General features: G+C 50.3%; 53 protein-coding genes and 1 pseudogene (2 of these 54 only partly in view). 16 read left to right on the forward strand and 38 right to left on the reverse strand.

Features of this window, described 5'->3' with window-relative positions; genetic code table 11:
- Positions 1 to 92, forward strand: the 3' portion of a protein-coding gene (locus VPR01S_RS01300) for an oligosaccharide flippase family protein (RefSeq protein WP_021703479.1). Its footprint begins 1,219 nt before the window's first position; only the last 92 of its 1,311 coding nucleotides appear in the window; the start codon falls outside the window, past its left edge; it ends in the stop codon at positions 90 to 92.
- A gap of 28 nt (positions 93 to 120) precedes the next feature.
- Here VPR01S_RS01300 and VPR01S_RS01305 read toward each other — a convergent pair whose 3' ends face one another.
- The 5 genes from VPR01S_RS01305 to VPR01S_RS01325 all read right to left on the reverse strand — a co-directional run bounded on the left by VPR01S_RS01305 (position 121) and on the right by VPR01S_RS01325 (position 7,370).
- Complete coding sequence (locus tag VPR01S_RS01305; protein WP_021703480.1) at positions 121 to 1,401, reverse strand: mechanosensitive ion channel family protein; 1,281 nt, start codon at positions 1,399 to 1,401, stop codon at positions 121 to 123.
- A gap of 385 nt (positions 1,402 to 1,786) precedes the next feature.
- Positions 1,787 to 2,935 (reverse strand): MFS transporter, encoded by a 1,149-nt coding sequence (locus tag VPR01S_RS01310; protein WP_021703481.1) that lies wholly within the window; start codon positions 2,933 to 2,935, stop codon positions 1,787 to 1,789.
- Complete coding sequence (locus tag VPR01S_RS01315) at positions 2,925 to 4,475, reverse strand: ABC-F family ATP-binding cassette domain-containing protein (protein ID WP_021703482.1); 1,551 nt, start codon at positions 4,473 to 4,475, stop codon at positions 2,925 to 2,927. Before VPR01S_RS01315 ends, VPR01S_RS01310 begins: the two co-directional genes overlap by 11 nt.
- A gap of 389 nt (positions 4,476 to 4,864) precedes the next feature.
- Positions 4,865 to 6,265, reverse strand: coding sequence for a sensor domain-containing diguanylate cyclase (locus VPR01S_RS01320; RefSeq protein ID WP_021703483.1), 1,401 nt, complete (start codon positions 6,263 to 6,265; stop codon positions 4,865 to 4,867).
- Between the two features lie 217 nt (positions 6,266 to 6,482).
- Positions 6,483 to 7,370, reverse strand: a complete 888-nt coding sequence (locus VPR01S_RS01325) for a LysR family transcriptional regulator (protein WP_021703484.1) — start codon at positions 7,368 to 7,370, stop codon at positions 6,483 to 6,485.
- Positions 7,371 to 7,467: 97 nt separating this feature from the next.
- Here VPR01S_RS01325 and budA point away from each other — a divergent pair, with 97 nt between their 5' ends.
- From budA to budC, 3 genes are read left to right on the forward strand one after another with little or no spacing between them, the layout of a single operon-like run.
- Positions 7,468 to 8,253: an acetolactate decarboxylase gene (budA, locus tag VPR01S_RS01330; protein ID WP_021703485.1), complete on the forward strand. Its 786-nt coding sequence runs from the start codon at positions 7,468 to 7,470 to the stop codon at positions 8,251 to 8,253.
- 30 nt (positions 8,254 to 8,283) lie between these two features.
- Positions 8,284 to 9,987, forward strand: a complete 1,704-nt coding sequence (alsS, locus tag VPR01S_RS01335; protein WP_021703486.1) for an acetolactate synthase AlsS — start codon at positions 8,284 to 8,286, stop codon at positions 9,985 to 9,987.
- A complete protein-coding gene (budC, locus tag VPR01S_RS01340) occupies positions 9,984 to 10,742 on the forward strand; it encodes a meso-2,3-butanediol dehydrogenase (RefSeq protein ID WP_021703487.1) in 759 nt (252 codons plus the stop codon). The genes alsS and budC overlap by 4 nt, the downstream gene beginning before the upstream one ends.
- A 75-nt stretch (positions 10,743 to 10,817) precedes the next feature.
- On the opposite strand, the gene VPR01S_RS01345 is transcribed toward budC, so the two are convergent.
- The 5 genes from VPR01S_RS01345 to VPR01S_RS01365 form a co-directional block, all read right to left on the reverse strand.
- Positions 10,818 to 11,807, reverse strand: coding sequence for an ABC transporter ATP-binding protein (locus VPR01S_RS01345; protein ID WP_021703488.1), 990 nt, complete (start codon positions 11,805 to 11,807; stop codon positions 10,818 to 10,820).
- Positions 11,804 to 13,483 (reverse strand): ABC transporter permease, encoded by a 1,680-nt coding sequence (locus VPR01S_RS01350; RefSeq protein WP_021703489.1) that lies wholly within the window; start codon positions 13,481 to 13,483, stop codon positions 11,804 to 11,806. The genes VPR01S_RS01345 and VPR01S_RS01350 overlap by 4 nt, the downstream gene beginning before the upstream one ends.
- Positions 13,484 to 13,487: 4 nt before the next feature.
- Entirely contained in the window at positions 13,488 to 14,441 is a 954-nt protein-coding gene (locus tag VPR01S_RS01355) for an ABC transporter substrate-binding protein (RefSeq protein WP_021703490.1), read from the reverse strand.
- 220 nt (positions 14,442 to 14,661) lie between these two features.
- The gene (locus tag VPR01S_RS01360) at positions 14,662 to 15,555 is read right to left on the reverse strand and encodes a hypothetical protein (protein WP_021703491.1); all 894 of its coding nucleotides are present in this window, start codon (positions 15,553 to 15,555) and stop codon (positions 14,662 to 14,664) included.
- A 172-nt stretch (positions 15,556 to 15,727) separates the two neighbouring features.
- On the reverse strand, positions 15,728 to 16,372 hold the full coding sequence (locus VPR01S_RS01365) for a DsbA family oxidoreductase (RefSeq protein ID WP_021703492.1): 645 nt from the start codon (positions 16,370 to 16,372) through the stop codon (positions 15,728 to 15,730).
- A gap of 100 nt (positions 16,373 to 16,472) precedes the next feature.
- Here VPR01S_RS01365 and VPR01S_RS01370 point away from each other — a divergent pair, with 100 nt between their 5' ends.
- The gene (locus VPR01S_RS01370; protein ID WP_021703493.1) at positions 16,473 to 16,862 is read left to right on the forward strand and encodes a winged helix-turn-helix transcriptional regulator; all 390 of its coding nucleotides are present in this window, start codon (positions 16,473 to 16,475) and stop codon (positions 16,860 to 16,862) included.
- A gap of 6 nt (positions 16,863 to 16,868) precedes the next feature.
- Here the strand turns inward: VPR01S_RS01370 and VPR01S_RS01375 are convergent, their stop codons facing one another.
- From VPR01S_RS01375 to VPR01S_RS01405, 7 genes and pseudogenes are all read right to left on the reverse strand, one after another.
- The gene (locus VPR01S_RS01375; protein WP_021703494.1) at positions 16,869 to 18,188 is read right to left on the reverse strand and encodes a ferredoxin reductase family protein; all 1,320 of its coding nucleotides are present in this window, start codon (positions 18,186 to 18,188) and stop codon (positions 16,869 to 16,871) included.
- Between the two features lie 145 nt (positions 18,189 to 18,333).
- Positions 18,334 to 19,188, reverse strand: coding sequence for a pyridoxal kinase PdxY (gene pdxY, locus VPR01S_RS01380; protein WP_021703495.1), 855 nt, complete (start codon positions 19,186 to 19,188; stop codon positions 18,334 to 18,336).
- 151 nt (positions 19,189 to 19,339) lie between these two features.
- Positions 19,340 to 20,812, reverse strand: coding sequence for a C69 family dipeptidase (locus tag VPR01S_RS01385; protein WP_021703496.1), 1,473 nt, complete (start codon positions 20,810 to 20,812; stop codon positions 19,340 to 19,342).
- Between the two features lie 176 nt (positions 20,813 to 20,988).
- The gene (locus VPR01S_RS01390; RefSeq protein ID WP_021703497.1) at positions 20,989 to 21,849 is read right to left on the reverse strand and encodes a patatin-like phospholipase family protein; all 861 of its coding nucleotides are present in this window, start codon (positions 21,847 to 21,849) and stop codon (positions 20,989 to 20,991) included.
- A gap of 67 nt (positions 21,850 to 21,916) precedes the next feature.
- Positions 21,917 to 23,596 (reverse strand): ShlB/FhaC/HecB family hemolysin secretion/activation protein, encoded by a 1,680-nt coding sequence (locus VPR01S_RS01395; protein ID WP_021703498.1) that lies wholly within the window; start codon positions 23,594 to 23,596, stop codon positions 21,917 to 21,919.
- A 117-nt stretch (positions 23,597 to 23,713) separates the two neighbouring features.
- Positions 23,714 to 25,084 carry a collagen-like triple helix repeat-containing protein gene (locus tag VPR01S_RS01400; RefSeq protein WP_021703499.1) on the reverse strand — a complete coding sequence of 457 codons (1,371 nt, stop codon included), beginning with the start codon at positions 25,082 to 25,084 and terminating at the stop codon, positions 23,714 to 23,716.
- Positions 25,085 to 25,270: 186 nt separating this feature from the next.
- Positions 25,271 to 26,221, reverse strand: a pseudogene (locus VPR01S_RS01405) (LysR family transcriptional regulator).
- Between the two features lie 103 nt (positions 26,222 to 26,324).
- Between VPR01S_RS01405 and VPR01S_RS01410 the strand changes: the two are divergent.
- The 3 genes from VPR01S_RS01410 to VPR01S_RS01420 all read left to right on the forward strand — a co-directional run bounded on the left by VPR01S_RS01410 (position 26,325) and on the right by VPR01S_RS01420 (position 30,117).
- Entirely contained in the window at positions 26,325 to 27,668 is a 1,344-nt protein-coding gene (locus VPR01S_RS01410) for an MATE family efflux transporter (protein ID WP_021703501.1), read from the forward strand.
- Positions 27,669 to 27,678: 10 nt separating this feature from the next.
- Complete coding sequence (locus VPR01S_RS01415; RefSeq protein WP_021703502.1) at positions 27,679 to 28,176, forward strand: hypothetical protein; 498 nt, start codon at positions 27,679 to 27,681, stop codon at positions 28,174 to 28,176.
- 123 nt (positions 28,177 to 28,299) lie between these two features.
- Positions 28,300 to 30,117 carry an ATP-binding protein gene (locus tag VPR01S_RS01420; protein WP_156008613.1) on the forward strand — a complete coding sequence of 606 codons (1,818 nt, stop codon included), beginning with the start codon at positions 28,300 to 28,302 and terminating at the stop codon, positions 30,115 to 30,117.
- Positions 30,118 to 30,185: 68 nt separating this feature from the next.
- On the opposite strand, the gene VPR01S_RS01425 is transcribed toward VPR01S_RS01420, so the two are convergent.
- From VPR01S_RS01425 to hrpA, 3 genes are all read right to left on the reverse strand, one after another.
- Positions 30,186 to 30,875, reverse strand: coding sequence for a toxin-antitoxin system YwqK family antitoxin (locus VPR01S_RS01425; protein ID WP_021703504.1), 690 nt, complete (start codon positions 30,873 to 30,875; stop codon positions 30,186 to 30,188).
- 266 nt (positions 30,876 to 31,141) lie between these two features.
- Positions 31,142 to 31,612: an outer membrane beta-barrel protein gene (locus tag VPR01S_RS01430; protein WP_021703505.1), complete on the reverse strand. Its 471-nt coding sequence runs from the start codon at positions 31,610 to 31,612 to the stop codon at positions 31,142 to 31,144.
- A gap of 116 nt (positions 31,613 to 31,728) precedes the next feature.
- Complete coding sequence (gene hrpA / locus VPR01S_RS01435; protein WP_081693109.1) at positions 31,729 to 35,673, reverse strand: ATP-dependent RNA helicase HrpA; 3,945 nt, start codon at positions 35,671 to 35,673, stop codon at positions 31,729 to 31,731.
- A gap of 200 nt (positions 35,674 to 35,873) precedes the next feature.
- Here hrpA and VPR01S_RS01440 point away from each other — a divergent pair, with 200 nt between their 5' ends.
- Positions 35,874 to 36,461 carry an FMN-dependent NADH-azoreductase gene (locus VPR01S_RS01440; protein WP_021703507.1) on the forward strand — a complete coding sequence of 196 codons (588 nt, stop codon included), beginning with the start codon at positions 35,874 to 35,876 and terminating at the stop codon, positions 36,459 to 36,461.
- 147 nt (positions 36,462 to 36,608) lie between these two features.
- Here VPR01S_RS01440 and VPR01S_RS01445 read toward each other — a convergent pair whose 3' ends face one another.
- Together VPR01S_RS01445 and VPR01S_RS01450 are read right to left on the reverse strand one after the other, a co-directional pair.
- Complete coding sequence (locus tag VPR01S_RS01445) at positions 36,609 to 36,857, reverse strand: hypothetical protein (protein WP_021703508.1); 249 nt, start codon at positions 36,855 to 36,857, stop codon at positions 36,609 to 36,611.
- 147 nt (positions 36,858 to 37,004) lie between these two features.
- Positions 37,005 to 38,327, reverse strand: a complete 1,323-nt coding sequence (locus VPR01S_RS01450; RefSeq protein ID WP_021703509.1) for a MipA/OmpV family protein — start codon at positions 38,325 to 38,327, stop codon at positions 37,005 to 37,007.
- Between the two features lie 261 nt (positions 38,328 to 38,588).
- Here VPR01S_RS01450 and VPR01S_RS01455 point away from each other — a divergent pair, with 261 nt between their 5' ends.
- Together VPR01S_RS01455 and VPR01S_RS01460 are read left to right on the forward strand one after the other, a co-directional pair.
- Positions 38,589 to 38,930, forward strand: a complete 342-nt coding sequence (locus VPR01S_RS01455) for a VC1380 family protein (RefSeq protein ID WP_040902118.1) — start codon at positions 38,589 to 38,591, stop codon at positions 38,928 to 38,930.
- A gap of 109 nt (positions 38,931 to 39,039) precedes the next feature.
- Entirely contained in the window at positions 39,040 to 39,498 is a 459-nt protein-coding gene (locus tag VPR01S_RS01460; protein WP_021703511.1) for a tellurite resistance TerB family protein, read from the forward strand.
- Between the two features lie 236 nt (positions 39,499 to 39,734).
- On the opposite strand, the gene VPR01S_RS01465 is transcribed toward VPR01S_RS01460, so the two are convergent.
- Positions 39,735 to 40,265 carry a 3'-5' exonuclease gene (locus VPR01S_RS01465; RefSeq protein ID WP_021703512.1) on the reverse strand — a complete coding sequence of 177 codons (531 nt, stop codon included), beginning with the start codon at positions 40,263 to 40,265 and terminating at the stop codon, positions 39,735 to 39,737.
- 81 nt (positions 40,266 to 40,346) lie between these two features.
- On the reverse strand, positions 40,347 to 41,888 hold the full coding sequence (locus VPR01S_RS01470) for a sensor domain-containing diguanylate cyclase (protein WP_021703513.1): 1,542 nt from the start codon (positions 41,886 to 41,888) through the stop codon (positions 40,347 to 40,349).
- A gap of 448 nt (positions 41,889 to 42,336) precedes the next feature.
- Between VPR01S_RS01470 and VPR01S_RS01475 the strand changes: the two genes are divergently transcribed.
- From VPR01S_RS01475 to VPR01S_RS01485, 3 genes are read left to right on the forward strand one after another with little or no spacing between them, the layout of a single operon-like run.
- Entirely contained in the window at positions 42,337 to 42,969 is a 633-nt protein-coding gene (locus tag VPR01S_RS01475) for a DUF2760 domain-containing protein (RefSeq protein ID WP_021703514.1), read from the forward strand.
- Entirely contained in the window at positions 42,969 to 44,882 is a 1,914-nt protein-coding gene (locus tag VPR01S_RS01480; protein WP_021703515.1) for an Hsp70 family protein, read from the forward strand. Before VPR01S_RS01475 ends, VPR01S_RS01480 begins: the two co-directional genes overlap by 1 nt.
- 59 nt (positions 44,883 to 44,941) lie before the next feature.
- Positions 44,942 to 47,758: an Hsp70 family protein gene (locus VPR01S_RS01485; protein WP_021703516.1), complete on the forward strand. Its 2,817-nt coding sequence runs from the start codon at positions 44,942 to 44,944 to the stop codon at positions 47,756 to 47,758.
- Between the two features lie 62 nt (positions 47,759 to 47,820).
- On the opposite strand, the gene VPR01S_RS01490 is transcribed toward VPR01S_RS01485, so the two are convergent.
- The 4 genes from VPR01S_RS01490 to VPR01S_RS22835 all read right to left on the reverse strand — a co-directional run bounded on the left by VPR01S_RS01490 (position 47,821) and on the right by VPR01S_RS22835 (position 50,167).
- Positions 47,821 to 48,249: a VOC family protein gene (locus VPR01S_RS01490; RefSeq protein WP_021703517.1), complete on the reverse strand. Its 429-nt coding sequence runs from the start codon at positions 48,247 to 48,249 to the stop codon at positions 47,821 to 47,823.
- 81 nt (positions 48,250 to 48,330) lie between these two features.
- Complete coding sequence (locus tag VPR01S_RS01495; RefSeq protein WP_021703518.1) at positions 48,331 to 49,644, reverse strand: mechanosensitive ion channel family protein; 1,314 nt, start codon at positions 49,642 to 49,644, stop codon at positions 48,331 to 48,333.
- Between the two features lie 44 nt (positions 49,645 to 49,688).
- Positions 49,689 to 49,859 (reverse strand): hypothetical protein, encoded by a 171-nt coding sequence (locus tag VPR01S_RS22830; RefSeq protein WP_021703519.1) that lies wholly within the window; start codon positions 49,857 to 49,859, stop codon positions 49,689 to 49,691.
- A gap of 137 nt (positions 49,860 to 49,996) precedes the next feature.
- Entirely contained in the window at positions 49,997 to 50,167 is a 171-nt protein-coding gene (locus VPR01S_RS22835; RefSeq protein ID WP_021703520.1) for a hypothetical protein, read from the reverse strand.
- 198 nt (positions 50,168 to 50,365) lie between these two features.
- On the opposite strand from VPR01S_RS22835, the gene VPR01S_RS01500 reads away from it, so the two are divergent.
- Both VPR01S_RS01500 and VPR01S_RS01505 read left to right on the forward strand, forming a co-directional pair.
- Positions 50,366 to 50,740: a hypothetical protein gene (locus VPR01S_RS01500; protein ID WP_021703521.1), complete on the forward strand. Its 375-nt coding sequence runs from the start codon at positions 50,366 to 50,368 to the stop codon at positions 50,738 to 50,740.
- 72 nt (positions 50,741 to 50,812) lie between these two features.
- On the forward strand, positions 50,813 to 51,412 hold the full coding sequence (locus VPR01S_RS01505; protein WP_021703522.1) for a thiol:disulfide interchange protein DsbA/DsbL: 600 nt from the start codon (positions 50,813 to 50,815) through the stop codon (positions 51,410 to 51,412).
- A 43-nt stretch (positions 51,413 to 51,455) separates the two neighbouring features.
- On the opposite strand, the gene VPR01S_RS01510 is transcribed toward VPR01S_RS01505, so the two are convergent.
- The 10 genes from VPR01S_RS01510 to urtE form a co-directional block, all read right to left on the reverse strand.
- Positions 51,456 to 51,722: a glutaredoxin family protein gene (locus VPR01S_RS01510; RefSeq protein WP_021703523.1), complete on the reverse strand. Its 267-nt coding sequence runs from the start codon at positions 51,720 to 51,722 to the stop codon at positions 51,456 to 51,458.
- 146 nt (positions 51,723 to 51,868) lie between these two features.
- Positions 51,869 to 52,492, reverse strand: coding sequence for an urease accessory protein UreG (gene ureG / locus VPR01S_RS01515; RefSeq protein WP_021703524.1), 624 nt, complete (start codon positions 52,490 to 52,492; stop codon positions 51,869 to 51,871).
- A gap of 26 nt (positions 52,493 to 52,518) precedes the next feature.
- Entirely contained in the window at positions 52,519 to 53,208 is a 690-nt protein-coding gene (locus tag VPR01S_RS01520; protein WP_021703525.1) for an urease accessory protein UreF, read from the reverse strand.
- A 6-nt stretch (positions 53,209 to 53,214) separates the two neighbouring features.
- Positions 53,215 to 53,772 (reverse strand): HupE/UreJ family protein, encoded by a 558-nt coding sequence (locus VPR01S_RS01525; RefSeq protein WP_021703526.1) that lies wholly within the window; start codon positions 53,770 to 53,772, stop codon positions 53,215 to 53,217.
- Between the two features lie 45 nt (positions 53,773 to 53,817).
- Entirely contained in the window at positions 53,818 to 54,267 is a 450-nt protein-coding gene (gene ureE, locus VPR01S_RS01530; RefSeq protein WP_021703527.1) for an urease accessory protein UreE, read from the reverse strand.
- 79 nt (positions 54,268 to 54,346) lie between these two features.
- Positions 54,347 to 56,050 (reverse strand): urease subunit alpha, encoded by a 1,704-nt coding sequence (gene ureC / locus VPR01S_RS01535; protein WP_021703528.1) that lies wholly within the window; start codon positions 56,048 to 56,050, stop codon positions 54,347 to 54,349.
- Between the two features lie 28 nt (positions 56,051 to 56,078).
- Positions 56,079 to 56,417, reverse strand: coding sequence for an urease subunit beta (locus tag VPR01S_RS01540; RefSeq protein ID WP_021703529.1), 339 nt, complete (start codon positions 56,415 to 56,417; stop codon positions 56,079 to 56,081).
- Positions 56,418 to 56,425: 8 nt separating this feature from the next.
- Complete coding sequence (gene ureA / locus VPR01S_RS01545) at positions 56,426 to 56,728, reverse strand: urease subunit gamma (protein WP_021703530.1); 303 nt, start codon at positions 56,726 to 56,728, stop codon at positions 56,426 to 56,428.
- 20 nt (positions 56,729 to 56,748) lie between these two features.
- Entirely contained in the window at positions 56,749 to 57,657 is a 909-nt protein-coding gene (locus tag VPR01S_RS01550) for an urease accessory protein UreD (RefSeq protein WP_021703531.1), read from the reverse strand.
- On the reverse strand, positions 57,654 to 57,671 hold the final stretch of the coding sequence (gene urtE, locus VPR01S_RS01555; RefSeq protein ID WP_021703532.1) for an urea ABC transporter ATP-binding subunit UrtE. It continues 678 nt past the right edge of the window; the window shows 18 of its 696 coding nt (coding positions 679-696); its start codon lies off the right edge, out of view — the gene reads right to left on this strand; its stop codon occupies positions 57,654 to 57,656. Before urtE ends, VPR01S_RS01550 begins: the two co-directional genes overlap by 4 nt.

Here is a 57,671-nt window from a genome sequence, read left to right on the forward strand (position 1 = left end):
TGACTCTTTTCAGTTGCAGTATTGCGATCTGGCTCTATCAACATCATACCTTCAAAGTAATGACTCACGATCAGGATTATCAACAAGCGTAAAAAAGCTCCCTTGCGGGAGCTTCTTACTTTATCCGTTACTCACTTGTGCCAGTGGGTTTGGCTTTGGCCGTTCCTGATGCCATTGGCGGAAGTCACTGCCCGTCGGCGCCTGCGCAACACGCAAGTTAAACTCTGGCATCACCGCGTACAGGTGGTCAAAAATGTCCGACTGAATACGCTCGTATTCAACCCACGCCGTTGTGGTGGTAAAGCAGTAGATCTCCATTGAGATACCGTCATGCGATGGCGCAAGCTGGCGAACCATCAGCGTCATATTCTTATGAATTTCCGGATGCGCACGCAGGTAGCGCTCAAGATACGCGCGGAAACTGCCCAGGTTTGTCAGACGACGACCATTGATGGTGCTGGTGTCATCGACGTTGTGCTGTTCATTATAGAGCGTGATCTCTTCAACTTTGTTTTTGATATACGGTTCCAGAAGTTGCGCTTTCGTCAGATCGGCAACTTCCTCATCACTGAGAAAATGCACGCTGGTCGTATCAATCATCACGCTACGCTTGATGCGTCGGCCGCCGGAGTCAGTCATCCCTTTCCAGTTTTTGAACGAGTCAGAGATCAGTGCGTAAGTCGGAATCGTTGTGATGGTCTTATCCCAGTTCTGCACTTTCACTGTGGTCAGGCTGATGTCGATCACATCACCATCCGCGCCGTATTTCGGCATCTCCAACCAATCGCCTACACTCAACATTTTGTTGGCGGACAGCTGCACACCCGCAACCAAACCAAGAATGGGATCTTTAAACACCAACATCACGACCGCTGTCATGGCACCCAGGCCACTCAACAGAATCACCGGGGATTTGCCTATCAGGATGGAGGTAAACAGCAATGCCGCAATCACAAAAACGATGATTTTGACGCTCTGAATGATGCCTCGGGTCGGCATATTGCGCCCAACCTGGGTGCGGTTTACCAGCACATCGACCACATTGAGTAGCGAGAACAGCGACAACATCGCGTACAACACCACCCACAGCGCGACAATCGTCAGCAACATCTCGCGGATTGCACTCTCGTCGGATAGCCACAGATTGGCCTGAATGCCGATCACAATCCCTTGTATCAGCAGCGCTACCCGACTGAATAAGTTGCCGCTGAACAGTTCATGTCGCCACACGGCCTGAGACTTGTCTGCACTGCGTTTCAGCCAGGCCACCACACCACGGTGCAACACCAGGTGGATGATGATAGCGATGAGCAGAATGAGTCCAAGCGCTTCACCGACTTGAATCAACTGCGACAGTTGAATGTTGTATTGACTGAGCCAATTTTCAAAGGACTGCAACATAAAAAACTCCGCTCCGAACTGGAGACTCTTCAAAAACCGTACATATGATTTTCATAACATACACATGCGGAAACAAAAGCCACACTATCTTTGACTGTATCTGACTCGTTAAGAAAGCGTGATTGAAACCCATCTGTTGCGCAGTGTCACTCACTTATCCGCGAAACTCGTACTTCGCTTCAACAGTAAGCAACCCATTGTATGTGATACCGGGGCTACGACCAATGTTTTCGTGAGCGATAACCACAACGAATATACCTGACACCCTAGATGCGACTCAGGCAGTAATCAAGTCAGAAAAATCCTAAATGCTGTAACAGATTGCAACTGAGCAACGACCAAAACCGCCCAAACGACGGCTTTGGTTTAGAGCAATCAATCAGCCTCACTGACGGGGGATTGGTTTTAGGGCAGCAATCGCAGCGGCAAACAAACCCACCGCCAACACGGCAAGCCAGACGGCTCCCAGTGAGTAAGCAAAACCCGCCAGACCGGACCAGATCGCAACGCCCAAATGCATCATACTCATGCCCAGCGCCATCAAAGTGCCGCGATGCGAATCTGACAACTGCGCAATGTGGCTTTGCAGCGCCGGCGAGCCGATTCCCCCGGCCAGAGACCAGAAAAATAGCACCGGCAAAAACATCAGCACATCCGTTGCGGATGCACCGAACACCCAGGCGCTGCACAGCAGGCAGACCACCAGTGCAGCTCGCATCACAGCACGGCCGCTACCCAAGCGTCGAATGGCTCGCGACATCACCATATTGCCCATCACACTGACGCCACCAAGTACCGCGTACGTTAAGCCAACCAGTGCAATGTCCAGTTCAGTGGCATCACGTAAGCGCTGTCCCACCAGATTGAAGACGCCGATCCCCCCACCAAGGCCAAGCCCCATTGCCAGAAGCGCTCCGCGGGCGCCCGGAATCCGTAGCAGTTGCGCCATGGCAGGTTGCTCCGGTTTAGCTGTCTTGTTTTTGGCGTAATGCGCACCGCCCTGGGCAGCGAGCAATGCCGACACCATCAGTGCCGCTGCACCTAACACGATAAACGCTGCGCGCCAGGACAGCCACTCTGTCAAAAAAGCTCCGATAGCCGGGCTGGTAATCATTCCCAAAGTCAGACCTGCCTGAACCAGAGTAATGTGCTTCATCGCTTTATCACCCGGTTGATCACCGGCCAATGCAAACGCGATCGGCAACATGCCGGCACTGGCTAAGCCAGTCATCACCCGCGTCAGTAAACCCACATCGAATTGGCCAACCAGACCAGTAGCGATCGAAGAAAGACCGAACAACACACAAGCTGGCAACATGATGCGCAGCCTTCCCCATTGGTCTGATAAGCGACCAAAGTACGGGGCGATAAACGCAATCGCCAAGCTGTAGGCAGTGATAAACAACGTGATCCGTTCTGCTGGCACGCCCAAATCCTGTCCGATGGGTTGCAAAATCGGGCCAAGCAGCAGCTCATCCGCCCCCACCAAGAACGCAATCAGGAACAACAGCGCGGGTAACATTTTATTTGGCATCACACATCTCCATCTTTGCCATATCAATCACTTTATCCGGCCAGTCGGCCAGAAAGTCCGGCTCGTGCGATACCACGATCACCGTGCCAGCGTAGGTACACAACGCCTGTTTTAACGCCGCTTTTACGTCGACATCCAAATGGGTGGTCGGTTCGTCAAGCACCAACACGTTTGATTTACTGACCGCCAGACACGACAACTTTACCTTGGTCTGCTCACCGCCACTCAAACTGCGCAGCGGCTGCAAGGATTTATTGCCGCTGATGCCAAACTCCGCCAGCTTCTGACGCGCACTTTTGTCATTCAACTGGCGACACGATGCTCGCATCACCTGCATGGGAGTACTGTCCGGGTAATCCCAGTGTAAGTCCTGAGAAAAATACCCCCACTGAATGCCGTTGGCCTGTCGAATGTCCCCGGCAAGAGGATTGAGCTGACCGATCAGCGTTTTCAGCAGTGTCGACTTACCCAAACCGTTAAAGCCAACAATCGCCAGCTTTTCGCCGCGCTGAATATCGAGATTGATCGCCGGTAACAAGGCATGTTGATAGCCTATCTCAAGCCGAGTTGCGGTCAGAACCGTCTGGGCACTCAGAGGCGCGTGAGAAAAACCAAACTCTGGTTGACTCTTTTGCTGCGGCTTGTTCACCCGCTCAATTTTCGCCAACTGCTTTTTGCGGCCGTTGGCTATCTTGGCGTTCACACCCGCACCGTTTTTGCTGATGTAGGCTTCAAGCTTGTCGATTTTCTGTTGTTGGGACTGATATTGCTTAAGCTGGTTGAGCGTCTCCTGCTCCTTCTGCACCATCGCTTTTGCGTAGCCGCCTTTGTATTTTCGGATCTGTTGATGGTCAATGTCGCATATACCATCGGCAATCCGATTCAGAAATGCCGTGTCATGCGATACCACCATAAACGTACCTGAATATTGATTGAGAAACTCCGCCAGCCAGGTCACGTGATCCGTATCGAGAAAGTTGGTCGGCTCATCTAGCAGTAACACATCCGGCTCTTCCAGAAGCAGTTTAGCCAAAATCACTTTATGGCGCTGACCGCCACTCAAACCACTCATGTGTGTGGTCATTCCAAGTGGCAGAATACCCAGCCCCGCCGCCACCTGTTCAACACGATGAGTCAGGCGGTAGAAGCCCCCTTCTTCCAACAGCGATTGCAGCTCTGCCGCGCGATTCAGTGTTGCATCGGACACCGCTGATGACATTTGCGCATAGAGGCGATTCAGCTCGCGATCCGCAGCCAGTAAAGGCGCATAAGCGGTCGCCATAAAGTCGAATACTGACAGCGAGGGATCAATCTCAAGGTGCTGATCGAGGTAGCCAACTTTCACACCCGGCTGCCAGAGGATGTCACCGTGATCCGGCAGATACTCACCTTGTAATAGCTTGAACAAGGTACTTTTACCCGCACCATTTGGTCCGGTGACACCCAGATGCTCACCACGATGGAGAGCGAAATCGGCGTTTTGATATAAAACCTTGTCTTCCACCTGAAAGCCCAGGTGTTTGATAACTAATAAACTCATGTTTTTAAACCATAAAAAAGGGGCCGGTAACAAGTACCGGCCCCTGGAATCTGTACGATATTGATGTCTCTGATTTTCAGACACAAAAAAGGCCGGTGATAAAGCATTACCGGCCTACCTCTCTAACCATTACTTTCAGATGTCAGCTAGCCTGCGCTGTTCACGCATTACAACATCTGATGAAGATTTGGTTTTTCAGGCTCCGAGCAACACTTCATCGTGTATTTGCGCGGAGCTCAGCCTTCTCACGAAGTTCTTGAACAGGATATAAATCATGGTAGAGAGTTATCTATAAAAACATTCGGCGGCAAAGTTAAGATACCGCCGGATAAAAGTCAATCACTAAAAGTGGCACCATCGCGTCAGCGCAGATGGTGATTGCCGTAAGCTCAACCTGTTTCAATTCGGTTGCGTCCTTTGTGTTTGGCTTTGTAGAGTAGCTCGTCGGCTCTGGTCAGCAACTCGTTCGGGCTGTCTTGCTGACGAATCACCGTTGCCCCGACACTCACGGTAAAGTTCACTTCCGAGTCTTCATGCGTCACACTCACATCACGCAGTTCGCGTTGTAATCGAGCCAGAAGACTGCGCCCGCCTTCCAAACCCGTGCGCGGCAAAATGATCAGAAATTCTTCGCCCCCCCAGCGGGCACAGAAATCCTCTTTGCGACACAGCTTGGACGCCAGTAGCGCGAATTCTCTCAACGCCTCGTCTCCGGTACGGTGGCCGTAGCTGTCGTTGATCGCTTTAAAATGATCGAGATCGAGCAGAGCGACCACGGCCTCGGTACGTTGATTTTGCGCAATGCGAATCTGTTCAAGCAGGATGCGCTCCATACAACCTCGATTTGCCAGTCCAGTCAGCGCGTCCGTGTTGGCCATACTTTCCATTTGAACGTGTGCATTTTCCAACGCCAGCAAATCATTGTTACGTGCGACTTCATGCCCGACCCACTCGGCAAATAAACGGATTAACTCAATATCCTGACGAATAAACGGACGGGTCGGTTCCGGACTGGAAAAATTCAGCGTGCCATACCGCTTTTCATCAACAAAAATCGGCGCGCCAAGGTACGCTTCCAGACCAAAGTTCTTAAAACACGGATGGGTAGCAACTTCGCTGTCTGAGACGTGATGAAAACCCTGAACGTCATCGGCGTTATACACGTGACTGCAATAGGTCGCATCAAGCTCGAATGTCATGCCAGTCTCTAACGCATCATCCGGATGCACGGCACGCTGCACAATGTAATCGTTGCCGTCAATTTTGCTGAAGATACCGATCGGCAAGCCAAAGTGCTCTGTCCCTAATTTCAAAATCTCATCAACGCGCTGTTCAAAACTTAATTGTCTCGATGAGGTAATTTCATGCAGCTTATTCAATGTTTCTTCTGCGGATAATCGAGAAGATTCATCTTTGATCATCGCAATATAAAAAAGATTCTCGCCCGAGAAGTTTTTAATAACGCCACCAGAAGTCTGACCCTGAAATATTCGTCCGCCTTTTGTTTTGTAGTCTGCAATATACGAATCACTAATACATTCAGCCTCAACGTTATAACGTGATAAACCCAAGGTCTCATATTCATCATCCGTGGCATACAGAATGCGCGTGCTCGCCCCGATAACCTCACCTTCTTGGAAACCAAACAGCTTTTTGGCTGCACTGTTAATACAGACGATTTCACGTTGAAGCGTGGCAATAATGACGGCCGTATCAATATGCTCAAACACTTGGGACAGCACGTGAGAGTCCAATTCCGTATCAACATTTTGCAAATTTAAGGGCTTCATTCCGTCACTCCAATTGACCATACTTTCGCGCTGTTTCTGCCAGAGTATAACGCAGGGGCGATGATGTAAGCATACAGACCGTATCTATTGATGGAACATCACATAAAACGGGTTGTTAATTTCATTGTTGCGAAAATCCATATTTAAGCTAATGACATTAAGCGCTATTAAATAGAATAGAACATGGTTTACATGTCCGATTAAAAATATGCCGACGTTATTGTTCAGACTCAGCCTGAGTGATTTTAGCGACCACTTTTAACGCCTGTTTATTGAGGTTAGATCCCTCCCAGGCCACCACAATCCGACTGGTCATTGGCATGTCCTCTATCTCCGCTACCGCCGCCGCGTTGTCCAGATGTTCGGCCAGTGAGCGCGGCACAATCGCAATCCCCAGCCCCGCCTGAGCCATCGCAATCGTGGTGCGCAGTTGCGGCGCGGCAAATTGACGCTCAAGCCGTATTCCGGCGTCTGCAAGCAGCGTGTTCATGCCATCAAACAAGGCTGGCCCGGTTTCACGCGGAAACAATAAGATTTTCTGCTCTCTGAGCTGTGTCATTTGAATACGTTTAAACTGCGCCAATGGATGACCGGCTGGAATCACAGCAACAAACGGATCATCAAACAGCCGTTTGCGTTCAAAAGGCTCGCTGGCATAACAAGGCAAACGCATGATCGCGAGATCCAGCTGTTTGTTCTTTAACTGAGTGGCCAACTCCGGCATGGGCAGTTCAGCGGCCTGCAAGTTGATGCCATCGCCCTGAATTCGCCCCATCCTTTCCAGAACAGGAATACAAGTCGATGTTGAGGTGGCAAAGCCGACTTTCACTTCCGTATTTTCGCCGCGCGCAATCTGCCTGACTTTCGCTTTGGCCCGCTCCGCGTCAGCGAGAATATTCACCGCATCGGTATAAAACACCTCCCCAGCGCGAGTGAGCTCTACCCCTCTGGACAAGCGTTTAAACAGATCCACACCCAATTCATGTTCCAACTTTTTGATCTGTTGACTGAGTGGCGGCTGAGCGATGCCAAGCTGTTCGGCAGCCCTTGTAAAATGGCGCGTCTGGGCAACCGCGACGAAATACTTCAGGTAACGGAATTCCATATTTTTTCCATATCAAAATAAATCTTTTTTATATTGGATTTAGCACCCGGAGGAAGTCAATCTAAATATACACTTCATTGCATAATTGGTTTAACTCATGCGTGGATTCTACAACCCTCTGTGTGCTTGTTCGCTCGATGTAGCGAAAGAATTTGCCGAATACCATCACGTTACTGGTGATGGTGAGATTTATCAGACCTCGTTGATGAGCGCCCTGATCGCCGGTGTTTACGAAGGCTCAACAACCATAGAGCAATTGCTGGAGCACGGCGATTTTGGTTTGGGCACATTTAATCAGCTCGATGGTGAGCTGATTGCTTTTGACAAAGAAGTCTTTCAACTCAAATCCGATGGTTCAGCCAACCCGGCAGACATGGCGCAGAAAACCCCGTTTGCGGTCATGACATTTTTCAAACCGGATATCGAACTGCCACTGACTTCACGTATGTCCCGCGACGCCGTGCACGAACTGATCGACGACATGGTTCCGAGCGATAATCTGTTCTGCGCGATCCGCATTGATGGCATCTTCGACTTTGTCCGCACCCGCACCGTGCCTAAACAGACCCGGCCTTACCGACCCATGCTTGAGGTGGTCAAAGAGCAGCCCACCTTCCGTTTCGCTCAAAAACAAGGGGTCGTGGCTGGATTTCGTAGTCCCAAATACACGACGGGAATCAATGTGCCCGGCTATCACGAACATTTTATTACCGATGACCGCCAGGGAGGTGGCCATATTCAGGATTACAGCATTTCGTCAGGATTCCTCCAGATTGGCAAAGTATCGCGACTGGTGATCGACACCCCAGCTTCCGCGGATTTTCTTCGCGCCAATCTGGCTCCGGAAGACATTCGTACCGCCATCGAAAAGGCGGAAAAATAACAACGTCAGGCAATATAATAAGGACAACAAATGCAATCCAAACCTTCAAAACAAAATGGCGCACAGTTAATCGCCAGGCAGCTGGAATCACTCGGCATCAAATACATTTTTGGCATCCCCGGTGCCAAAATCGATCGCCTGTTTGACGCCATTGAAGACACCAGTATCCAGATGATCCCGGTGCGACACGAAGCCAACGGTGCCTTTATGGCCGGAGTTGTCGGCCGGCTGACCGGTAAGGCTGGTGTCACGCTGGTAACCTCCGGCCCTGGCTGTGGCAATCTGGTCTCTGGTGTCGCCACCGCTAACTCAGAGGGCGATCCGCTGATCGCCATCGGCGGCGCAGTCAAACGCACGGATCAGCAAAAACAGACGCATCAGAGCATGGATACGGTCAGCATTTTTCGGTCAATAACCAAGTTCAGCGCCGAAGTGCAGCATGTCGACGCCGCCAGTGAAATCATGGCAAACGCGTTTCGCATTGCCGAGTCCGGCCGCCCGGGCGCATGCTTCCTCAGCTTGCCGCAAGATGTGTTGTCCGATCAAACCCAGACCGACATAATAACCCCGTCTGGATACACCCAGCCCGGTTGCGCTGACATCGCAGCAATCGAAGAAGCAGTCAACCGTATCGGTAAGGCTCAGCGCTGTGTGGTACTGCTCGGTTTGCACGCCAGTCGCAGTGAAAACGCCGCCGCCATCGCGCGCTTCTTGCAAAAAACACAACTGCCGGTGGTCGGCACCTATCAGGCAGCAGGTACGGTTGATATCAATTATTATCACCACTTTGCTGGCCGCGTCGGCTTGTTTAATAACCAGCCCGGTGATGTGCTGTTGCGCGATGCCGATCTGATCCTCACCATTGGTTTTAGCCCGATTGAGTACGACCCAGAACTGTGGAACAGCCAGCGCTGCCCAGTGATCCACCTCGACATCGAGCCGGCCGAATATCAGCTTAACTACCAGCCTTGTGTCGAAATCGTCGGCAACATTGCGCAGTCCCTCGATCAAATGGGCAGCCGCATCTCTGAGTACGCCCGTCTCTCGCCCACTGCGCTCTCCGTTTTGGAAGAGGTAGCTCTGCAACGTCAGGTGATCAAAACCTACCCCAACGTCTACAGCCAGCAGGGTTTTCACCCACTGGCGTTGATCAAAGCGATGCAAGCGATCATCACGCCAGACACCACACTCTGTCTCGATATGGGCAGCTTCCATATCTGGATTGCCCGCTACCTGAGCTGCTTCCGCGCGCGTCAGATGCTGATCTCCAACGGTCAGCAAACCATGGGCGTCGCCTTGCCATGGGCGATCGGTGCCAGCTTACTGAAACCCGGCAGCAAAGTGGTGTCGGTATCTGGTGATGGCGGCTTTATGCAATCCAGTATGGAACTGGAAACCGCTGTCCGGCTGAAATGCAACATCGTCCATATCGTATGGGTCGACAACGCCTACAACATGGTGGAAATGCAAGAAGTGAAGAAATATCAGCGCTTCTCCGGGGTGAAATTCGGCCCGATTGATTTCAAAGCATACGCCGAGTCGTTTGGCGCCAAAGGTTTTGCCGTCACCAACCAGCATGAACTGGCTGCCACCCTGAAAAAGGCCATGGACGTTGAAGGCCCTGCTGTGGTGGCCATTCCCGTCGATTACAGCGATAACTACAAACTGATGTTGCCGCGCACTGAAAAGAATCAAGACCCTGTTTTCGTAAGTTTCGAAGGAGAAATCGCATGAGAGGATTAAAAAACAAAGTCGCATTAGTGACAGGTGCCGCCAATGGTATTGGCCTGGCTATCGCAACACGCCTTTACGATGAAGGCGTCAACGTTGCTCTGGCGGACTGGAATGAAACACAGCTCGCCAACGCGGTTGAGGGCTTCGACAAGCAACGTGTCTCTGCCCACACCATCGATGTTTCCAACCCGGACAAAGTCGCTGCACTGATTAACGATGTGGTCGCTCGTTTCGGCAAGCTGGATATTCTGGTCAACAATGCCGGCGTGCATGTGCCGGGCTCGGTCATTGAAGGCAGCGTCGACGACTGGAAGAAAATCTCTTCGGTGAACATTGACGGCGTGGTCTACTGCGCCAAATTTGCTTTGCCTGAATTGCTAAAAACCAAAGGCAGCATGATTAATACCGCTTCCGTCTCGGGGTTGGGTGGCGATTGGGGCGCCGCATTTTACTGTGCCAGCAAGGGGGCGGTCGTTAACCTGACCCGCGCGATGGCACTGGATCACGGCGGTGATGGCGTGCGTATCAATGCGGTTTGCCCAAGCCTGGTGAAAACCAACATGACCAATGGCTGGCCACAGGATATTCGCGACAAATTCAACGAACGCATTGCATTAGGCCGCGCCGCTGAGCCAGAAGAGATCGCGTCTGTGGTGACGTTCCTCGCCAGTGACGATGCTTCGTTCATCAACGGTGTGAACTTGCCTGTCGACGGCGGCGCCACCGCTTCCGATGGACAGCCTAAAATCGTGTAAGCCGTAAACCGACAGATCAGCCAGAGACGTTTCACCTCCTTTTTCGGCTCTGCGCTGATCTGTCGTTCTCTTATTTCAACTTGCGACAGGCACCAGCACCGCATCATTTAACGCCGAATACACTATATCGTTTGCCCGGAGAGGACGATCACTGTAAAAACAAACCCGATTGCCGTGCAACTCGCCCACCACTTCAAACCGATCATCCAGAAACAGACAATCCTTCACCTCTATCTCGACCTGCGCCTCATTCGGTTGTTGCACTAACGTGAAGGCCGTTCTTGGCACCAGCCACATTCCTTCCGCACGATTGAGTAGCTTACCGTCGATTAGGTTTCCTGCATTGAGGAACTCACTCGCCCAGCGGCTGACGGGCTTTTGAAAGAGCGTCACCGGATCCGACAGTTGGTGAATGACACCGTCTTTCATCAGCGCAATTCGGTCAGACAAAAGTTGCGCTTCCTTGCGATCGTGCGTCACGTTGATACAGGTGATCCCGCGTTGGCTGGTCAACTGGCGGATCTCCAGCCCCAGTTCTTCACGTAAATTGGCATCCAGATTCGACAGCGGCTCATCCATCAAAATGATCGCTGGTGACGCCGCGAGAGCGCGGGCAATAGAGACGCGCTGCTTTTGCCCGCCAGACAGTTTTTCCGGTAACTTGGTCTCATGGCCGGATAACTTAACCAATTGCAATACGTCTGCAACCTGCTGTTGAATAAGGTGTTTCGGTTGTTTTTTCAGTACCAGCGGAAAGGCAATGTTGTCGTAGACCGTCATGTGAGGCCATAAGCCGTAATCCTGAAACACGTACCCTAGCCCACGCTGTGATACAGGGAGCTGATGTTGATTTAGAGTGTCAACATAAACGGACTCAGGTGTCACGACACTACCACTATCTGGCCTTTCCAGACCGGCAATGATACGCAACAGCGTGGTTTTCCCACACCCCGACGGCCCCAATAAGGTCAGGAACTCACCTTGACGAATGTCCAGGTTGATGTCATTCAGGATGCGCTTCGACTCGAACGATTTCGAGATTTGACTGATTTTTATGGCGTTCATGGTGTATATCTTTTTACTATTCCCTGCCCGAGTGCGATGAGTGCACCGGACACCAGAATCACAACCAGGCTCATCGCCATGCCGGCGCTCACTGAGCCCTGGTCGAACTGGTTAAATACATAAGTGGCAACGGTTTCCGTTCCGGCCGGTGCCAGCATCAATGACGCCACCAGCTCCCGGGTTGAGATCGCAAAAACGATGCATCCGGAGGCGACCATAATAGGCACCATCAAAGGCAATAAAACGCGGCGAACGATATGCAAAATGTCGGCTCCGTAAATCGCCGCAGACTCATCCAGAGAAAATGGCTGCTGACGCAGCGCACTGGTGATCATCCGGATTGGATAGGGCAACATCAGGCAAACGTAGGCAAGCAACAAGATCATTATTGTGTTGTACGGCGTGACGGGCAGATACTGCTGATTCCAGGTGAGAATTAACCCGACCGATAAAGCCATCGCCGGTACCGCATTGGGCATTAGAGACAACACATCGAGGACGCTTTTCCCCCTGGGCTTCAATCGAATCAGAGTAAACGCAACCAGCAGCCCCAGCACCGCGGCAATCAACGCCGTCATCGCCGCCAGCCCGAGGCTGGTGTATATGGCTTCTACGGCGCCATTGCCCGACGTGAACAGATCCGCATAAGCGGACAACGTCAGGTTGTCCCAGCTCAGTCCGTGAGACACGGTACTCATCAACGACGCCGCCACAACTGAAAACAGCGGCAGAATCACCGCAAATACCGCGACCAAAGTAAACAACAGATGCGCTACCAGACATGCGCCACGCGAACTGTTTGCTGCCGAGGTGATCGTCTGGGCATCAAGACTGGCAGCGTATTTACGATTCACCACCAGTTGAAGCAGGTAAGCTGACACCGCTATCGCGATCAGGATCAGCGACAACACCGAAGCTCCGGGTAAATCAATCGGCCAGTCGGTCAGCTTCTCTTCAATGGCTGTGACCATAACTTCAAAGCCGAAGCGGCTGCCTAAAATATCTGGCGTCCCGAACTCCTCGACTGATAACACAAACACAATCAGTCCGCTGGCGAGTAATGTCGGCATCATCAATGGCAATAAAATGCGACAGGCTAAGTCCAAACGCCCGGCCCCATAAATTCGTGCCACATCATTGTAACGTTGACCAATCACCCGCAGTGCATTGCTGGCAGAAAAATACACCAGCGGAAACAGGTGCATCGTCATCACAAATACCACGCCACTGAAAGAAAACAGAAAGGCCGAAAAATCCACACCAGTCCAGCGATACCAAACGCCATTGAACTGAAACATCTGAATCCAGGCCATGGAAGCGATATAAGGAGGAATCAAAAATGGCACCAGCAACATCACATCCCAGAAGCGCCCGGCAGTCACGCTCATTTTATTACGCACATAAGCCAGAACCACAGCGACAGCGATGGAAAGCAGCGTCACGCAGGTCGCTAACCGAATGGAATTGAACGTAGCATCAATGAGAGCGGGGTCGCTGAGTTGAGGATAAAGATTGCTAAATGGTGCGCGAAACGATCCTTCATTGAAATGCGGGAATATCGCAAACAAGATCACCGATAACACTGGCAGACCAATAATAATCAACAACGACACCACAGAAAATGCATTAAAGGCCAGAGGAAGGCGCCCTCCTCTGGCATTCGCGTACAACGACATACAATCAATGACCCATGATCTGCGCGAACTTGTCTTTGGTCTGTTTGGCTTTTTCCGCTGCTGCAGTGGCGTCAAACTGGATCAGATTGAGTTCGGCATAGCCCGGGCGCTGTGCCGCAATGTCTGTTCTGGCAGGAAGAATTAAAGTATCGGCCACCAGCGTTTGCCCTTCGTCTGACAAGACATAATCGACAAACTTTTTCGCCAACGCCTCATGTTGGGTGGATTTCAAGATCATCATCGGACGCGGAGCCAGGACCGTGCCGTCTTCCGGGTAAATCACTTCCAATGTTTCACCTTTGGCTTTTAATCCGAGACCGATGTAATCCACCGCCCCAAAAACCGCCGATTTCGCGCCCTGCAACACTGGATTGAGTGCCGCTTTGTTTGGCCCGGGGATCAGCACGTCGTTTGCCTTCAGCTCCGCAAACAATTGCCAGGCTGACTCACCCATTTGGTCCGCAAGACCTTCCACCAAAGTTAGTGCAGACCCTGATTTACTCGGGTCTGGCATGGTCACTTTGTTCTTGTATTCTGGCTTGGTCAGATCGGCCCAGCGTTTAGGCACCGGCAACTGACTTTGCGTGTTGTAAGCAATGGCCAGCACCGCCGTACCTTGCGCCGTGTACGTCGCGGTTTTCAGGAAATCCGGCACCTTAGCGGCGTTTGGTGACTGGTACGTAAGTAATTCACCTGCGTTGTCCAGCGTAATGGCATGACCCAGTGACGACGAAATCATGACATCGACATGCGGATTGGCTTTTTCTGCCTGGTAACGGGACATGATTTTACCGCCGGTGGCCTGATACAGGTCAACTTTCGCACCACTTTGCCGTTCAAAGCCCTGAATCAGCTCGTTGGATAACCCTTTGGGGCCCGCCGAATAAACCGTCAGCGTTTCTGCGTGAACACCTGAACCTAAAAGTAGTGTGGCCGACAACAAATATGCGAATTTCATCTTTCCCTCTGAAAATACTCTCATCAATAAGAGTCCATATCTTGCGCCGGATATATGTCGAAATCATGACAAGCCGATGAACCAGAATCGTTTAAATTAAGGCGTCAATGATGCTACTCGATATTAAAAACTTAGGGAAAGCCTTGCTGAAAAATAAAAAACGCCACCGAAAGGTAGCGCTTTAAATTCATACTTTGGTTTACTTTTTTGCGATGTTAATTTACTGACCGCTGCAAAACTGAGCATCGTATTGATAAACAAATTGCGTCTTCGTTATCCCTTCCAGCTTCACCCAGTCAGACATCTTGCCCATCGCAAGAAATGCTTGCTGAGCACGCTGAACTACTTTGGGCGTATACTCACCCTGATTGTCAGCGTAATCAAACGAGGCTTCCGCAATAACAGGTTTGCTGCCTGGCAGCGGAGCAGGATTGTCATACCACAGGCTCACCACCAAATCCGCATCAAACTGACCGAGATCGATTTCCTGTCCTTTGTAGCGGCGCTCATACATCGTAATGTTGCCGACCCGGTTCAGTGGCGTATCTGCATCAATCACGCCATATTTTGCAGCAAAGCCGGGAAAGTCATCATAGATGTCATCGATCTTATTAATGTTTTTTCCGTAACCCGATATCTTGGTGGAATGCGAAACCTTAATTGAGATATCGTCATCAGAGCCGAGCAACAGGTCATCTTCTAGTTTGCTTTCGGCCTTACTTCGGTTTGAGGCCAAATCCTCGTACGCACTGATAAACCGATCTGACGAGCGAAATTTCAGAGCGGCGTCTCGGTCATTGGCGTCATAGCGACTGACGCGATCCCGAAACGAATAGCCAAGCGTGCGCAAAGTACAGGCATTGGGTACATCCCAATAAGAGACAAAACGTTCTTTGTCCAGTGAGGCATTCCCCGATACATTGCGGTTGATTGCTTGTGAAATTACACTCGCCAGTTGTACGGTATAATTGGCAACGTCGCTCGCTTCACTCTGATAAGTAAACTTATCGGTATCGAGCAATAATTTGTATTCCCGGGAGGTGATATCCGTCGAAGCGTGTGCGGCATTAATGATAAAAAGCGCGGATAACGATGCGATCCATTGATATTTCATCTGTTCTTCCTGTTATTTATTTCCGGAAAACAAACTGTAAAAAAGAATATTGACAGCTCAGTGACAACAATAATAACAGGATTTATTATCACGTAATTCAGGGGAAATCCAATAGTGACCTAATACCCTACTCCACCACCCAAAAGCCGACCGTCTGGCCGGCGATCGCCATTTACTCTTCGAGTAGTTCCGTCAAAATTTGTTTGTAGACCTCAACCGGCTGAGCACCGCTGATCGCACTGCTGCGATTGAACACCACAGTCGGAACAGACGTAATGCCAAGCTCACGCCAGCTCTGTGCGTTCCCTTCAACAGCCGCTCTTACTGCGACATCGTCCAGCCTCTGCATTGCGTCATCGGCATTGAGCCCCACCGCCTGAAGTTCCCTGACTAGGGTTTCACGATCGGCAACATTTTTGCGCTCGGCAAAAAAGGCATTGAATAAACGTAGTTTGAGCTCCGTTTGTTTGCCCTGTTCTTTAGCGTACTGCAATAAGATGTGTGCTTCGCGGGTATCGTACGTGCGCATCTCTTCAAAATAATCGAACTGAAATCCTACCTCGGCGCCCAAACGTGTCAGGTTCTCTCGGGCCTGTACGCTTTCCTGCGCTGTGGTACCGTATTTTTTCGCCAGGTGTTCACGCAGGTTTTCACCCTCTGGTGGTAGATGCGGATTGAGTTCAAACGGTTGCCACTCGATGGAGATTTGCTCTTCGATGCCGAGCTCCTGAATTGCCTGCTCCAGGCGCTTGTAGCCGATGATGCACCAAGGGCACACTACGTCCGAAACAATATCGAGCTGAATTTTATTCGCCATACTTTACCTTACTTAGGGGTTATGTGGTTTATTATGGTAACCTTTACGTTAGTTTCAACCAGTTTACTTTTTGTAACCTGAAAATCAGGAACCCAACAGCATGAAAAGTGACATCCAGGTCGACAGTCGCGGGCGAAAATCTGTCGTTAACGCCTGTAGCGAGCCCTGTGCCATTGAGAAGGGAATGCGTCTGATTGGCGGTAAATGGAAAGGATCAATCATCTATCACCTTAAAGACGGACCGGTTCGGTTTAACGATATGGCTCGAATGCTCGGTGGTGCGAGTAAAAAGATGGTGGATCAAAGGCTTAAAGAGCTGGAAAGTGAAGGGATGGTGCTGCGTAAAGTGATCAGTGAACGCCCTATCGCCGTCAGCTACGAGCTGACCGACTTCGGGCGCAGTGCACTGAAAATTCTCGATGATCTGCGTGTCTGGTCCGAAGCCCATCAAATCAAAATTCGCCAGTCCAACCAGCGTCGCGATGGCTGATCGCGTTTAGCGCATTTCAAACAACTCATGGTGGAAACGACGAGCGTCAAACCCTTGCTCTTGCAAGCCTCGGCGCAGTGAATCTGCAAACATCGCCGGGCCGCAAAACCACACATTGCGCTTGAGCAATCCCGACACTTCCCGCTGCAATCGCTCTGCGGTCAGACGAGCATCGCTCCGGCTGTCGAGCACGCGTAACGTCACATTCGCCAGACGCGCACTGTGATGCAATTCCTCAATCAAGCTCGGATCCGGACACGCAGTGCAGTAGTACATGATGGTCGGATAACTCGATGGATGATTCACTCGCTCCTCAAGAATAGATTTAAATGCGGCAATACCTACCCCTCCGGCAATCCACAAAGCCGGCCCTTCATCAGTGAATGCAAACTCACCATACGGGCCTTCAACCGTCACTTCGTCACCAGCGCTCAGGCGGCCATTCAAACCGCAGGTGAAATCCCCCAGCGCTTTGATCATAAACTGCAACTGATGCGAACCGTCATCATAAGACGCAATAGTAAATGGGTGTGCTTCATGTCCCTGGCAGCGCAAATAGGCAAACTGTCCGCTTTGATGCCCTTTCCATTCGGGAACATCAATCACCAAGTGGGTCACCTTATTACACTCATGGTAAGTCACTTCACGCACTATGCCTGGGTACCGGCGCGCACGGCCAATGCGATTGCTCAGGCTCCAGAGTGCCGCAAGCACGCCCACCAGACACATTCCAATCACAAGCAACGCTACGGGCTCTTGCCAGTAGTTTCGCTTAATCAATACGACGGAGTGAAAACCGATCGCGAGAAAGCATACCGCCATCAATTTATGAGACCACTTGAATCCTTTGTATTTAACGATTTTGCTGAGTGAGATAAGCGCCAGTACCAACAGCAGGTAAAACGCCAACTCTCCGACCGATTTAGCCTCGCTGTGCCAGGGAGCCACCAGCGCGAACCAGGAATCAGGGTCTGGCGGGATATGATTTTTAACGGGTTTGCTGAGTAGCCCCCACGATACAAGGTATTTAGGGACTTTGATGATAAGCCAGTGCACAATCGCGGTGGTGACAGCGCCAATCCCTAACCATTTGTGCCAGCGATACGACTTGTCCAGGCCATGCGTCAACTTCTCTACCCAAGGCAGACGCAACGCAAGCAACATGACCATCACCATCAGCGTGACTGACAGTATGCCACTCAGTTGGATCAGTGCGGCCCGAACCTGAAAGAAACTTCCCGAGATCAGAACGGCACTGTCAGCTGACCACCAAAACGCCGTCACCATCAACAGCACCGCCGCGGCTAAACCATAAAGTTTACGCATGTTCACCACTCCACAAATTCAGACACCATTATCGTATAACGTGCTGCGTAAAATGGCGTCAAAAGTCAGTAAAGGTATGTAAAGTCGTTTAAGGAGAGCAGCGTTGGAAATACGGAGCGATCAATCCGCCCCGTTCAGAGGAACATCAGACGGCCTGTGCGTCAAAACGTTCACGTGGCTCAACCAACTCCTGTTGCGCCGCAATAGTCTGAAGCTCCCACTCACCACGTTGGTGTGTCTCTTTCAACACGGCGTAACAGGCGTTATGCGCATGTTCAAATGCCTGCTTAGGAGACAATCCTTTTAACAACGCCCCGGTAAACAACGCAGAGATCAAATCGCCAACACCCACCGGTTGCTTATCAAATGGCAGATGCGGACGCTGAGCAATAAAGCACCCTTCTTGCGTGGCAAGCATCATAGTGAATTGCTGCTCGGAAACCGAGTGTAAATGCTTCACCAGTACCACGCTTGGCCCCTTTTCAAGTGCTTTACGACACGCCGTCACCGCATCATCAAGATGACGGATCTCAATATCAACAAACTGACTCAGTTCAAACTGATTCGGCACAATCACATCGGCCATCGGCATAACATCATTAATCAGGTGTTCTGCAATGCCCGGTGCCACTATGCACCCTTTATCGGGCGCTCCCATAACCGGATCACACACGTAAAGCGCATCGGGGTTGGCGGCTTTTACTTGCTTGACCGTATCCATAATCGCCAGACACTGCTCTGCACTCCCCTGATAACCAGAGAGTACGGCCAGACAATGCTCTAACTGACCGATGTTCTGCATCCCATTCACCAGGGTATTAATGTCTTGCGCCGAGAACGCCTGTCCGGTCCAGCCTTGCTGGTATTGAGTGTGATTGGAAAATTGAACCGTGTGGATTGGCCACACTTCGAAACCCATGCGTTGTAACGGAAAGACGGCGGAACTGTTGCCCGCGTGACCGTAAACCACATGCGACTGGATTGAGAGAATGCCTTTCATCGAAGCGCCTAACTGTATTCGTAAAGGTCAGTACTTTACTCTCTGGCACGCAATAATCGTAGTGCTTTTGATGAAATCGTTATTTTCATTTATTGAGGCGTGAGATGGATCAGGTTCAACCCGACAAGCCCGCGGGCTGAACCCTAGACAGCTATAAGCTCATAATTTTCTTGAACTCTTCTTCGGAATATTTCTTCTCGGTACTTTTGGTCATGTCGGTCAGCATTTTGTAGCGTAACTCAGTCGCAAGCGACAAGGTGCGCTGCAATTGTCCAAACGAGTAATCCGCCGCCATGCTCATGGCTGCCTGCTTGTCTGTACGGTAGAGTGATTTTAAAGTCATATCCAGATTACTGACCTGTTGATACAGCTTGGTTTCCTCTTCACCCCAGGTGCGGTGTAGCATAGGCAGATATTTGTCCGGATTAGCAGAGGCCAACGCCGTCAGGCTACGAAACTGCCAATAGGCCGATTGATCAGAATATGTGTCACTGCCCACCTGGTAAGCATGCGGATAATTGTGCAAGGTGGAATACAGAGGCACCAACACCGACTCCGGCAGGACACCAAAACTCTGCCAAATCAACCCCTGCAACTCTTGTGGCATCTCTTTACGCAGTTGGATGACGTGCGATTCAAGCTGGCGCTCTACGCGCATTGGCCGCTCAGCCTTACCTTCCAGTTCCGTCCCCTGATAAGTGGCACTCAAGACATCCGCTACCGCAGCTACCGAGATTTTCTTATCCGGTTTCATGAAGAGCGGATACTGCGATTGACGGGGTAACTGAGTGCGGGAGGTTGTGAGCATCTTCTGACCCAGCCACTCGCGATCAGTGTTGTACACGTCGCCAACGACACCAAATGCCTTGGCAAAATTGAATGACTTGGCATCCGGATTTTTCAGTAACTGATGTTGCTTCACAAACGCCAACAAACCTTTCGAATGCAGGACATCGGCGCCGTTGAGATCAACACCATGTACACGCAAACCATTTGCAATCATGGCGTAACTGTCATCCGGCACCTTTACTGCTATCCAGTGGTGGCCCGAGCCAATTTCAAACAGCCACGCCTGATCCACATCCGCGATGTACAGGCTGTTGCCTTCACCTGCGCCAAACTCTTCGATATATCCCCCGAGTAAGGCCACCGCTTCCCGAGCTGTTTTAGCCTGAGGTAGGATCAAGCTTGGAATCACGGCTTCGATAACACCATTTTCAACCAACGGATCAGCTTTTTGTGCGCGCTCATTTACCTCGGCACTGGTGGTCGCAGAAATGGCGACATTAAACTGGTTGATGCCCCGCTCTTCATAGTATTTACCCGCGCTGTCCACGGTGTTCGCATCCCAGTCAGGAATGGCAGAATAGGCATAGAATGTTTCCGGCATAGGGACAGTCAGCCCATTGCCCAATGTCCAGTTTCCCGGCTCATTTTGCTGTGCGGGGCGGTAAACCAGATATTTATTCCAGTTATTCACCCCGAAATCTTCATTGCGGGCAATCATAATGCTGCCGTCCGCCGATGCCCCTTTACCCACAATCAGCCCGGTGCAGGCGATCGCGTTCGCACTAAGTGCTGCCGTTACCGCAGCAGAAAGTAAACTCACAGACCATTTCTTCATTGTTGCTCTCCATAAGCTGGATTAACTTTGAATGTTTATTCAATGAGTGTTGTGTATGCGATTGATTATGTAGTTATTTTTGGTAAGTAACGCGAGAGAGTCTAACCAGTCAGGAAAGGAACGGCTGGAAGAACGATCACATCACCAGCCGATAAATTGATAACAAGCATTTTAGATTAAAAACTGTGAGCGCTATTCCACGTCTTGATTGCCGCTTGACCGGCTTCGACACCGTTTTGATACGCCTGTTGTAGGGATTTAGTATCACGGCTCAACCTTTTGAGCTGGAAACTATCCGGCGGACATATCTGCACGATCTCCACACCGTGAGGCGGATTTTCGATGAGCTCCACGGCTTGGTTGTAGCGAATGTCCCGTGTCAACATGGGTTCAATCAAAGCAGGGGTATGACGCAGTAAATGACGCATCAAACCGGGAAATTTCGCTGGAGACTTGCGATATGCCGACGGACGGCTGCGCAGCACCATAATCCGCTTGGCTCCCCGACGAATGGCTTCAGCAACCGGAATCGCATCAGCAACGCCACCGTCAACGTACGGCACGCCGCCGAGTAACACTCCGCGACGGTAAGCGATTGGTACAGCGCTGCTGGCTTTCATCGTTTCAGCCAGCAACGCAAGCTCCGGCGTGTGGTACTCTGCAGCGCCCGTATCCTGCCGCGTTACTCCCAGAAAAAACGGCCGCGACTCCTGTTTGAGGGTGTGCATGTCTATCCCCAGCTCGGCCAGAGTCACCGTCCACATCCAGTCCAGATCCATTAAATCACCACCGCGCAGAAACTGCCCGGGGCGGACAAATTCACGGCGACAACTGTAGTCGGTATAAATTTTCAGGTTTCGCCCCGGCATATTGGCCAGATAGGCCGCAAGATTACTGGCGCCAGCCGATACTCCCCAAAAACTGTCAAACGGAGAAAAATCCTGCGCTAAGAAGCTATCCAGCACGCCACACGAGAAAACACCTCGCATCGCGCCGCCTTCCACAATGAGTGCATTTGGGCCAATTTGCTGTGTCATTTGAGTTCCGAATCCGTAGAGTCAAAACACTAGCCTACCGCAAATACCACGGCTAACCAATTCTCGTTCACAGTTTCCAGCTAAAACGTACGTTGTAAACGTCTGATTTTTCGCCGGTATTAATATTGTCATCACCAAACGGAACAGCGTATTCAAGCGCTATATTAAAATCGCTGCCACGCCCGAGTTCTACCCCCAGCGCATAAGAACTTAAATCATGCTCCAGCGGCAGTGTATTGAATTCAGTGTGCGCCGTATCCACCACCACATATGGTTTAATAAAATAACGGTTAAGCCCATAGTTATAGAGCAGCTTTAATTCCGCCCCGTAGCCTTTATCGCCCTCAGCCTGACCTTCCGGATACCCACGGCCATAGAATTGACCGCCATACGTCACACGCTCCGAACTGACCAGTTCATCATCGGTGTAAACACCGTTGGCTTTTACGATTGCGCTAAAGTCCTGAAGAATTTGATAAGACGACGCTAGGCTGGCTTCAAATATCGTGAAGTCCATGTCCTGACTCAACTGGCGGGTTCCGTTACTGTCGGAAATATCGTTGCGACGCCCACCCAGATCCACCCCTTGTTTGACCCGTACATCACCAAACAAAGAGAGCGACTGCCATTTGCGATAGTAGTTCGTGTTGAGCGCCAGTGACGAATATCGGGTATGCTGGCGAGTCTTACCTAACATGGTGTTCAGGTAAGACAACTCGTAGTCATTTTTCTCGTCAGTATGATAAATACCACCACCCACTTTCCAGCGCTGATTGACGGTCAACCAGATCGGGTATTCGAGAGTATATTGATAGCGATCACGCGTTTTATCCTGATCCACATCGACATACAGGTTTCCTACCGGCAAACGGCTGTCAGACGTGTCTTCATAGCGGCTCCACTGGAACCGTCCGACCAAACCAGAATCCAACCAGTTGTTGTCCATTCCCACCGCATAATAACGTTCGTCATCCCCATCCAGCGGGACCAACCCCGAAACACTGAACTGCTCAAAGAAGCCATTCAACGATTTCAACTTCAAAGACACGTATAAGTTGTCGTCGTCATGCTCCTGCTTGCTGAACGACACACCAGGTTCGACCCATTCTCGTTCTTTCACTTCAACGCGAATAGAGGTCGCCCCCGACAAAGTTTTTGGCCTCGGTAAACCAATATTGAACGTATAGCCCGGGATCTGCCCAAGCAAGAGCACTGCCCGCTCCAGTGTATCTCGGGTTAACGGCTTTTCGTTTTTCAACGGAGCCAAGATTGCATTCACGCGCTGACGAATGCTGTCCTGCTCTATCTGCACTTCTTCACGTGCAATGTGTCCTTCGATCAAGGTAATGGTCAATTGCCCATCCGCAGAAAAACCCTTTTTGGTGACTGTCGCAAACGAGAGCGGATAACCTTTGTCCTGATACAACTGGGTGATCGCCTGCACCGTAGTGGTCACCAGCTCAACCGAATACGCCTGATTAATCAGCGGGCTCACTTGCTGACTGAGTTCATCCAGACCAATCACCGTGCCACCCGCAAAATGAATGGAGCGTATGACCTGAGCTTGTTCGGTCGCAACCGGGGATTCGACGGGTTCGATATCTAACTGAGTTTTGGAAACTCCGACTGCGTCGGGGATGGATTTAGGTTGGGTAATCAGAGGGGGGTCTTTGGCCTGGCTAACACCACTGACACCAAAGAAGAGCGCCGGTGCGGCTAGCACGGCAACAATATTCGATTTCTTCATTCACGCTCCCTGCGAAAAAGGTAACATGAGGCAGCCCTAGAGTGCTGCCAACATGTTACCGGACTCCCTCACTACGCGTTTACCGCGCCAGCGAGCCACTTCTTGTCATTCTTATCCTTACAACAGCTTACCAAGCAATGGATCCAGTACCTGGTTGTCAACGCTGTCGAGTAAGCCTGCTTCTTCCGTTTCAGACTCGGTTTGCAGTACCGAATTCAGTGTTTCGTTGAGCACACTGGTTTGCTCACTGTCACCCAACAGAGAATCATTCACTCCGTTCAATAGATCAGCTGTGTTATCCACTAAACCGGAAGACTCTCCCGACTCCGTACCGAGTGTTGTTGTTCCGGCCACCAGACTGGACGTCACTTGCGAAATGGTATCCCCCCCCAGCGCATCGGTATTGAGCACATCACCACTGAGCAACCCGGATGTGTTCAAGAGTGATCCCAGATCTTGTGTCAATATGGTCTGGTTACCATCCACTTCGGTCAGCACACCCGTAACGGACGCCAGTGTCGAATCGCCGTCCAACACCTGCTGACCATCAAGTGAGCCGGTATTAGATAGTTGAGTGTCTAAGGTAGATAAAGTGCTGGTCAGAATGCTGTTTGTATTGTCTGAAGATTCATCCATCATCAAGGCAGTCAATCCATTGTCACCGATAAACACGGTCCCCAACCCGTCCACATAACCTTCCGGATTGGACAGCAGGGCCTGAGTCCCCTCAACCAGATTGTTTCCGGTCAGGAATACAAACTGAGGGCCATTTTCTTGCAGATCATCCGTGTCCTGAAACAAGACTAGCGCATTGCCTTTCAGATCTATCATTCCGTTCGTTTCTGTCACCAATGGTGCCGTCACCGCAGACAACGTCGCCGCAAGGTTATACAAACCACCATTTTCATCTGCCACATGGAACTGCAGCGTATCGCCAACCTGTTCCAACGTGCCACCCAGTTCAGAGACTGTGCCGCCTGCGTAAGTCAGGATACCGGTTTGGTCGTTCAGTTGAACAAAGACCGGTAACGCATCTAACTGAGCAATGGCATCACCGGCGGACACCACCGTGGTTCCGGTTTGTGCCAGAGCGCCAGTGGCTCCTTCAAGTGTGGTGTTAAGGTAATTTCCGTCAAGCGAAGCGGGATCCAATGGCAAGCCACTGCCTAGTTCTGTTACCACCCCCCCAAGGTTCACCAACACGTCGCCGGAACCTGTCGTTATCGAATCGGCATAATCCGGCAGATCGCCCTGACTAATCACGTTGCCAACATCTGTCACCAAATTACCGTCTTCTTCAGCCACATCATCATTGACGTTATTGTCATCTTGTTTCGCATCATCATCCGTTGCAGAGGCGACGCTGTTTACATCGGAGCCACCACCGCCACCAGATGCAGAACCGGATCCGGAACCACTGCAGCCAGCGACGGAGAGAAACAGCGTGAGCAGTAGTGCCACGCCAGTTAATGAGGTTGAATTATCCATTGCTTGTTCTCCTTGCGCACACATGAACCGATCGAATCCCTAACCGCCCTCAGGTTGTGGCTTCATCAGTTTTTGGTCATTGCAAAAGTAAGCTAGGAGGCGATTGAACGAGTATCAAATATTAATGAGATGAATATTAATTAGCAGTTGGCGTGCCAGACGCCCGGGAGGTTATTGGTCTCGGTCTCAACTCCCTATCACCCCTTGCCATTGGTGGCGCTGAGCCAGCTGATTCAATATTTCAATATCGCGTTGCGTTTCGCTCTGTAGCCAAAGCAACAAGTCGTCGATCACCGGTGAAGGTTGGCGGTAGTGACAAAAGTATCGCCAGGCACTGTATTCGACATGGGTTCCTTCCGGACATTGTAAATACCCTTCATGTAATTCCGGCAAAACCAGCAATAAATCAGTCACCGTCACCCCTTGCCCGGACAAACACGCACTGAGTGCCAGGTCCAACGTGTAGAAGGTAGTCTCGCGGACCCGACTCGCTTTTCCTGCCTGGTTTTTCTCCAGCCACAATCGCCAGTCTTCATGATCTAAGGTTGAGTGGAGGCGCGGCAAAGTTAATATCGAATCGGTGTTGAACGTATCATCCAGTAAACTGGACGCACACACCGGTGCCATATACTCTTCGCGCAAAAAAATCATCCCAGGCTCTTTGCCATAACGATCTTTTAGCCGGGTGCTGAAAATCAGCAAATCATAATCGCTGGAATGAAGGCTGGACTCTTCGTCAATCGTCGGCACTATCACGATTTCATAATCCGGATAACGGTCATTCAAAATTCGCACTTTAGGCATTAAAACACGAGTCGTATAACTCAACGCGGCTTTTATGACGATGCGCTTTCGCTGTGGCGCTTTCCAGGACGCCACCAACGTTTCAACGGCCTGATAGTTCTTGCGCAAAGTGTTGCTTAATGCCAACCCTTGCTCGGTCAATGTGATAGCGCGATGTTTACGCACGACTAAAGATGCGCCCAGATCATCCTAAAGTTGCTTAACCTGGCGACTGACCGCACTCTGAGTCACGTTCAGCTCATTAGCAGCAAGAGTAAAACTCATCAGCCTGGCCACCGCCTCAAACGCTTTCAGTCCATTGTGTGAATAGGGAAGATTCGGATACGGTGTCATTCGTTTTTTCACATGAGTTCAAGGAATACCAGATTGGCATAAAAGTCATTTGAACACCAGCCCGTAAGCCCTTACCTTTACCTCAAACAATAATGAGGCTGTTATGAAAAAAATTCTGTCGCTGGCATTTCCACTGATTATCTCGCAAATGATCTCCATGGCTCTGGTGCTGACTGATGTGTGGATGATGTCCAAACTGAGTGTGTCAGCACTCGCGGCTGGCGGCCTCGGCGCATCTATTTACTCATTCGTGTTTATTGTCGCAGGCAGTACTGTCGGTTGTGTCGCTAACCTGATCGCCATCGCGTATGGTCAGCGAATTGCACGCCCGGAGTTTGGTAACCAACAAATACGTCTGGCAGTGAAAGGCGCCGTGTTGCTTTCCGTCATTCTCACTGTTCTTCTGACGATCAGTTTTTTGTACGTACCAAACTTACTGGCGCTGGCGCATCAGCCTGACGCCATCATTGATTCAGCGATGATTTACGTTAATGCCTTGAAATGGGCTATGTTGCCCTCGCTGTTACTTCTGGTATTGCGCGGGCTCACCAGCGCGTTGGGAAATGTGCGCTCGATTATGGTGATGTCGGTACTGACGGTGATCCTCAACGTTCCAATCAGCTACGTGCTGGCATTTCCTCTCGGTTTAGGGCTCAGTGGCCTCGGGGCAGGAACTACCCTGGCCGCACTGACGGTCATGATCGGATACGCAGTTTGGGTATTCAAGCGTCCCGAATACCAACAATTTGCCCCATGGCGAAATGTTAACGAGTATTCATTGTCATTGATGACTCCTCTGCTCACCATGGGACTTCCAATCGCTCTGGCGGCACTGCTGGAGCATGGGCTGATCTACGGTGGCACACTCATGGCAGGCGCCATCGGTGTGGTGGCTTTAGCGTTGCACCAAATTCTCCTGCAATGTCTGAGTTTTACCTGGAATATCAATTTTGGTTTTTCTCAGGCCGCAGCCATACTGGTTGGTCGCGACTTTGGCGCAGAAGATTATGCCGGTATCAAACAAACCGCCTCACGCAGTTTCTGGCTGGTAACCGTTATGAGCGTGGTCATGGCGGGCGCTTTTATTGCCTGGCCAAACGTGATTGCTGATATGTTCCAGCTTGATCAGGGTGAAGGCGGTATGACTGAACTGCTGTACGCGGTGATCTGGGTGGTCGCTCTGTCGTTCATCGTCGATGCCTGGCAGCTTCTCGCAATCAACCTGTTGCGTGGTATGAAGATTGTCATCGCCCCCACAGTAATGACCGCCATCGGTTATTGGGTATTCGGCCTTCCTGCTGCCTGGTGGCTAATGGAGCGCTATGGTTTGGGCGGCATCTGGGCCGGAATCGGAGTCGGATTGGGCGTCACCGGCATTTTGTTGCTCTTCCTGCTAATGAAGGCCATTCGTAAACAAAGTTACACCCTAGACAGCATCACCGTTTAAGTATTGAAACATGACGAAGTCTGCTACCATTCGCCCGGGTATTTTATGCGGGCGAATGGGCATGACCGATCTCGACATTGAACTTGAACATATTCTGCTGGAGATCCGAGCGGAACGCTGGAACCAGCTCGACCGTTTCCTGTTCCCCTACTTCTGTTTTCGTGAAGGTTACCTGACCAAACAGGGTAAACCAGACTGGGAGGCCGCACGCGCTCAGTCTCCGCGCTCGTCAAAAATTATGCAGGTGAAACACGCTTGCCTGGAGCCCTTGCTTCCCAATGAGGCCTTGATCGGAGAGCTGAAGCGTCATACCCGAGATGGCAACCTGACCCTTGCGAGCCTCAAACGAATTCTCGCTACCGCCCTGCAATATGCAGTCATCAGTAAAGAGGAAAAACAAGCCTTAAGCTCGCTTGGTTTGGCTGATGCTATGCCCCCAGAATGGTACCGCTCCGCAGAACGGACCATCCATGCCCGATTTGACGCCGCTAACATCAAGATTAACTAGTCTATACCGTCTCACTTTCTAGACCTTTTGGATTATTTATCCCTTGGGGTTGCCTTCCTTGCTGGCATTTTATTGATAAAAGACTAGATTAAAAAGTGCAACCGCATTCACTGCATTCACTCGGTGAGTACGGCCAACTGGAAGGCGTTGTTCCAGGCCTGTTTCGTCCGTACCGACATGACGTATCGTCACCGTCAGAGCACTCAGGTCAGGACATCATTAAAAGGTGTTTCCGTCATGTTTGGCTCTAAATTTATGAATCGCACGCTGATTATATTCTGCCTCACAGTGCTGTGGATTCTCCTCTTCGCCCAATCCCCCTGGATCTCCGACAGCGAGATTCAAACATTGTTTGGCTATTTGGCGGGAGCATTAAATTCAGGACTTCACCGCCTGACATCGCTGTTTATGCTGGAACATTTCGATGCTCAACAAGCGTATACCGTCGTCACCACGGATAATGACAAAACGATTCATGATGTTTGGGTGTCCATCAGCCAGTGGTTCAGTATGCTATTTGCCGGACTGGTCGACGCGTTTCATAAACTGGCAAATAGTATCTCACTCGGTGCTCGTCAGTTATCCGAATACCTTGCTCACCTGACATCCCCGTCAGAATTAACCACCCATCAGGCGGATATTCCTCCCCATCAGCACAGCATATTGCAAACCTGGTGGACCTTACCTTTCTTCTGCATTGGGATTGGTTTCCTCTATCTGACCAGTCAACGCCGGGTTAATACCTTGTCACGCATCAATGCCCAACTTAAAGCGGCGCTGGCCAAAGCCGAGGCGGCATCAAAAACCAGCCTGCAGTTTCTGGCCAATATGAGTCATGAGTTACGAACCCCGATGAACGGTGTGTTAGGGGTCTCTCAACTGGTGGAGCAGGAAACCAGTGAACTCAGTACACGAGAAAACATGCGCGTAATCCAAAGCACCGGTGACCATCTGATCACTATCGTGAACGACATCCTCGACTTCACCAAAGCGGAAAACCATAAGCTGACGCTCGAATCCACGCCGTTTACCCTGGATCAGGTCATCACACCGGTGAATGCCGCCATGACGCCTGTGGCCATGAATAAGAATCTTTGCCTGCTGATCCGTAACGATGTACCGGATTCGATCACCTTCACAGGCGATAGCACCCGACTGCGTCAAATTATTTTTAATTTGGTCGGTAACGCCGTCAAATTCACCAAACAGGGGCACGTCATGCTGCAGGCAAAACTGCTAAACGATGACGCGCACTCGCTGCAAATTACCGTTACCGATACCGGGATTGGTATCGCAGAAGAAAAACTGGACGCAATTTTCCACAGCTATCAGCAAGCGTCGTCATCAACGACCCGCGAATTCGGGGGAACAGGTCTGGGACTGGCAATCGCCAAGCGCCTGACCGAGTTAATGGATGGAGAAATAACAGTGAAAAGTACCGAAGGACTGGGATCCAGCTTTGTCATCACGATGCCGCTGCCTTTTGAAACTGAGGCTCGCGCGGGTATGGCGGCAAACTTCAATGAAACCAAGCGTTATCATGGTCGTCCGCTACGGATCCTGATTGCCGAAGACAACCGTCTGAACGGGCTTATCGCCCAAGGATTCTGTCAGCGACTGGGCCACCGAGCGGATCTGGCTGAAAATGGTCGACAAGCGGCTGATATGGCAAGAGACATCGGTTACGACGTTATTCTGATGGACAACAACATGCCGGAAATGGATGGTGTACAGACCACTCGTTACATCCGAGAACAGCTGCAGTTATCGATGCCCATCTTTGCGTACACCGCAGATGTTTATGAAGATACACTCAGTGACTTCATGCAAGCTGGCGCCGACCATATTCTTGCTAAACCGCTGCAAATGCACTGCTTTGACGAAGCGTTGAGTCAGTTCGCCGACCGATTTGATCAGGATCGCAAAGCGTCGGGTTCCTGAATTGAACCAAAACAAAAGGCGATGCCAGTGCGCATCGCCTTTTGCGTTTTCTCCACACCAGCATGTGGTTAAGAATCGCTGTTCATCCACTCTTGCTGTGAGACAACTTTGTGATCTTTCAGCGTCACTTCGACCGCTTTTTGCCCTTGAGAGTTGAATCCGGTGACTTTGCCATCAGCCAGTTTGCCTTTAACGTACTTAGCTTCAAACGATTTTTTGCCGTTTGGATAAAAACGATCAACCACACCGTTCTTTTCACCATCTTTAAATTCACCGGCAAAACGTTTTTCTCCGTTGTCGTACCAAAGCGTCACTTTCCCATCAACCTTGCCCTTTTGATAGCTCATATCGGCAATTTTTTGACCGTTATACGCCCATTCCTGATACTGGCCATTCAGTTGATCTGAGGTGTAATTCGCCTGTTTCGCCATCTGCCCATTGTCATACCAGGTTTGTGCCTGACCATTAAGCTGCCCACCCTGGTAATGGACTTTAGATGACACCTGGCCATTACTGTACCAAGCCGTTTCTATGCCTGTTTCTTTGCCTTTGACGAAGTTTGCCTGAATGGCATTCTGACCGTTATCAAATTTCTGTAACAAGGTTCCGGTGAATGGCTCCTGGTGATTCACCTGATAAGCCAACCCATGACGAATCTGGACATAATTGACCGTATCGCCCTGAGATTGTTGCTCTGCAGCGTATGCACCGCCAGAAACCATTAAAACCGCTAATGCTATTGGAGTCAGTTTGTTCATAGTCGCACCTACTTTAAGGGAGTGAAAAACGGTCGGTGCTCAGAAGTTAAAATAGAGTCTAAAAGTCAGATTGTAAGTGTTAGAAATGAAAGTTTGGTTTACAAAAACGCAACGAAACTTTTTCATTAACTCACAGTCATTTTATTATTTACCAATATTTACAATGAGTTAAAAAGAAGAGGAAGGCAATTTAGCACACAACAGATGGTAAAAAGCCCGTGTCACAGACACGGGCTTGCGTAAATTAATTCTGGCCGATTGGCGAATTACAAGAAATTCAGAGACGCAGTTAGGTTGAATGAACCAATATCGTCTTTTGACACTTCGTAACTGGTGTAGCTTGCACCCAGAGACAGCGGACCAAATACAGCGTAATCCGCACCGATACCCCACATAAAGTCGTAATCGTCGTCGTCACCCGCTTTTGAACTCATGTCCCACTTATGTACACCACCTTTGGCGTAAACCTGAAGTGGGCCAAAGTTAATGCTTGGCTTCGCTGCTACGTAAACGTTGTCAAAAGAAGTGTCGTTTTTATTGAAGTCATCAAAACGGTTGTAACCGGCTTCAATACCAATAAACGGTAAGATACCTGTACCTACGTGTACGTTGTATGCAGTACCGTCAGAACCATTGAAGTCTGCAGTACCCACTGATGCACCACCGTAAATCCATGAGTCAGCAGAAGCTGAAGCTGAAGCACCCAGCAGAGCTAGCGCCAGTAGAGTTTTTTTCATAGTTAACCTTCTTTAGTTATCGTGGCAAGGCCGCTAACGGCACCGCCTTGCCGCATTTCGTCACAATTATATTGCTGAGCTACCTTCATGCAAGTCCTGTGCCTGTGGCTGGACCACTAACATGCCTCAATCGCGTTTTTGACACGTTTATCAGAAACAGGATACGGGGTTCCGAGTTGCTGAGCGAAGTAGCTGACTCGTAACTCTTCAATCATCCAGCGAATTTCCTTCACTTCTTCCGGAATCGCCATGCCTTTCGGAATTTTATTGAGCAACTCTTTATAGTCACTACTGACTGATTCAATCTTCAACATGTGCAGGCGATCTTTGTTCGGATCGATCGGCAGTTTTTCCATCCGACGCTCAATGGCTCGCATGTAGCGCAAAATATCCGGCAGACGTTGCCAACCGCACTCAGTCGCGAATCCTTTAAAGATAAGCCCTTCAATTTGCGCTTTGATGTCAGACAAGGCAAACGCCATCGAAAAATCTATCTTACCTTTCAACTTCTTGTTGATGTTGAACGCCGTGGTCAGAATGGTTTCCACCTGTTTAGCGATGTCCACCACCGTATCTCCCAGTTCAGCCCGGACATGCTCTTTCAACGCCTCAAACTGAGCTGGCTCCCACACCAAACCACCCTGCTCCTGGATGAGCTTATCAACACCACAAGCAATGCAGTCATCAATCAAGTCGAGCACTTTGCCATACGGGTTGAAGTAAAGCCCCAGCTTGGACTTATTAGGCAAGTTGGCGTGCAGATACTTAATTGGCGAAGGAACGTTAAGCAGAATCAAACGACGCTGCCCCTGACGCATCGCGGCATGCTGCTCCTGCTCAGTCTCGAATAGCTTGATTTCAACACTGTCTTTACCATCGACCAGCGCCGGGAACGCTTTGACATCATAGCCGCCCCGTTTTTGCTGATACACTTTCGGCAACTCACCAAAACTCCAGGTATGCAGGCCTTGCTGCTCAATGTCGTCATCGGCCACTTTCGATAAGGTTTCCTGAACTTTATCTTTCAGACTCTCTTTAAGTTCATGCAGATCTTTGTGTTCCTTCAGCTTGCGATTGCGGTGATCCACCGCGCGGAACGTGACTTTCAAGTGCTCTGGCACCTGATCGAGATTCCAGTCTTCACGCAACACTTCAACTCCCGTCATGCGGCGCAGTTCTTTTTCCAACGCGTCCAACAACGGGGCCTCCATCGGAGTCACACGGGCAAGAAATGCATCGGCATAGTTTGGGGCCGGAACAAAGTTCTTACGCAGCGTTTTCGGCAAGGCTTTGATTAAAGAAACCACCAGTTCATGGCGCAACCCCGGGATTTGCCAGTCAAAACCCGCCGGTTCAACCTGATTAAGGATCGGCAATGGCACATGTACAGTGACACCGTCACTATCATCACCCGGTTCAAACTGATAACTCAGCTTAAGTTTCAATCCATTTTGGTACCAGAAGTTCGGATAATCGAGATCAGTCACATGGCTGGCATCGCCTTTAAACAGCATCTCTTTTTCGAAATTCAGCAACTCTGGTGTGTCTTTGGCGACGTGCTTCCACCAGGTATCAAAATGACGACCGGACACCACTTCCGTCCCAACACGTTGGTCGTAGAAATCAAACAGCTCATCGTCATCGACCAGGATGTCCCGGCGGCGGGATTTATGCTCCAGCTCTTCCACTTCCTGCAGCAACTTGCGGTTTTGTTTGAAAAAGGCGTGTTTGGTTTCCCACTCTCCTTCAACCAGCGCGCTGCGAATGAAAATTTCACGACTGACCGTGCTGTCGATGTTGCCATAGTTCACCACACGCTTTGGTACGATTGGAATGCCGTACAGCGTGACTTTTTCATACGCCATCACCGCGGCACGTTTCTTCGACCAATGCGGCTCACTGTAACTGCGCTTAATCAGGTGTTTTGCCAGCGGTTCAATCCACTCCGGCTGAATCTTAGCAATGACGCGCCCCCACAGTTTAGAGGTTTCCACCAGCTCAGCCGACATCACCCATTTCGGCTGCTTCTTAAATAATCCGGACGCCGGGAAGATATGGAAACGGGCATTCCGCGCTCCCTGATACTCATTCTTCTCCTGATCTTTCATACCGATATGCGACAACAACCCAACCAAGATCGCACTATGCACGCCGTGATAGCTTGCTGGCTCATCATTGAGTTTGAACTCCATTTCTCGCATCGATTGATGGATTTGGAAATAGACATCCTGCCACTCACGGATACGCAGGTAGTTAAGATAATCTTGCTTACACTGTTTACGGAACTGATTACCCGTCAACGCTTTCTGCTGCTTCTGCACGTACTCCCACAAATTCACAAACGTCAGAAAGTCCGACTCTTCATGAAAGAAACGGCGATGTTTATCATCTGACGACTGCTGTTTGTCGCTCGGACGTTCACGGGGATCCTGAATCGACAACGCCGATGCAATGATCATTACCTCTTTGAGAGCACCATATTTAGGAGCTTCGAGTACCATACGCGCCAATCGAGGGTCGATAGGCAAACGCGCCAGTTGACGGCCGGTTGCCGTTAGGCGTTTTTTCGGATCTTTGGCATTTTCATTGATAGCCCCCAGCTCTTCGAGCAGGCGGACACCATCCTGAATGTTGCGTTTATCCGGCGCTTCAACAAATGGGAATGCCTGAATATCCCCCAGACCAAGCGCAGTCATCTGCAAAATAACCGAGGCGAGATTGGTACGCAGAATTTCCGGATCGGTAAACTCTGGGCGTGATTCGAAATCCTCCTCCGAATACAAACGGATACAGATACCTTCTTCCACACGCCCACAGCGACCTTTACGCTGGTTGGCGCTCGCCTGCGATATCGGCTCAATCGGCAGACGCTGTACCTTGGTCCGGTAGCTGTATCGACTGATCCGGGCTGTACCCGGGTCAATCACATATTTGATGCCCGGCACCGTCAGTGACGTTTCCGCCACGTTCGTTGCCAGCACAATGCGACGACCGGTATGCGGCTGGAAAATTTTGTTCTGTTCACCAGCGGATAGTCGTGCATACAACGGCACAATTTCGGTCGACTTGAGATTGCGTTTACTCAACGCATCCGCCGTATCACGAATTTCTCGCTCACCATTCATGAAGATCAGAATATCGCCCAGGCCTTCATCGCACAGCTCGTCAACGGCTTCAAAAATGCCTTCTAACTGGTCGCGGTCCCCATCATCATCCCCTCTTAACGGGCGGTAACGGGTTTCAACCGGATAAGTTCGACCGGACACTTCAATGATTGGTGCATCGTTGAAATGTTTTGAAAATCGCTCTGGATCGATGGTCGCCGATGTGATGATGATCTTCAGATCAGGACGACGTGGCAGCAGCTCTTTGAGGTAGCCGAGAATAAAATCGATATTCAGACTGCGCTCGTGCGCCTCATCAATGATGATAGTGTCATACTGATTCAGAAAACGGTCATGCTGGATTTCGGCCAACAAGATACCATCGGTCATCAGCTTAATTTGCGTATTGTCGGATATTTGGTCGTTAAAACGCACTTTATAGCCGACAAACTGACCCAGTTGCGTTTCCATCTCTTCCGCGATTCGGTTCGCGACTGAGCGGGCCGCCAGTCGACGTGGTTGGGTATGACCAATCAGGCCATATTTTCCGCGCCCCAACTCAGCACAGATTTTGGGTAGCTGCGTGGTTTTACCTGAGCCGGTTTCACCCGCGACGATCACCACCTGGTTTTCTTCGATGGCTTTCGCTATATCGGCCTTTTTTTGACTGACTGGCAAGATCGCCGGATAATCAATGGTCGGCTCAAATGCCGCACGCTGCTGGGCTTCCGCCATTGATTTGGCGATGTCCAACGCAATTTCATCCAGCACCGCATTACGCGATGCGTCTTTTTTAATTTTAGTGGCGCCGGAAATACGTTTGCTCAAACGGAATCTGTCCCGGAGCATGCACTCATTCAGCGCCTTTCGCAGTGCCGCCGGGCTATTTGTAGCCGCAGATACTGCGTTTTGGTTTTCTGGCTGTGACGAAGTCAAAGCGTTTCCTATTCTTTTCATTACATAAAACTGCGCGGATTGTATCACAGCCACATCCCATATACTCAAGCCACTTGTTGAAGCATAATCCGAACGATTTACTCCCTTTTTGTACTTGTTCTATTTTTTCGAACAAGTACAGCAAAATCCTCTACTTCAACCGTGGACGTAACGCTTTTAATATGTGTCCATACCGAGAAAGCACTACTGAGGAATTGAATATGTCTCGCATCCTAGCACTTAAATCCAGCATCCTGGGCGACTACTCACAGTCAAACAAACTGGTAGATGAGTTCATCAAAAATGTTGACCAAGAAAACCTGACCGTGCGCGACCTGGCAGCCAACCCTCTGCCGGTTCTGGATTTTGGTGTTGCGACCGCTTTGCGTGCAACCGAAGATCTGTCTGACGAACAACAGCATATTGTGGCTCTGTCTGACACACTGATCGAAGAAATCAAAGCCGCAGATACACTGGTTATCGCTGCGCCTATGTATAACTTTACTATCCCAACACAACTCAAAAACTGGATTGACCTGATTGCACGTGCCGGCGTGACATTCAAATACACCGAAGCGGGCGTTCAAGGTTTGATCGAAGGCAAAAAAGCGATTGTTGTCACTACACGTGGCGGAATCCATAAAGATTCACCAACCGATAATGTGACGCCGTACCTGCGCACGGTACTGGGTTTTGTCGGCATTACCGATGTAGAATTTGTGTACGCTGAAGCGTTGAACATGGGTGAAGAGCCTGCCAGTCAAGGGATTGCGGCTGCGAAATCCCAACTGGACGCGTTACCAGTTTAAGATACAAAAAAGGGAGTTGGCGACACAACTCCCTGATTTTCTGTTCCACTGTCCTAAGTTAAGCATCCTTTTTTTGACATTTTCAGGTAACTCTCTATTACCCGTTTTGGCGCCGCCTTATCAAGGACTGCGCCTTTTTTATCGCTGCTATTCAGTGAAAAAGAACGATTGATAGCCATTGAGAAATACATGGCAGGCGTGACCTTGCCCCTGAAACAACACCGCCGGACCGGGTGTTGCCGTGCGCCCTCTGGGTTTAGGCAAAATTTTTTCAATACGGTAATCCGTTTCCGTACACGTTACGGACAAACGCTCACGTTTGACACCATCCAATTGCTCGTTGATGCATTCCACCTGAGCCATAAGGATGGATAAGTAGTTGTCTTTATTAGCCATAGACGTCGTTTATTTTTAAGTATTATTTATTAGTGAATAATAATACGACACCGACCGATTTCAATACTCCTAAAACATTATTTTATGAAAACTTACTGATATCATTTTGTTTTATATAGAAATCATATGATTTACATTCCGTGCGAATCAGAAATCATATTGGAGATACACCGTATTGTAGTTGCTGCCGCCTTTGATCCGACCAAACTGAGAGGCCTTTTCAAAAATGGCCGAACGATGATGCAGCGAGTAACCAAACCACAGTTTTTTCAGCTCACGGTTATTGAACAGTTCGCCAACATTAACATCGAAGGAAAAGTCTAGATAATTCAATAGATGATTGGCGGTGTACCCTTTCCGCTCCATCTCGGATTGCTCAATGTAAGTGATGTTATCGATGTACGACAAACCTTCGGCAAACCCAAACCGCCAGGTGGTTGGCCATTCGAAGGTGTAATACGCTTTGATCGCCGCAACGTATTCCGTGCTGCTGCTTTGTACCGCTGACGACCAATGATGAACCAGGCCTGGCGTGAGGTAGATATCCAATGGCAGGCCAAACAATTCGTCTGCGAGCGGATGTCCGTAAAACACAGACGTCAGTTGGTTGTTGTACGGATCCTTTTCCCGATTAAACGAAAATATTTCCCCGATGTTGGAAGGCGTTCCCCAACCATGAGCCAACCGCAGATAACGCTTGTTGCTTAACACTGATTTCGGCGCTTTGGTTTTGTCTCGGAAAAAACCGAATCCAACAAACAGTTCTCCCTGGGTTCTCTCTTCGACCGCTCGGCTGCGATAGGCCTCACTGTCGAGCACGGTAACACTCGCAGCGCCAAGCAGATACAGGTTAGAAGCCACATGATATCGGGCATCAAAGCCAATATTGGCGTCAACACCAGGGCCAATCCGCTCGTTGGTGTACTCTGAAAAAGCGTAATAAGTACTGTTAAAATCGGCGTCCTTAACACGCACCGTCAACGCCGGGTTGATGTCCCAGTCACCGGATTCAAATTGTGCCGAGAGGCGCAGATTGCCATGAAAACGAAATTCGTCATCACTCATGATTTCGGTATCAAAAGACCATTGTTCATCCATTCGGTAACGTAACTGCGCACCAAAATCGACCGCGTCCCCTTGATTGGCATTTTGTAAGGACGCCGGAATGTCGACAAAACGCAGCCGGGTCAGTGCCGAAATCCGCCATTCCTGCTCGGGTTCATTAAACAAAAACAGCCCAGCCTCAATGCCATCAATGAACAGGTGCTCATTTTGAAAGAACATCATCGGTACGAATGTAGACACGCTCTGATCCCCGTCTCGCGTATCGTACGGAACCGTCGCCATCCGATACATGGCTGCGATCCCCCAATCTTGCTCAGGGCTATCTTTCGCTAAGGCGGACACCGGTACAGAACACAGACCCACTAGCCAAGGGAACGTACGCCAGCTTGTTCGTTGAAATTTCATTATTATTGGCTCCTGATGCGAGTCAATCGCTTTGCAATCGCGCCAGTATAAATCAGCCCCATTTGGCCACAGACTGTAAAATCGTTCAAAAGTGTAACCAATTTTCTCGCACACAATGTGCAAGCAGGCCCATGAAACATCCAACGCTGGGGTCAGGAATAAAATGACATCACGCTGACGGTTTCCCTGTAACAATAGCTTATGTTTTCCGTCTCTTAGCCGATACAATAGACAATAATCTTAAACTTGTTTGAAAACGCCGTGAAAGCATCAGAACTCAAGCACATTCTGTCGTCTCTACCAGATCATGACGATCCTGTAATTGTCACCGGAGAAGAGTGGCTGCCAGAGCAACTGGTTGACGCCCGCCGGGACGGAGAACTCCTGTTTCTCAATTTCGACAGTGCCCCCGAAGACATCCAGGGTGAAGAAGAAGGTCGTGGATTTGTTGAGCACGAGATCGATATGATCCACTTGCGTCTGAAAGAGATTCTCGACTCAGACAGCGACAGTCACACCAAAGCAGATGCGATGTTGGCGCTGCTGCTCGCCGCACATGAAAAAACCAGTTCAGAGGTGATTGAGCTGTTAGAAACGGATTAAAAAAGCGGGCCTTTGAAAAAACGCAGTAAATTTCTTTGTGTGGGAACTTGTGATCGTTTTTGTTGGCCACTATGTAATTAGATACAGACAATCAAAAAGGCTCTATCCCATGTTTAATTCCATCGCCAGCGCATTTAAACAGTTTCTGGAAGGTGGCGATTTGAGCAATGCTCAAACGGCCAACCCCAACCTGGCCATTGCCTGCTTACTGTGTGAAGTGGCCGACGCAGACCATCAGGTCGACGATAGCGAACGCAACGCTAAACTGGCGTTGCTCAGCCGTCTGACGCAACAAAGCGAAGCAGACGCCAGCGCATTACTGACCGAAGCCGAACACCGGGTTCAACATTCTGCTTCTCTGTATGATTTTACTGACCAGCTCAGAGACATGAGCCAGGCGCAACGCTTTGAACTGGTCAAAGCCATGTGGGAAGTTGCTCACGCAGACGGTGAAATTGACCCGCTTGAGGATGCTTTGATACGCAAAACAGCCGAACTCCTCTACGTCAATCACAGTGAGTTTATTCGGGCCAAACTGGCGGTCACGGAGAAGAATCAGAACCCATAAAAAAAGTGCGTGTGTAACGCACTCTTTTATTTTTCGGCAGAAGGTTAATCTAGTCACAGCACCGGCAGTTGATGCCAGCGTGCAAAAAAGACCAGACCAAGAACCCAATTTGCCAGCCATAACGTTGTTAGTATTAATTCCATGACTCAATCTCTATTGAGTGACAGAAACAGTCTAATCACAACAGATGACAAAAATATATAAAACTAATTTCATTTAAATGACAACAAACATCATCACAACATGGTCAGGGCCAGTTTGGCTAAGTTGTAGGCATCTACATACCCGGAATGTTGGCGACCTTCCCACTCAATGCCCTTGGCTTCCTGCGCTGCCCGGTGGCCTATCCGCTTATCTTTCAGACGATGCTGAACCCGGTACAAGGTAGCCAGGTTAATGAACTCTTTGAACGGCACGTCCAGCCCTTTGCGCTGACACTCTTCAATCAGGATCAGATCGTCTCGTCCCCAGGACGCATAGATTTTGTTCGGCCCGCCAAAGTTTTTGACCATCGACTGTAGCACCGCCTTTAAAGGACGCCCCTGTTTATCGATTTTACGTGGGGAAATGCCCGTCAGCTCGGTACAGAATTCGGAAATCTGGTCGTGTTCTGGTTTAACGTAGTACTGAGCGCGTTTAACGATCTCGCCTTTTGCCAGATCGATTTCCGCCAGACCAACTTCAATGATTTCGCCCGTCGTGCCGACACCGTCTTCATTCCAGCAACACATTTCCAGATCAAAACAGACAATACGGTTATGATTCATCGTTCGCCTTATTCTATGCCCACGTAAAGTTAAAGCGCAGGATTCTACCTGAACTGAAGCCAAACATCGACCTACCTCAGTTTAACCGGGTGGAAAACCAGCGACAGTCACCCGGTTCCGCCCGTTCTCTTTGCTGACGTACAACTGTTCATCCGCTGCACGCAGAATTTGTTCGGCATCATGGTGTTGATGCACTGCGGCGCCAATACTCAGACTACAGATCACCGGGCCAACATCAGACATCAGCGCATTGCCATGCACCATTGCCCTCATCCCATTCATATAATGATGTAAACGACCGGGATCAATCTCACGTGAGATAATACAGAACTCGTCTCCCCCCATTCGCATAAATAAATCGTTGGGCTTTAACGCTTTTTCAATCAAACGTGACACATGGATCAGCATCTCATCTCCCACGATATGACCGTACTGATCATTGATTGACTTAAAGTGATCAATATCAAACGTCACCAAACTGAACGGCTTACGCGCTTTAATGTACTCTTCCAGAAATTGATTGAACGCACGGCGGTTAAACAAGCCGGTGAGGCTGTCGTGTTCCACCAGAAAACGCAACTCGGCAGTGCGCTCTTCCAGCATGACCGACAAACGCTGACGCTCTCGTGCCAGCAGGTGGACAATAAAGCCAAGCATAAACGCCATCAGTAATCCGCCAATGCCAACCGCCACTAACGCCAGTTGATCATGTCGGGTGTAAGGTTGCGGCATTTTGTAGTCAATAATCCAACGGCGATTTGGCAACTCCAGGGTTTTGCTGATTGCCGCACCTTTAACTTTGTCCCAGTTCGGGCTTTGAAACAGCACGGGTTCATCTTCCGAGTCATAGCCCATGTCGGTAACACGAATCAGCAAGTCCTGCTCTGACGCAGTTTTGTTCATCAAGTTGTTGAAGTACATGTCGACCAGAACCACACCGACAACAACTCCAATCAACGTTTTGTTGTGCTGTTGATCAAAGACTGGCAGATAAACCAGTAAGCCACGCTTTTCCAGATCAGCGTCCAGCCCGTCAGCCAGCAACCTTACTTTGTCCGAGACATTGGCCTGACGCGTCTCACGCATTGACTCCAGTACCAGCTCAAACCGCAGTTTGGTCGAATAGAACCCCAGCAACCCGATATTCACCGGAGTGCGTGGATAGATATCACTCATGACAAAGATGGGGGCCTGATTTTTCATCACGTAGCCGTAAGTCTTCTTACCGTCCTTTGGGATGGTGTAGAGACGATAATCAGGAAAGATCTTACGCGCTTTAGCGACATGGTCGTTAATCTCATGCACTTCCACTTTGGGCTGCCATTGCAACGTGATCAAACTTGGCGAGTTATTGATCAACTCATGCGCAAATACGCTGAACTGCCCCCAGTTTTCCGGAAAATTGGAATGGAAGAAGTTGGCGGCGGCCCCGATGTAGTTGATGTCATTCAACACAGAGCGCTGTAACGCATCCGTCTGACGTTGGGTGAGGTTTTCAAACACATGCAAGTTATCTTCACGCTGCTCGTAGTAGACGATCGCCATGGCGAGCAAGGTGACAACACTGGCAGAGAAGAAGGTGATGATTGAATAGGCTGAGCGACTTTTTCGATAAACTTTCATTACTTATTATAAATCGTCTGGAGCGATGTCTGGCTCGAATAAACCTATCTAACAGCGTAGTCGAGCCACCTTAAGTGGCCCACTATTTATCTCATCTTTGAGAAAGAATGCTGCAGAATTTAGCTAAAAGACCGCCAAACACAGCCACTTATATTGAAAATATTCTTCAATGGATAAGGTCTCATTGAGCCATGAAATCGCTAAAATCAGAATACTTTTAATCAATTATCATCAATTAGACTTATTTTTTGGACAAAGATCTCACTCACCTCCTGTCTAAAAACCCGTCAATCAGAACGTTATTCCGCAATATGGGTTGTATTTCAACGAGCCATGCGGGTTGAATATGGTACTATTCGCCCCTATTTGACACTTAAGCATGGCGTAACGCCAAGGTGAGCAGTGAGCCGTCTCACCTGGAAATATTACAATTCAAAGAGAATTCATCATGAACTTCGATTTACAAATGGTCCCTCAAACTTTCGATATGCTTCACGCAGGTCTGGCGGCTTCCAGCTTGCTACTGCTGATCATTGCCGTTTCACGCAAATCTAAAATCATAGAAAAAGTCGTGGAAAAGCCTGTCGAGAAAATTGTTGAGGTAGAAAAACCTGTCGAAAAGATTGTTGAAGTTGAAAAAGTCGTCGAAGTGGAAAAAGTCGTCGAAAAAGTTGTGGAAGTTGAATCGAAACTCGCTACAGCATCGACAGACTCGGCGATGCAGCTTCTTTCTATTATGCAGCAGGAAGCCCGTTTAATTGATTTCTTAAAAGAAGACCTGACTTCGTTCTCCGATGAAGAAGTGGGGGCTGCAGCGCGCGTGATTCACTCTGGTGGACAGAAAGTTCTGGCCGAATATGTGTCGCTGGAAAATATCCGCAACGAAGATGAAGAAACTCGCATTACCGTTGAAGAAGGTTTCAACCCTCAGGAAGTGCGCCTGACGGGCAACGTTACTGGCAGCGCTCCGTTCCACGGTACGCTGGTTCACAAAGGTTGGAAAGCGACAGCAATGACCCTGCCTAAGCTGGCCGAAAATTACGATGCCTCTGTGATTGCCCCTGCCGAGGTAGAGCTGTAATGGAACAAACGCACCACAATACGCAACCTATGTTCAGTGTCGGTATTGACCTTGGCACCACGCACTGCGTGCTGTCCTACATGGATACCAGCCGTGAGGATGCGCATGTCGAAGTGATGGCAATTCCTCAGCTGACTTCTCCTGGTACGGTGGAAAGCCGCGCTCAGTTGGGTTCATTCCTGTATCAGCCGCACGAACACGAGATGAATCCGTCTTCACGCGTGCTTCCCTGGTCTTCCGAACCCAAAGCGCTGGTGGGTGCGATTGCACGCAATCTGGGTGCCAAAACACCGATTCGCTTGATTGCCAGTGCCAAGTCCTGGTTGTGTCACAGCGGGGTGAATCGTCGTGACGCGTTTCTGCCGGCGGGTAGCCCGGAAGAGGTTGAAAAAGTGTCGCCTTTGCGCGCGACCGAGTTGTATCTTGAGCACCTGAAAGAGGCCTGGGATCACGCGAACCCAAATCACCCACTGGCAGAACAAGACGTCACGATTACCGTACCGGCATCATTCGATCCAGCTGCGTGTGACCTGACGGCTGAAGCCGCACGTAATGTCGGTTTCAGCCACCTGACGTTGTTAGAAGAACCTCAGGCCGCGCTGTACAACTGGATTGACAACAGCAACGATAGCTGGCGCGACGAAGTCAGCGTTGGTGACATTGTGCTGGTTGTCGATATCGGTGGTGGTACCACCGACTTGTCATTGGTTGAAGTGACTGAAGATCAGGGTAACCTGACACTGAATCGTATTGCTGTCGGCGAACACATTCTGCTTGGCGGTGACAACATGGACCTGGCACTGGCCTACCGATTGAAAATGAAGCTGGCTAAGGAAGGCAAAGATCTGCAACCTTGGCAGGTGCAGGCCATGACCCATGCCTGCCGCGATGCCAAAGAAGCCTTGCTCAACGACAGCGAGCTGCAATCTGTGCCGATCGTAGTGCCGAGCCGCGGCTCTAAACTGCTTGGCGCGACCCTCAAAACAGAGCTGACACAGCAAGAGGTTCAACAGACTTTAGTCGATGGCTTCTTTCCACAAGTGACGATCGCAGAACATCCGGTACAAAAATCGCGTGGCGCCCTGACTCAAATGGGCTTGCCTTACGCTCAGGATGCCGGCATTACCCGTCATATCGCCGCTTTCCTGTCTAAACAGGCTCACGCTCAGAGCGGGTCAGAGCCCGCGGCTCAAGATTTCAATCCGTTCGCAAATATGCCGGGCATGCCTGGCGGTGAATCTCAAACCAACGTTGAGTTCATTAAACCGACAGCAATCCTGTTTAATGGCGGGGTATTAAAATCTTCGCTGCTGGCAGAGCGTTTGGAAGAAACCATTAACGAATGGCTGATTGAAGCTGACGCGGAATACGCAAAACGCCTGACGGGTGTTGATCTGGATCTAGCTGTCGCCAGCGGTGCTGCCTACTACGGCTCAGTCCGTCGTGGACAAGGCGTACGTATCCGCGGTGGCATTGCCTCGGCTTACTATGTTGGTATCGAAAGCGCGATGCCTGCAATTCCTGGCATGGCACCTCCAATGGAAGCCCTTTGTGTGGCACCATTTGGTATGGAAGAAGGGTCAAGCGCAACCGTACCAAGCCAAGAGTTCGGCCTGGTAATTGGCGAACCGGTTCACTTTCAGTTTTTCGGCTCCACAGTACGTCGCGACGACCCTGCGGGTACACACCTTGATCACTGGGCACCAGAAGAATTGGAAGAATTACCAGAAATTCAGGTGACATTGCCCGTCTCCGAAGGCCGTAAACAAGGCGAAGTTGTCCCTGTAACTCTGGCTTCACGGGTAACCGAGCTGGGCACATTGCAACTGGAAGCCATCGCCGCAGACAATGGCCAGAAATGGCACGTTGAATTTGACGTCCGCGAAGACGCCAAAGGCAGCGAACACGCATAATGAATGACAAACGGCATCCCCACGGATGCCGTTTTCAGATTAACGAAAGGTTTTGTTATATGGCATCGCCTCGTTTTCTTGTCGGAATCGACTTGGGTACGACCAACACTGTGGTCGCCTTTTGTGAAATCACCGACAACTTGGAACAATCCGCCGTCTCATTGTTCGATATCGACCAACTGATCGGTCCCGGAGAGGTGGTTCGTAAACCCCTGCTCCCCTCTTTCCGCTACCATCCGGCCAGTGAACAAATCGCGCCCTCTGATCTGACGCTCCCATGGAATCACCAACCGGTTAAAGGGGACATCCAACATGTTATCGTTGGAGAGTGGGCGCGTGAGCTGGGCGCAAAAGTAGAAGGCAGACAGGTCTCCAGCGCAAAAAGCTGGCTTTCGCATCAGGCGGTCGACCGCACATCCGAGATTCTGCCCTGGGCAGGTGCAGCGGACGTAGACAAAGTCTCCCCTGTCATCGCCAGTGCCAGCTATCTGAATCATATCCGTCAGTCTTGGAACTACCGCCATCCGGGAAATCCTCTGGAAGATCAGGAGGTGGTAGTCACCGTTCCAGCCTCATTCGATGAAACGGCGCGCAAACTGACATTACAGGCCGCCGAGCTGGCCGGGCTGACCAACATCGTACTGCTGGAAGAACCGCAGGCTGTTTGTTACGACTGGTATGCCCGCCACAGAGACACCGCAGCAGAAGAACTTCAGCAACTGCCACTGATTCTGGTATGCGATGTCGGTGGGGGTACGACTGATCTTAGTCTGATTGAAGCCAAATTCCATCAAGGAGAACTGGCGCTGGATCGTATTGGTGTGGGCGAACATCTGATGCTCGGTGGTGATAACCTCGACCTTGCACTGGCACATCTGGCAGAACAACGCTTCAACCAAAGCAAAAAACTGAATGCTGCCAGCCTGACCAAGCTGATTCAGCAAACCCGCAAAGCCAAAGAGAATCTGCTGTCGGCAAACGCCCCTGACGATGTACGCATCACCATGCTGGGCAGTGGTTCAAAATTGCTGGGCGGAACCAAAAGTGTCAGCTTATCTAAACAAGAAGTGCACCAGATCGCATTGGACGGCTTTTTCCCACTGTCTGAGTTTAACGAGACACCAGACAAGCGACGCAGCGCGGTAGTCGAGTTCGGTCTGCCGTATGTGGCCGACCCGGCAGTCAGCAAACACGTTGCAGAGTTCTTAACCCAGCACCAGCAAGTCTCGCACGCTGCGTTGCAAAGTCTGAACGACTATGATCCCCAGCAGCCAGCCGTCCCGGTCGGTATACTATTAAACGGTGGGGTATTTAACAGTGACCTGGTCACCCAGCGTATTACTCAGTTGCTCAGTCACTGGCGTGGGGCTGAGGTTACCGTCCTCAATAACCCGCATCCTGACTGGTCTGTGGCGCTTGGGGCGGTTGCATTTGGCAAAGCGCGTCGTGGTGCACAGCTAAAAATCGGTGGCGGCGCCGCTCGTTCTTATTTCCTGCACTTACAGGAAAAAAATAAGATGGGTAAAGCCTTATGTCTGCTGGCCAAAGGCACCGACGAAGGTCATGAAATCCGTCTGAGCGGCCGCCGTTTCTCATTGACACTGGGAGAGCCGGTTCGCTTTAACTTACTGACCTCAACACACGATACACTGACTCACAACACAGCGATTCAAAACGGTGTGATGGTGGACGTTGACCCGGATTTATTTGCTCCTCTTCCCCCCTACATTGCGACGCTGGAAAGCGACGGTGCAGAGCTGAAAGCCAACCAGAAAGAGCGTGTCGAAGTGCAACTGGCCTGTCAGTTGACGGAGGTTGGTACGCTGAAAATGGAATGCGTCAGCACCGACGATGACACCAAGCGCTGGGCGCTGGAATTTGAAGTTCGCAACCAGAAGGCAGAAGAAGCAGAAAGTTCGCAACGCCACCCGCGTCTTGAGGAATGCCTTGCGCTCATCAATCGCATATACAGTGGCAATAAAAAGAGCGCGGACGCAAAAGAAATTAAGACCCTGACCAAGGATCTGGAAAAGCGTCTCGGCAAACGGGATGAGTGGGATTTCATTACACTTCGCCAGCTATTTGATGCATTCAGCCTGGGCAGAAAGCGCCGCCGACGTTCGGAGCCACACGAAAAAAACTGGTTGCGTCTGGCGGGCTTTGCACTTCGTCCCGGTTTTGGCGACCCGACCGACTCCTGGCGTATTGAACAGGTTTGGAGCCTGTACCCACAAGGCATTCAGTTCAAAAACCATCAAGGTTGGACAGATTGGTGGGTATTCTGGCGACGCATCGCTGGTGGCCTGAGCCAAGAGCAGCAGGAAACCATTCTGGCTGATATTGCCAAGTATCTGCACCCTGGCGCGATGAAAAATCCTCAGTCAGCTAAAGCTGCCCAGGACATGGGGTATGAAGCGATGGTTCGTCTCGCCGCCTCTCTTGAGCACCTTGACGTCGAAGATAAAGTGCTCCTGTCCAGTTGGTTCTTGAGTAAAGCGATGAACCATACCCAGTTCGAGCAGGCGCATTGGTGGGCCTTAGGCCGTCTGGCCTCACGAACACCGCTGTATGGCAGCCAACATAGTGTGATTCCTCGAGAGCAGGCAGAGCAATGGCTGCCGAAAATGCTCGAGAAAAATTGGCAGAAAGAGCCAATGATCGGATTCGCCGCGGTGATGATTTGTCGCAAGACCGGCGACCGCCTGTTTGATATTTCAGACGATTTCCGAACTCAGGTTCTGACTAAACTGAAGCAGAGTAAAGTCCCAGAGTCTTGGGTGGCGCTGGTCGAAGAGGTCAAAGAATTGTCAGAAAGTGAATCCAAGCGGGTGTTTGGTGATGCTCTTCCAAGTGGCCTCACGCTGGTTCATCAATAACAACTCGCCCTGTCAGGCGGGCATATCTCCGCATATCCGCTACCGGATATGCGGATGATGCATTAATCGGTGGCAAATAACTGATTGATGTCCTTAAACGCTTTAAACTCCAGAGCGTTACCACATGGGTCAAACAAAAACATGGTCGCCTGCTCACCAACCTGTCCTTCAAAACGGATATACGGTTCAATCACAAATGCTGTCTTGAATGTGCGCAGTCGCTCTGCCAAGTCGTGCCATTGTTGCCACGCCAGCACCACACCGAAATGCGGCACCGGTACGGCATGACCATCAACTGGGTTGGTGTGTGCCTGCTCCTGACTGTGCGTTTTCGGATGTTGATGGATAACCAACTGGTGGCCGAAAAAATCAAAATCAACCCACTGTTGACTTGACCTGCCTTCGATTAAACCAAATACGTTTCGATAAAATTCTCGAGCCATCGGCAAGTCATAAACCGGAATCGCCAGATGAAACGGTTGTAATGCCATTCACTCCTCCTTGTATGGTAATTCGCCTACCTGAACGAACGCATGCATCGGCACAGGTTTCAACACAAGTAGGGTTTGTGGTCACAACAAATCGTTGCTGCGTGATGCTTCGTTTGGGTTGAGTATTTTCACTTCCCGCTGCGGGAACGGAATTTCGATATTATTCTGCTGCAGTGTCTCCAGAATAATTAACATCAGATCGCCTCCGACCCGGTTGCGTCCATCGTCAATCCCTTCAATCCAGAACTCAACAAACATGTTGATCCCGGAGTCACCGAAACTGTCAATTTCGCAATCGGGGAGCTCCTCTAATGGCACATCGGGACCAGCCAATACTTTAGGATGCTGCGCTACCGCTTCTTTCACCAACGTCACCATATTGCGCACGTCCGTCTTGTACGCCACCGAAAAATCGACCCGGTACCGTTGTTTGATGTTTTTATGCGTCCAGTTCACAAACGAACTGTTAATAAACTTCTCATTGGGTACGACGATGTCTTTGCCATCGTAGGTTTCGAGCGTTGTTGAACGCATGTTCAGTTCGGTGACCGTACCGGTGCGTCCGTCTTCCATTTCAATGTAGTCGCCCACTGAAATCGAACGGTCAAATATAATGATCACCCCAGAGATGAAGTTCGATGCCACGGCCTGAAGCCCAAAACCCAGCCCGACCCCCAAGGCCCCACCGAATACTGCCAGCGTCGTTAAGTTGATGCCCATCAATTGCAGAATCAGCATCACAACGACAAAAAACAACATAATTTCAAACAGTTTTGCAACGATCTCCCGTGTTCTGAAATCCAGTGACTTCTGTTTGCGAATGATGGTTTGTCCGGTTGAATTGGAAACCCGGCCAAGCCAGAACAGTAAAGAACCAAAAATCAACGTTCGCACTAAACCGTACGCCGACAACCGTATGTTACCCAGTTCAATCGACATCGATTCAAGAACACGCACAATGTCATCCAGAACTCCGGTGACATAAAACAGAATGATAGGCATCCCTATCCAGCGAAACACTTTCGCTACCAGCGCGTTGGTGATCAACAAATGAACAGAGGAGTGGTAAAGCAGTAACAACGCCAAAGCGAACGCGACTTGCATAACCCAGCTGTCTGCCATCAACACTGAACTGAACTCAATCGACATCCTGAGCAACAACAGCGCCAGTATCGGGAAAATCAGTTTGCCGCACCGGTGTGCAATCGAGCGTATCGGGAAGTTTGCATCGGTGGTCACCGCTTCGCGCAAAATAGGGACATATTTATGAATGCGGGAAGAGAGAAAATACGCCAGCAGATAGACGGCCAGAATCACGCCTATCTGGTTGTAGGTATCGACACTGCTGATGGCGTTAGTCACGTGCCGGGAAACATGCGAGATGTATTCTTCCATCTATCCACTCCGAAAATGACCGTAAGATCGTGATTGAACCCTGCTCAGCAGTTGCCTTTTTTCGCTTGCCCCGGTGGACAGAATTTTCCATGAGAATCTTTTGAATCCTTGGAGTTGACCTCTATCTCCATATCTTTGTATTCACCCTCCACACGGGTGAGTTGACAGGCAGACAGCACAAACATGCCCAACAATACGACTATCAGTGATTTCATCAGCTTACCTTCAGTAGATGGGTTTCTATTTAGTGTAGCTAAGATCCTGAAAGTGGGAGATTAAATTACGTTACTTACCAATAGCAAAAAGGCCGGAGCATTTGCACCGGCCTTTTCTTATCTCTAAACTTGCGTTGTTAGCAGTTGCCTTTTTTGGCTTGCCCTGGTGGGCAGAAGCTGCCTTTAGAACCGCCTGAGCCTTTTGAACTCATTTCAACTTCAACATCTTTAAACTCACCTTCCACGCGAGTCAACTGACAGCCAGAAAGCAATACCACGCTGGTTAACATGATGATCAACGATTTCATCGTTCCACCTTAATGTATTTATTATGTAATTGGATACCATGGTAATTCATCAACCCAATGAAACATGTCAGAAAACGGTCAGTGAAGGTCTGACTAAGGTAAAACCTCGTTCAACCTGTTGAATTTTGCAGCAAACAGCCAAAAATAGGTTCAATTTCATACCACTGACGAAAATATTCGGTATGATGAAAGCCTGTTTTGAACCTCGTTATTGCCATGCTGCCCATCGCACGTACTACTTGGACATTTTTGCTGGTTGCCTGCGCGCTGCTGTTTTCGGGCGTGATCATCAACGAGCATATCCAGTCCGGCACTTTTGCCGAAGACGAGCGTATTTGTCTGGCGGATATTCACCAGTTACTAGAAACGACCGATTATGGGATTAAACTCTCAGCGTCAGACATCAGTGCTTCTTCACATCACTGCTGTGGTTCAAGCCTGAGTAAATTACCCAATCACGTCTCAACGCTGCAGGTCACCTTTCCAAATTATTCTTTGGCTTTAATCCCCCGTGACCAGAACGTTAAAGCCATTGTGCGTGCCCAGACATTGTTCCGACCTCCAATCGTATAAATCCACGTTATTACCCGAGATCGCATACGATGCGATGACAAACTCATATTTAAACAACTTCTAGGATTTACGATGAAAAAACTGATCACACTCTTTTCTGCGCTGCTACTCAGCGTATCCGCTTTTGCCGCACAATATGAAGAAGGCAAAAACTACACGGTGCTGAATACCGAGAAATCGGCCACACCAACCGTCACTGAGTATTTTTCGTTTTACTGCCCACACTGCTACCAATTCGAAAATATCGTCAAAAACTTAAAACCGGCGCTGCCAGATGATGTCAGCTTTAAAAAGGTGCATGTGTCGTTTATGGGCGGGAACATGGCGATTCCAATGGCAAAATCTTACGCCACCATGGTGTCACTAGGGATTGAAGATCAGATGATTCCAGTGATGTTCCGTCAGATCCATGATCTACGCCAACCACCACGTGATGAAGCGCAGCTGCGCCAGTTGTTTACCGACAATGGTGTTGACAGTAAGAAGTTCGATGCCGCTTACAACGGCTTTGCCGTCGACTCAATGCAAAAACGCTTTGATAAGCAGTTCCAGAGTACCTCTCTAACGGGTGTTCCGGGTGTTGTGGTTAACAACAAGTACGTGGTAAAGACCGAAGGTATTCGTAGCTTCGAAGATTACAATAAACTGGTGAACTACCTACTCACCCTATAAAGCAAAAAAGGGCCCTGCATAGTCAGGGCCCTTTTTTCTGATGTCATTGGGGACGACCGTAAGTTTGTCGGAGGTACTGGATGATGTCCTCTGATTCATACATCCAAACGGTGCCATGTTCTTCATCAATTCGTAAGCAAGGCACCATCGCCTGCCCACCTTCCAGCTTGAGACGCTCCCATTCGACCGGTTGTTCTTCCATTTCAACCAAACGGATATCCAGCCCTAATGCATCAATCACTTCACGTACTTTTCGACAGTACGGACAGTGATTCCTGTGATACAGGCTTAAGTGATGGGTTGAAGTCATAGGTTGTGCTCCGAAAGCCGCGCCATAACGGCTCTGATCAATCACAGAGACTGTCTGCTCCACTCTCCAGCATATAAGATTATCTGTGCTTGCGCCGCTATTTACCCAGAAAAATCTTGCTCAAGCGCGCCTCCTCCAGAGCTGCATCAGGCGTGAAACTCAAGCATCCCTTCGGTAAGAATAAAGTCGATGATGGTATCGAGCCCCTTACCGGCTTTCAGGTTAGTGAAAACAAACGGCTTATTTGGACGCATACGCAGCGTATCCTGTTCCATCACCTCAAGGGATGCGCCCACGTACGGCGCCAAATCGATCTTGTTGATGACCAGCAGATCCGAACGGGTAATACCTGGTCCGCCTTTGCGCGGTATTTTCTCCCCTTCCGCAACATCAATCACGTAGATGGTCAGGTCCGCTAGCTCCGGGCTGAAGGTTGCACTAAGGTTATCCCCACCACTCTCAACAAACACCACATCCAGATCTCGGTGACGCTTGGCCAACTCCTCGACGGCTGCCAGATTCATCGATGCGTCTTCCCGAATCGCGGTATGCGGACACCCTCCGGTTTCAACACCTATAATGCGATCCGGCTCCAGCGCCTCTGCCCGCGTCAGTATTTTAGCGTCTTCCTGAGTGTAAATGTCGTTTGTCACCACCGCGATATGCAGCCTGTCACGAATCGCTTTACACAACACTTCCAGCAATGCGGTTTTCCCAGAGCCAACCGGCCCACCAATACCAATGCGGAGTGGCTGTTTATAGCTTTCCATTGTTCTCTTCCTTGTGTTCTTGTGGCTTATGAGCGAAATAAGCGCGTATATTGTGTTTCGTGCAAACTACTGGCAATCGACACCGAAGGGGTAAAACTGCCTATCATCCAGTCTTCTGTGGCTGCCGCCTGCTCCAATGCCGATGTAAATAAATTACTTAAATGCATCAGCGTTTTCTGTCCATCGGTCTGCCCCAGTGGCACTAACTTAACGCCCGCCATGACCAGATTCTCTGCCCAGCTCCACAGATAGCCCTGTTTCAATGCCGACGCCGGAATTCCCCATTCGATACCAGCGACACACAATCCGAGTAATTGATTGCTCTCCATCGCCTGCTTTGAGTAGCACTCAACTCCAATGCCTAACTGTCTGAGTAAGGTGATTAACGCGTGGCCTCGCTGCCGCTCTTCCGCCCGAAGCTCTTTGGTCTCCCGGCTGCTGTAGATCAGCGCGCTATAATATTCGAGGCTCGCTTCATCCTGCGCTTGAATCGCGGCGTAAAAACGATCAATTAAAGGCAACTCAAGTGTGGCAACACTGTTAAACAACAGGTTCGCCAGCCAATCCTGCATTGAGACTTTGTCACTAACCCAGCCCGCTTCGACCGCCCATTCCAAACCTTGTGAGTAGGTAAAACCACCAATCGGCAACGAAGGGCTGATCAGTTGAAACAAGCGGTAGACGGCGACAGGGTTGTGCGTCTCATCGAGATACATCAGTGGTTACACCACGACCAGCGCACTGACTGAAACAACACCCAGAGACAACCATGGGCTGCGAAAGGCTCGACCAAACTGAATACCAAGTACCATCAGAGCGCACGCGCTGAGCAGCATTCCCAGCCCAAAGTGACTAACCGCTCCTTGCGCTTCCACACCGTGCGCATAACCGTGGAAAAAGATCAGTCCGACACACAAACTGACCGCAAGACGTAAGGTGTTTTGCGATGCTGAAAACGCTTGCCAGATAGCACCACTGACCACAAACAGGGATGCCGCGATGGCAAGTTCAACGCCAGAGATAAAACCAAACCATTTGCCTGCCAACAAACCCGAGGCCATTGACAATAACGCTGCACCGATGAGCAATACCTGACGTTTGACGCTCACATTCAGACACGCCACCAAAATGCCGAACGCAATCAACATGATCAAATGGTCAAAGCCGGTCACCGGGTGAGTGAGCCCACTGGAAAATGAGGCCGTTTCATGCCCAGGATGCGCCCATGCGGGGGTTGTGGACAGTAACAAAGTTCCGAGAGCCAAGCTGAATTTTTTCATACGAATATCCTTTTCCGTTTCGTGTAATTATTGAGGGAAGTACCATCAGTGATGGTGATGTCCGCCTGAGCGACCACCGTACGCGCCATTTTCCGGCTCAAACGGGGCCATTTCTGTGGTGACTTTCGCGCCCAGCCCCGTGACCATATCGTCCAACACATGGTCATGCTGATAGCGCACCCAACCAAACTCGATCTGCAACGGCACATGGCGGTTCCCCAGGTGGTAAGCAACCCGCGTCAGCAGATGCAAGTCATTGCAGTACACCGTCGAGACCTGCTCGGGTGCAGCCTTGATTTCCACTACGACCCCACAAGGGCTTTTTAACTGTTGCCCGCCGCGCAGTATGTGCCCCCGGGGGAGAAACAGCCCGGCATCACGGCCATCATCCAGGACTACTTTCAGACGGCTTTTGATCCTGCCTTCGATAGGCAGGCTGAGAAAAGTGTGTGGCTTTAACGTAATGTCCATGCTGATTTCATTGAGTTCTATCATGATTGTTCCTTGCTCCGACGCTGACAGAGCATCGCCACCGACACAGATGGCGAGCGTGTTCACGTTGTTTTGATGAGGGTTAGAATAAAAAGTAACGCTGGGCCATCGGCAGAACATCGGCTGGTTCACAAATCAGCAGCTCACCATCGGCTCTAACCTGATACGTCTGTGAGTCCACCTCTATGTTCGGCTGCCAGTCATTGAGTTTCATGTCGGCCTTGCTGATATCACGGCAATGACGAACTACGCCAATCTGGCTGTTCAGTTCGAGCTGCTGTGCTATCCCCGCTTGCTGAGCGGCCTGAGAGACAAATAGCATTGAAGTGTTACACGCAGCCTTACCATAGCTACCGAACATCGAACGATAGTGCACTGGCTGAGGCGTCGGGATCGAAGCATTCGGGTCTCCCATTGGTGCCATCGCTATCATGCCTCCTTTGAGGATCACACTTGGCTTCACACCAAAGAAGGCCGGTTTCCAAAGTACCAGATCCGCCAGTTTTCCGACTTCCACCGACCCGATTTCATGGGCCATGCCGTGAGTGATCGCAGGATTAATGGTGTATTTGGCAACGTAACGTTTCAGGCGAAAGTTATCACTGTAGCTGGAGTCTTCTTTAAGGCTGCCACGTTGTACTTTCATCTTGTGCGCGGTTTGCCAGGTGCGGGTGATCACTTCTCCGACGCGTCCCATGGCCTGAGAATCCGAGGCAATCATCGAGAACGCGCCGAGATCATGCAAAATATCCTCCGCAGCGATGGTTTCCCGGCGAATGCGTGACTCGGCAAAAGCCACATCTTCCGCAATCGATGGCGAAAGGTGATGACACACCATCAACATGTCCAGATGTTCGTCCACGGTATTGATGGTGTAAGGCCGGGTCGGATTGGTGGAAGACGGCAAAACATTAGCGACACCCGCGGCTTTGATGATGTCCGGTGCGTGTCCTCCACCGGCGCCTTCCGTGTGATAGGTATGGATCACCCGGTCACCAATGGCGCCAAGGGTTGATTCCACAAACCCTGATTCATTGAGCGTATCGGTGTGAATTGCGACCTGGACGTCCATCTCATCGGCCACCGTTAAACAAGTATCAATCGAAGCGGGTGTGGTTCCCCAGTCTTCGTGAAGCTTGAGGCCGACCGCACCTGCGGCGACTTGCTCACGCAGTGCCTCCGGCCGACTGGCGTTCCCTTTGCCAAGCAGACCAAAATTCATCGGGAAACCGTCCAGCGCTTCCAACATACGGTGCATATTCCAAGGCCCTGGTGTACAAGTGGTGGCGTTCGTTCCCGTATTGGGCCCGGTACCGCCTCCAATCATGGTCGTCACACCTGACGCCAGTGCTTCTTCAATTTGCTGAGGACAAATGAAATGAATATGTGAATCAATACCACCAGCTGTCAGTATCGCGCCTTCCCCCGCCAAGATCTCTGTGCCGGGACCGATAACAATGGTCACGCCCGGTTGAATATCCGGATTGCCAGCCTTACCTATCGCCTGAATTCGACCCTGCTTTATCGCCACATCCGCTTTCACGATTCCCCAATAGTCGAGGATCACAGCGTTAGTGATCACCAGATCCGGCGTGTCTGCGCTCGTGCGCTGGCTCTGTCCCATGCCATCGCGAATGACCTTACCACCACCAAATTTGACTTCATCGCCATACACAGTGAAATCCCTTTCTACTTCCAGCCATAACTCCGTATCCGCGAGTCGCAAACGGTCTCCCACGGTCGGACCGAACATTTCGGCGTATGCCTGTCTGGAAATCCTAGCCATTTTCTGTCCTTGTGATTATTTGATCGGGCTAACTCAATGGCCCCATGACTTTGCCCTGAAAACCGAAGACCTGCCTGTCTCCGGCATAAGTGACTAATTCCACGGTTCGAGACTGTCCGGGCTCAAAGCGGGTTGCTGTCCCTGCCGGGATATTCAGCCTGAAGCCTAGTGTTTTCTGACGATCAAACATCAGTGCATCGTTGACCTCATAAAAGTGGTAGTGGGAGCCGATCTGCACCGGGCGATCGCCCGTGTTTTCTACTTTAATGCGTAATGTCTCGCGTCCGGCGTTCAATTCAATATCGCCCGCCGCACTGTCTAATTGCCCGGGAATAAGCCCGACTTGTTTTGTGTTCGATCCCGCCATCTTGGCTCCTATACAATCGGCTCGTGCACCGTAACCAGCTTCGTTCCATCCGGAAACGTGGCTTCAACCTGTACATCCGGAATCATAGAGGCCACCCCATCCATGACATCCTCAACCGTCAATAGCGTGCGACCATAATCCATGAGCTCGGCCACACTGCGGCCTTCTCGCGCACCTTCCAAAATAGCGCTACTGATGTAGGCCACCGATTCGGGGTAGTTGAGTCTGAGCCCTTTTTGTTTGCGTTGCTGTGCCAGCAAACCGGCACAAAAAATCAGTAACTTGTCTTTTTCTCTTGGCGACAATTCCATGTTGCGTTTTCCATTTGTTGTCAGGTGGCCCAGATTCTCGGTGCGTCCGGACACTCCCCTGTCCAGTGCGTTCTCACCAACTGCCACACCCGTTGAAAACTGTTTAGGACCACTTCACTCCATTGCGCTAATGCGCGAACGACAATTAAGTTTTCAATCTGGGTCGCAGCAATCACGATCTGCTTTGTGCCGAATTCGTTCTGTATGTTAGAGAGCAAGCTCTGTACCAACTGAGCCAACTTTTCATCATCGGTACTGATATACAGGGTCGCAGCCATAGAAAACCCTAAAAGGCCTTTATTTATCATTAGGTTATCACCACCCCTCACATTTAACCCTTCGGTCAGCAGACGGCGACCGTCCAGGTAAACCTCTGTTTTTCCGACTAAATGCCCGCTCAGAAATCCCTCATTTAGTGCAGGGCGACCAAAACAGTGCATCTCCCAGCCCAAAAATTGTGCATTTTCTTCGAGGTGGATCTGGGTATCTAAACGGACGTGCGCATCCGGGAAAAAAATGTTCTCTTGTGGCAACCATTCCAGCCGTGCGCCGGCAGCAACACGCAACACTTGTTGCTGACGTGCAAAGCGCTGCTGAGAGCGATAAAACTTGGTGGCACCGGGCGTGGTGACCAGAACCTTGGCCCCGGTTCCAACATCCGCAGTAATGTGCAATCCATCCCCACCCACGACGCCTCCGGGCGGATGCAACAGATAGGTATGACATACGTTTCCTTCAGGATAGAGCGGTCGTTGAATGGCTAACGGACCTTGTTGCGCTCGCTCGCGAATCACGGTTTTGTCACCGCGATCCTGAAAACGGAGTGACAGCTTAGCCTGCCACCCTTGATCAGCATGCGCTTCAATCTGTTGTTGCAATGGGGTGCTCGACTGTTCAAACCCAAACGCTACGGCAGGATCACACATCATACGGTCAGATACTC

Source organism: Vibrio proteolyticus NBRC 13287 (assembly GCF_000467125.1).
GTDB lineage: Bacteria > Pseudomonadota > Gammaproteobacteria > Enterobacterales > Vibrionaceae > Vibrio > Vibrio proteolyticus.

Bases quoted from the DNA above. Each gene is read 5' to 3' on its own strand.
- VPR01S_RS01355 (WP_021703490.1), bottom strand. From the start codon at position 14,441: ATGAAATTCGCATATTTGTTGTCGGCCACACTACTTTTAGGTTCAGGT.
- VPR01S_RS01460 (WP_021703511.1), top strand. From the start codon at position 39,040: ATGTTTAATTCCATCGCCAGCGCATTTAAACAGTTTCTGGAAGGTGGC.
- VPR01S_RS01470 (WP_021703513.1), bottom strand. From the start codon at position 41,888: ATGAAAGTTTATCGAAAAAGTCGCTCAGCCTATTCAATCATCACCTTC.
- budC (WP_021703487.1), top strand. From the start codon at position 9,984: ATGAGAGGATTAAAAAACAAAGTCGCATTAGTGACAGGTGCCGCCAAT.
- VPR01S_RS01325 (WP_021703484.1), bottom strand. From the start codon at position 7,370: ATGGAATTCCGTTACCTGAAGTATTTCGTCGCGGTTGCCCAGACGCGC.
- VPR01S_RS01315 (WP_021703482.1), bottom strand. From the start codon at position 4,475: ATGAGTTTATTAGTTATCAAACACCTGGGCTTTCAGGTGGAAGACAAG.
- VPR01S_RS22830 (WP_021703519.1), bottom strand. From the start codon at position 49,859: ATGAAATCACTGATAGTCGTATTGTTGGGCATGTTTGTGCTGTCTGCC.
- VPR01S_RS01395 (WP_021703498.1), bottom strand. From the start codon at position 23,596: ATGAAGAAATCGAATATTGTTGCCGTGCTAGCCGCACCGGCGCTCTTC.
- VPR01S_RS01400 (WP_021703499.1), bottom strand. From the start codon at position 25,084: ATGGATAATTCAACCTCATTAACTGGCGTGGCACTACTGCTCACGCTG.
- budA (WP_021703485.1), top strand. From the start codon at position 7,468: ATGCGTGGATTCTACAACCCTCTGTGTGCTTGTTCGCTCGATGTAGCG.
- VPR01S_RS01490 (WP_021703517.1), bottom strand. From the start codon at position 48,249: ATGGCATTACAACCGTTTCATCTGGCGATTCCGGTTTATGACTTGCCG.
- VPR01S_RS01525 (WP_021703526.1), bottom strand. From the start codon at position 53,772: ATGAAAAAATTCAGCTTGGCTCTCGGAACTTTGTTACTGTCCACAACC.
- VPR01S_RS01425 (WP_021703504.1), bottom strand. From the start codon at position 30,875: ATGAACAAACTGACTCCAATAGCATTAGCGGTTTTAATGGTTTCTGGC.
- VPR01S_RS01445 (WP_021703508.1), bottom strand. From the start codon at position 36,857: ATGGCTAATAAAGACAACTACTTATCCATCCTTATGGCTCAGGTGGAA.
- VPR01S_RS22835 (WP_021703520.1), bottom strand. From the start codon at position 50,167: ATGAAATCGTTGATCATCATGTTAACCAGCGTGGTATTGCTTTCTGGC.
- VPR01S_RS01475 (WP_021703514.1), top strand. From the start codon at position 42,337: ATGAACTTCGATTTACAAATGGTCCCTCAAACTTTCGATATGCTTCAC.
- VPR01S_RS01485 (WP_021703516.1), top strand. From the start codon at position 44,942: ATGGCATCGCCTCGTTTTCTTGTCGGAATCGACTTGGGTACGACCAAC.
- VPR01S_RS01365 (WP_021703492.1), bottom strand. From the start codon at position 16,372: ATGGCGAATAAAATTCAGCTCGATATTGTTTCGGACGTAGTGTGCCCT.
- pdxY (WP_021703495.1), bottom strand. From the start codon at position 19,188: ATGAAAGGCATTCTCTCAATCCAGTCGCATGTGGTTTACGGTCACGCG.
- alsS (WP_021703486.1), top strand. From the start codon at position 8,284: ATGCAATCCAAACCTTCAAAACAAAATGGCGCACAGTTAATCGCCAGG.
- VPR01S_RS01370 (WP_021703493.1), top strand. From the start codon at position 16,473: ATGAAAAGTGACATCCAGGTCGACAGTCGCGGGCGAAAATCTGTCGTT.
- VPR01S_RS01440 (WP_021703507.1), top strand. From the start codon at position 35,874: ATGTCTCGCATCCTAGCACTTAAATCCAGCATCCTGGGCGACTACTCA.
- VPR01S_RS01540 (WP_021703529.1), bottom strand. From the start codon at position 56,417: ATGGCGGGATCGAACACAAAACAAGTCGGGCTTATTCCCGGGCAATTA.
- VPR01S_RS01390 (WP_021703497.1), bottom strand. From the start codon at position 21,849: ATGACACAGCAAATTGGCCCAAATGCACTCATTGTGGAAGGCGGCGCG.
- ureG (WP_021703524.1), bottom strand. From the start codon at position 52,492: ATGGAAAGCTATAAACAGCCACTCCGCATTGGTATTGGTGGGCCGGTT.
- VPR01S_RS01450 (WP_021703509.1), bottom strand. From the start codon at position 38,327: ATGAAATTTCAACGAACAAGCTGGCGTACGTTCCCTTGGCTAGTGGGT.
- ureC (WP_021703528.1), bottom strand. From the start codon at position 56,050: ATGGCTAGGATTTCCAGACAGGCATACGCCGAAATGTTCGGTCCGACC.
- VPR01S_RS01415 (WP_021703502.1), top strand. From the start codon at position 27,679: ATGACGAAGTCTGCTACCATTCGCCCGGGTATTTTATGCGGGCGAATG.
- VPR01S_RS01495 (WP_021703518.1), bottom strand. From the start codon at position 49,644: ATGGAAGAATACATCTCGCATGTTTCCCGGCACGTGACTAACGCCATC.
- VPR01S_RS01310 (WP_021703481.1), bottom strand. From the start codon at position 2,935: ATGCCAAATAAAATGTTACCCGCGCTGTTGTTCCTGATTGCGTTCTTG.
- VPR01S_RS01375 (WP_021703494.1), bottom strand. From the start codon at position 18,188: ATGCGTAAACTTTATGGTTTAGCCGCGGCGGTGCTGTTGATGGTGACG.
- VPR01S_RS01410 (WP_021703501.1), top strand. From the start codon at position 26,325: ATGAAAAAAATTCTGTCGCTGGCATTTCCACTGATTATCTCGCAAATG.
- VPR01S_RS01430 (WP_021703505.1), bottom strand. From the start codon at position 31,612: ATGAAAAAAACTCTACTGGCGCTAGCTCTGCTGGGTGCTTCAGCTTCA.
- VPR01S_RS01465 (WP_021703512.1), bottom strand. From the start codon at position 40,265: ATGAATCATAACCGTATTGTCTGTTTTGATCTGGAAATGTGTTGCTGG.
- VPR01S_RS01520 (WP_021703525.1), bottom strand. From the start codon at position 53,208: ATGTATCTCGATGAGACGCACAACCCTGTCGCCGTCTACCGCTTGTTT.
- VPR01S_RS01385 (WP_021703496.1), bottom strand. From the start codon at position 20,812: ATGAAGAAATGGTCTGTGAGTTTACTTTCTGCTGCGGTAACGGCAGCA.
- VPR01S_RS01550 (WP_021703531.1), bottom strand. From the start codon at position 57,657: ATGATGTGTGATCCTGCCGTAGCGTTTGGGTTTGAACAGTCGAGCACC.
- ureE (WP_021703527.1), bottom strand. From the start codon at position 54,267: ATGATAGAACTCAATGAAATCAGCATGGACATTACGTTAAAGCCACAC.
- VPR01S_RS01480 (WP_021703515.1), top strand. From the start codon at position 42,969: ATGGAACAAACGCACCACAATACGCAACCTATGTTCAGTGTCGGTATT.
- VPR01S_RS01360 (WP_021703491.1), bottom strand. From the start codon at position 15,555: ATGAAATATCAATGGATCGCATCGTTATCCGCGCTTTTTATCATTAAT.
- VPR01S_RS01320 (WP_021703483.1), bottom strand. From the start codon at position 6,265: ATGAAGCCCTTAAATTTGCAAAATGTTGATACGGAATTGGACTCTCAC.
- VPR01S_RS01345 (WP_021703488.1), bottom strand. From the start codon at position 11,807: ATGAACGCCATAAAAATCAGTCAAATCTCGAAATCGTTCGAGTCGAAG.
- VPR01S_RS01505 (WP_021703522.1), top strand. From the start codon at position 50,813: ATGAAAAAACTGATCACACTCTTTTCTGCGCTGCTACTCAGCGTATCC.
- ureA (WP_021703530.1), bottom strand. From the start codon at position 56,728: ATGGAATTGTCGCCAAGAGAAAAAGACAAGTTACTGATTTTTTGTGCC.
- VPR01S_RS01350 (WP_021703489.1), bottom strand. From the start codon at position 13,483: ATGTCGTTGTACGCGAATGCCAGAGGAGGGCGCCTTCCTCTGGCCTTT.
- hrpA (WP_081693109.1), bottom strand. From the start codon at position 35,673: ATGAAAAGAATAGGAAACGCTTTGACTTCGTCACAGCCAGAAAACCAA.
- VPR01S_RS01305 (WP_021703480.1), bottom strand. From the start codon at position 1,401: ATGTTGCAGTCCTTTGAAAATTGGCTCAGTCAATACAACATTCAACTG.
- VPR01S_RS01510 (WP_021703523.1), bottom strand. From the start codon at position 51,722: ATGACTTCAACCCATCACTTAAGCCTGTATCACAGGAATCACTGTCCG.